At 66.1% G+C, this 56,513-nt stretch carries 56 protein-coding genes (1 of these 56 running past the window's edge); 40 read left to right on the top strand and 16 right to left on the bottom strand.

Annotated elements, in window-relative coordinates:
- From K9U15_RS13080 to gluQRS, 16 genes are all read left to right on the top strand, one after another.
- On the top strand, nt 1-580 hold the 3' portion of the coding sequence (locus K9U15_RS13080; RefSeq protein ID WP_096228520.1) for an NADH-quinone oxidoreductase subunit H. Its footprint begins 290 nt before the window's first position; 580 of the gene's 870 nt are visible here — the last part of the coding sequence; its start codon lies beyond the left edge, outside the window; the stop codon is at nt 578-580.
- 15 nt (nt 581-595) lie between these two features.
- Nucleotides 596-1,039, top strand: a complete 444-nt coding sequence (locus K9U15_RS13075) for an NADH-quinone oxidoreductase subunit B family protein (RefSeq protein WP_087189811.1) — start codon at nt 596-598, stop codon at nt 1,037-1,039.
- A gap of 1 nt (nt 1,040) precedes the next feature.
- Nucleotides 1,041-1,670: an NADH-quinone oxidoreductase subunit C gene (locus tag K9U15_RS13070; RefSeq protein ID WP_087189810.1), complete on the top strand. Its 630-nt coding sequence runs from the start codon at nt 1,041-1,043 to the stop codon at nt 1,668-1,670.
- A gap of 1 nt (nt 1,671) precedes the next feature.
- On the top strand, nt 1,672-2,760 hold the full coding sequence (locus tag K9U15_RS13065) for a nickel-dependent hydrogenase large subunit (protein ID WP_087189809.1): 1,089 nt from the start codon (nt 1,672-1,674) through the stop codon (nt 2,758-2,760).
- 6 nt (nt 2,761-2,766) lie between these two features.
- Nucleotides 2,767-3,135: a 4Fe-4S binding protein gene (locus K9U15_RS13060; protein ID WP_087189808.1), complete on the top strand. Its 369-nt coding sequence runs from the start codon at nt 2,767-2,769 to the stop codon at nt 3,133-3,135.
- Between the two features lie 181 nt (nt 3,136-3,316).
- The gene (locus K9U15_RS13055) at nt 3,317-3,994 is read left to right on the top strand and encodes a CDP-alcohol phosphatidyltransferase family protein (protein ID WP_087189807.1); all 678 of its coding nucleotides are present in this window, start codon (nt 3,317-3,319) and stop codon (nt 3,992-3,994) included.
- Between the two features lie 258 nt (nt 3,995-4,252).
- Complete coding sequence (locus K9U15_RS13050; protein ID WP_301156319.1) at nt 4,253-6,349, top strand: VanW family protein; 2,097 nt, start codon at nt 4,253-4,255, stop codon at nt 6,347-6,349.
- A gap of 7 nt (nt 6,350-6,356) precedes the next feature.
- Nucleotides 6,357-7,661 (top strand): phenylacetate--CoA ligase family protein, encoded by a 1,305-nt coding sequence (locus K9U15_RS13045; protein ID WP_096228522.1) that lies wholly within the window; start codon nt 6,357-6,359, stop codon nt 7,659-7,661.
- A gap of 3 nt (nt 7,662-7,664) precedes the next feature.
- Nucleotides 7,665-8,093, top strand: a complete 429-nt coding sequence (locus K9U15_RS13040; RefSeq protein ID WP_096228523.1) for an amino acid-binding protein — start codon at nt 7,665-7,667, stop codon at nt 8,091-8,093.
- Nucleotides 8,080-9,474: a D-alanyl-D-alanine carboxypeptidase family protein gene (locus K9U15_RS13035; RefSeq protein WP_096228524.1), complete on the top strand. Its 1,395-nt coding sequence runs from the start codon at nt 8,080-8,082 to the stop codon at nt 9,472-9,474. The genes K9U15_RS13040 and K9U15_RS13035 overlap by 14 nt, the downstream gene beginning before the upstream one ends.
- A 28-nt stretch (nt 9,475-9,502) precedes the next feature.
- Nucleotides 9,503-9,946 (top strand): FHA domain-containing protein, encoded by a 444-nt coding sequence (locus K9U15_RS13030; RefSeq protein ID WP_096228525.1) that lies wholly within the window; start codon nt 9,503-9,505, stop codon nt 9,944-9,946.
- A gap of 821 nt (nt 9,947-10,767) precedes the next feature.
- Nucleotides 10,768-12,513 carry a thiamine pyrophosphate-dependent enzyme gene (locus K9U15_RS13025; RefSeq protein WP_096228526.1) on the top strand — a complete coding sequence of 582 codons (1,746 nt, stop codon included), beginning with the start codon at nt 10,768-10,770 and terminating at the stop codon, nt 12,511-12,513.
- Nucleotides 12,506-13,120, top strand: coding sequence for an indolepyruvate oxidoreductase subunit beta (locus tag K9U15_RS13020; RefSeq protein WP_301156316.1), 615 nt, complete (start codon nt 12,506-12,508; stop codon nt 13,118-13,120). The genes K9U15_RS13025 and K9U15_RS13020 overlap by 8 nt, the downstream gene beginning before the upstream one ends.
- On the top strand, nt 13,117-13,578 hold the full coding sequence (locus K9U15_RS13015) for an amino acid-binding protein (protein WP_096228528.1): 462 nt from the start codon (nt 13,117-13,119) through the stop codon (nt 13,576-13,578). The genes K9U15_RS13020 and K9U15_RS13015 overlap by 4 nt, the downstream gene beginning before the upstream one ends.
- Before the next feature lie 5 nt (nt 13,579-13,583).
- Nucleotides 13,584-14,948 (top strand): phenylacetate--CoA ligase family protein, encoded by a 1,365-nt coding sequence (locus K9U15_RS13010; protein ID WP_227115562.1) that lies wholly within the window; start codon nt 13,584-13,586, stop codon nt 14,946-14,948.
- Nucleotides 14,949-14,958: 10 nt separating this feature from the next.
- Entirely contained in the window at nt 14,959-15,900 is a 942-nt protein-coding gene (gluQRS, locus tag K9U15_RS13005; RefSeq protein ID WP_096226493.1) for a tRNA glutamyl-Q(34) synthetase GluQRS, read from the top strand.
- Nucleotides 15,901-15,909: 9 nt separating this feature from the next.
- Here gluQRS and K9U15_RS13000 read toward each other — a convergent pair whose 3' ends face one another.
- Entirely contained in the window at nt 15,910-16,437 is a 528-nt protein-coding gene (locus K9U15_RS13000) for a hypothetical protein (protein WP_301156314.1), read from the bottom strand.
- Between the two features lie 211 nt (nt 16,438-16,648).
- Between K9U15_RS13000 and K9U15_RS12995 the strand changes: the two genes are divergently transcribed.
- Nucleotides 16,649-17,077 carry a universal stress protein gene (locus K9U15_RS12995; RefSeq protein WP_161959726.1) on the top strand — a complete coding sequence of 143 codons (429 nt, stop codon included), beginning with the start codon at nt 16,649-16,651 and terminating at the stop codon, nt 17,075-17,077.
- Nucleotides 17,078-17,119: 42 nt separating this feature from the next.
- On the opposite strand, the gene K9U15_RS12990 is transcribed toward K9U15_RS12995, so the two are convergent.
- The 3 genes from K9U15_RS12990 to K9U15_RS12980 all read right to left on the bottom strand — a co-directional run bounded on the left by K9U15_RS12990 (nt 17,120) and on the right by K9U15_RS12980 (nt 19,814).
- Nucleotides 17,120-17,554: a lipocalin gene (locus tag K9U15_RS12990; protein WP_123673505.1), complete on the bottom strand. Its 435-nt coding sequence runs from the start codon at nt 17,552-17,554 to the stop codon at nt 17,120-17,122.
- A 62-nt stretch (nt 17,555-17,616) separates the two neighbouring features.
- On the bottom strand, nt 17,617-18,588 hold the full coding sequence (locus K9U15_RS12985; protein ID WP_123673503.1) for a UbiA family prenyltransferase: 972 nt from the start codon (nt 18,586-18,588) through the stop codon (nt 17,617-17,619).
- On the bottom strand, nt 18,585-19,814 hold the full coding sequence (locus K9U15_RS12980; protein ID WP_123673502.1) for an Mbeg1-like protein: 1,230 nt from the start codon (nt 19,812-19,814) through the stop codon (nt 18,585-18,587). Before K9U15_RS12980 ends, K9U15_RS12985 begins: the two co-directional genes overlap by 4 nt.
- A gap of 28 nt (nt 19,815-19,842) precedes the next feature.
- On the opposite strand from K9U15_RS12980, the gene K9U15_RS12975 reads away from it, so the two are divergent.
- The 4 genes from K9U15_RS12975 to K9U15_RS12960 all read left to right on the top strand — a co-directional run bounded on the left by K9U15_RS12975 (nt 19,843) and on the right by K9U15_RS12960 (nt 22,952).
- Complete coding sequence (locus tag K9U15_RS12975; protein ID WP_227154034.1) at nt 19,843-20,304, top strand: thioesterase family protein; 462 nt, start codon at nt 19,843-19,845, stop codon at nt 20,302-20,304.
- Nucleotides 20,301-20,804 (top strand): low molecular weight protein-tyrosine-phosphatase, encoded by a 504-nt coding sequence (locus tag K9U15_RS12970; RefSeq protein WP_096226497.1) that lies wholly within the window; start codon nt 20,301-20,303, stop codon nt 20,802-20,804. Before K9U15_RS12975 ends, K9U15_RS12970 begins: the two co-directional genes overlap by 4 nt.
- 8 nt (nt 20,805-20,812) lie before the next feature.
- Nucleotides 20,813-21,355 carry a phosphatase PAP2 family protein gene (locus K9U15_RS12965; protein ID WP_096226498.1) on the top strand — a complete coding sequence of 181 codons (543 nt, stop codon included), beginning with the start codon at nt 20,813-20,815 and terminating at the stop codon, nt 21,353-21,355.
- A 331-nt stretch (nt 21,356-21,686) separates the two neighbouring features.
- Complete coding sequence (locus tag K9U15_RS12960; RefSeq protein ID WP_096226499.1) at nt 21,687-22,952, top strand: RidA family protein; 1,266 nt, start codon at nt 21,687-21,689, stop codon at nt 22,950-22,952.
- Between the two features lie 137 nt (nt 22,953-23,089).
- On the opposite strand, the gene K9U15_RS12955 is transcribed toward K9U15_RS12960, so the two are convergent.
- The gene (locus tag K9U15_RS12955) at nt 23,090-23,941 is read right to left on the bottom strand and encodes a Ku protein (RefSeq protein WP_096226500.1); all 852 of its coding nucleotides are present in this window, start codon (nt 23,939-23,941) and stop codon (nt 23,090-23,092) included.
- A gap of 227 nt (nt 23,942-24,168) precedes the next feature.
- Between K9U15_RS12955 and K9U15_RS12950 the strand changes: the two genes are divergently transcribed.
- Complete coding sequence (locus K9U15_RS12950; protein ID WP_227115564.1) at nt 24,169-25,233, top strand: glycosyltransferase; 1,065 nt, start codon at nt 24,169-24,171, stop codon at nt 25,231-25,233.
- A gap of 39 nt (nt 25,234-25,272) precedes the next feature.
- Nucleotides 25,273-26,400 (top strand): diguanylate cyclase, encoded by a 1,128-nt coding sequence (locus tag K9U15_RS14565; protein WP_367316892.1) that lies wholly within the window; start codon nt 25,273-25,275, stop codon nt 26,398-26,400.
- A gap of 19 nt (nt 26,401-26,419) precedes the next feature.
- Here K9U15_RS14565 and wecB read toward each other — a convergent pair whose 3' ends face one another.
- From wecB to K9U15_RS12920, 4 genes are all read right to left on the bottom strand, one after another.
- Nucleotides 26,420-27,547 (bottom strand): non-hydrolyzing UDP-N-acetylglucosamine 2-epimerase, encoded by a 1,128-nt coding sequence (gene wecB / locus K9U15_RS12935; protein ID WP_123673500.1) that lies wholly within the window; start codon nt 27,545-27,547, stop codon nt 26,420-26,422.
- Nucleotides 27,548-27,853: 306 nt separating this feature from the next.
- A complete protein-coding gene (locus tag K9U15_RS12930; RefSeq protein WP_161959472.1) occupies nt 27,854-28,849 on the bottom strand; it encodes a LysR family transcriptional regulator in 996 nt (331 codons plus the stop codon).
- Between the two features lie 131 nt (nt 28,850-28,980).
- Nucleotides 28,981-29,304: an oxidoreductase gene (locus K9U15_RS12925; RefSeq protein ID WP_096228530.1), complete on the bottom strand. Its 324-nt coding sequence runs from the start codon at nt 29,302-29,304 to the stop codon at nt 28,981-28,983.
- Nucleotides 29,305-29,309: 5 nt separating this feature from the next.
- Nucleotides 29,310-31,622, bottom strand: coding sequence for a molybdopterin-dependent oxidoreductase (locus K9U15_RS12920; protein ID WP_301156309.1), 2,313 nt, complete (start codon nt 31,620-31,622; stop codon nt 29,310-29,312).
- Nucleotides 31,623-31,948: 326 nt separating this feature from the next.
- Here K9U15_RS12920 and K9U15_RS12915 point away from each other — a divergent pair, with 326 nt between their 5' ends.
- From K9U15_RS12915 to K9U15_RS12895, 5 genes are all read left to right on the top strand, one after another.
- Nucleotides 31,949-32,173 carry a zinc-ribbon domain-containing protein gene (locus K9U15_RS12915; RefSeq protein WP_123674607.1) on the top strand — a complete coding sequence of 75 codons (225 nt, stop codon included), beginning with the start codon at nt 31,949-31,951 and terminating at the stop codon, nt 32,171-32,173.
- Nucleotides 32,174-32,246: 73 nt separating this feature from the next.
- The gene (locus tag K9U15_RS12910) at nt 32,247-34,871 is read left to right on the top strand and encodes a molybdopterin-dependent oxidoreductase (RefSeq protein ID WP_123674608.1); all 2,625 of its coding nucleotides are present in this window, start codon (nt 32,247-32,249) and stop codon (nt 34,869-34,871) included.
- Between the two features lie 2 nt (nt 34,872-34,873).
- Nucleotides 34,874-35,695 (top strand): 4Fe-4S dicluster domain-containing protein, encoded by an 822-nt coding sequence (locus K9U15_RS12905; RefSeq protein WP_123674609.1) that lies wholly within the window; start codon nt 34,874-34,876, stop codon nt 35,693-35,695.
- A 218-nt stretch (nt 35,696-35,913) separates the two neighbouring features.
- A complete protein-coding gene (locus K9U15_RS12900; protein WP_096226507.1) occupies nt 35,914-37,347 on the top strand; it encodes an SLC13 family permease in 1,434 nt (477 codons plus the stop codon).
- A gap of 127 nt (nt 37,348-37,474) precedes the next feature.
- Entirely contained in the window at nt 37,475-38,734 is a 1,260-nt protein-coding gene (locus tag K9U15_RS12895; RefSeq protein ID WP_301156306.1) for a CynX/NimT family MFS transporter, read from the top strand.
- A gap of 77 nt (nt 38,735-38,811) precedes the next feature.
- On the opposite strand, the gene uvsE is transcribed toward K9U15_RS12895, so the two are convergent.
- The 5 genes from uvsE to K9U15_RS12870 form a co-directional block, all read right to left on the bottom strand.
- Nucleotides 38,812-40,113, bottom strand: a complete 1,302-nt coding sequence (gene uvsE, locus K9U15_RS12890; protein WP_301156305.1) for a UV DNA damage repair endonuclease UvsE — start codon at nt 40,111-40,113, stop codon at nt 38,812-38,814.
- Nucleotides 40,114-40,574: 461 nt separating this feature from the next.
- The gene (locus tag K9U15_RS12885; protein WP_123674612.1) at nt 40,575-41,759 is read right to left on the bottom strand and encodes a CynX/NimT family MFS transporter; all 1,185 of its coding nucleotides are present in this window, start codon (nt 41,757-41,759) and stop codon (nt 40,575-40,577) included.
- 139 nt (nt 41,760-41,898) lie between these two features.
- On the bottom strand, nt 41,899-42,360 hold the full coding sequence (locus tag K9U15_RS12880) for a VOC family protein (protein ID WP_301156304.1): 462 nt from the start codon (nt 42,358-42,360) through the stop codon (nt 41,899-41,901).
- A 93-nt stretch (nt 42,361-42,453) separates the two neighbouring features.
- A complete protein-coding gene (locus tag K9U15_RS12875; RefSeq protein WP_123674614.1) occupies nt 42,454-43,200 on the bottom strand; it encodes a 4Fe-4S dicluster domain-containing protein in 747 nt (248 codons plus the stop codon).
- Between the two features lies 1 nt (nt 43,201).
- A complete protein-coding gene (locus K9U15_RS12870) occupies nt 43,202-45,700 on the bottom strand; it encodes a molybdopterin-dependent oxidoreductase (RefSeq protein ID WP_096226513.1) in 2,499 nt (832 codons plus the stop codon).
- A 336-nt stretch (nt 45,701-46,036) separates the two neighbouring features.
- Here K9U15_RS12870 and K9U15_RS12865 point away from each other — a divergent pair, with 336 nt between their 5' ends.
- On the top strand, nt 46,037-47,209 hold the full coding sequence (locus tag K9U15_RS12865; protein WP_123674615.1) for a winged helix-turn-helix transcriptional regulator: 1,173 nt from the start codon (nt 46,037-46,039) through the stop codon (nt 47,207-47,209).
- 117 nt (nt 47,210-47,326) lie between these two features.
- Here the strand turns inward: K9U15_RS12865 and K9U15_RS12860 are convergent, their stop codons facing one another.
- A complete protein-coding gene (locus K9U15_RS12860) occupies nt 47,327-47,560 on the bottom strand; it encodes a hypothetical protein (protein ID WP_096226515.1) in 234 nt (77 codons plus the stop codon).
- A gap of 216 nt (nt 47,561-47,776) precedes the next feature.
- Nucleotides 47,777-48,259 carry a hypothetical protein gene (locus K9U15_RS12855; RefSeq protein WP_123674616.1) on the bottom strand — a complete coding sequence of 161 codons (483 nt, stop codon included), beginning with the start codon at nt 48,257-48,259 and terminating at the stop codon, nt 47,777-47,779.
- 54 nt (nt 48,260-48,313) lie between these two features.
- Between K9U15_RS12855 and K9U15_RS12850 the strand changes: the two genes are divergently transcribed.
- From K9U15_RS12850 to K9U15_RS12800, 11 genes are all read left to right on the top strand, one after another.
- Nucleotides 48,314-48,505, top strand: coding sequence for a hypothetical protein (locus K9U15_RS12850; protein ID WP_123674617.1), 192 nt, complete (start codon nt 48,314-48,316; stop codon nt 48,503-48,505).
- Nucleotides 48,506-48,722: 217 nt separating this feature from the next.
- Nucleotides 48,723-50,066: an IS30 family transposase gene (locus K9U15_RS12845; protein ID WP_301156303.1), complete on the top strand. Its 1,344-nt coding sequence runs from the start codon at nt 48,723-48,725 to the stop codon at nt 50,064-50,066.
- Nucleotides 50,067-50,432: 366 nt separating this feature from the next.
- Entirely contained in the window at nt 50,433-50,681 is a 249-nt protein-coding gene (locus tag K9U15_RS12840; RefSeq protein ID WP_227154019.1) for a hypothetical protein, read from the top strand.
- 10 nt (nt 50,682-50,691) lie between these two features.
- Nucleotides 50,692-51,051 (top strand): hypothetical protein, encoded by a 360-nt coding sequence (locus K9U15_RS12835; protein WP_301156302.1) that lies wholly within the window; start codon nt 50,692-50,694, stop codon nt 51,049-51,051.
- A complete protein-coding gene (locus K9U15_RS12830) occupies nt 51,044-51,427 on the top strand; it encodes a hypothetical protein (protein ID WP_227154017.1) in 384 nt (127 codons plus the stop codon). Before K9U15_RS12835 ends, K9U15_RS12830 begins: the two co-directional genes overlap by 8 nt.
- Nucleotides 51,428-51,438: 11 nt before the next feature.
- A complete protein-coding gene (locus tag K9U15_RS12825) occupies nt 51,439-51,636 on the top strand; it encodes a hypothetical protein (RefSeq protein ID WP_227115592.1) in 198 nt (65 codons plus the stop codon).
- A 164-nt stretch (nt 51,637-51,800) separates the two neighbouring features.
- A complete protein-coding gene (locus K9U15_RS12820; protein ID WP_227115591.1) occupies nt 51,801-51,959 on the top strand; it encodes a hypothetical protein in 159 nt (52 codons plus the stop codon).
- 145 nt (nt 51,960-52,104) lie between these two features.
- On the top strand, nt 52,105-53,658 hold the full coding sequence (locus K9U15_RS12815; RefSeq protein ID WP_227154016.1) for a hypothetical protein: 1,554 nt from the start codon (nt 52,105-52,107) through the stop codon (nt 53,656-53,658).
- Nucleotides 53,659-53,663: 5 nt separating this feature from the next.
- A complete protein-coding gene (locus tag K9U15_RS12810; RefSeq protein ID WP_227115589.1) occupies nt 53,664-53,921 on the top strand; it encodes a hypothetical protein in 258 nt (85 codons plus the stop codon).
- Nucleotides 53,914-54,717, top strand: coding sequence for a zonular occludens toxin domain-containing protein (locus K9U15_RS12805; RefSeq protein ID WP_227115588.1), 804 nt, complete (start codon nt 53,914-53,916; stop codon nt 54,715-54,717). Before K9U15_RS12810 ends, K9U15_RS12805 begins: the two co-directional genes overlap by 8 nt.
- Nucleotides 54,718-55,479: 762 nt before the next feature.
- A complete protein-coding gene (locus K9U15_RS12800; protein ID WP_227154015.1) occupies nt 55,480-56,328 on the top strand; it encodes a hypothetical protein in 849 nt (282 codons plus the stop codon).
- Nucleotides 56,329-56,513 lie beyond the last annotated feature (185 nt).

The following is a 56,513-nucleotide window of genomic DNA, read 5'->3' as shown; positions in this document are numbered from 1 at the left end:
GCTCGCGGGCCTGTTCTTCATCATCGCCGCGTACTCCACGCGCAGCCCCTACGCGGAGCTCGGCGCGAACCGCGAGACGCTGCAGGTCATGTCCTACGAACCCATGGTGCTGTTCATGGCCGTGGCGTTCTACATGGCTGCCGGCACGTTCGACTCGGCGGGCGTCTTCGCCCTCGACGCGCCCGTGGTCACGAGCATCTGGCTCGTGTTCCTGGGCCTGCTGTTCGTGCTCACCATCAAGCTGCGCAAGTCGCCGTTCGACCTTTCGTACTCCCACCACGCCCACCAGGAGCTCGTCAAGGGCATCACCACCGAGATGAGCGGCAAGACGCTCGCGAAGGTGGAGATCATGCACTGGTGCGAGAACGTGCTGTTCCTGGGTTGGGTCGGCCTGTTCTTCGTGTGGGGCAACCCGCTCTCCATCGTGCTGGCCATCGCCGTGGTCGTGCTCGTGTACTTCCTGGAGATCTGGATCGACAACAACTTCGCCCGCGTGAAATGGCAGGCCATGCTCTCGTCGGCCTGGGCCGTGGCGTTCGTGGCGGGCTTCGTCAACATCGCCGTCCTGGCGTACCTGTAAGGAGGCGCGGAACCAATGACGTTCGCAACGAAATCACCGTGGGTCATCCACTACGACGGCTCGAGCTGCAACGGCTGCGACATCGAGGTGCTGGCGGCGCTGTGCCCCGGCTACGACGTGGAGCGCTTCGGCATCATCAACACGGGCAATCCCAAGCACGCCGACATCTTCCTGGTCACCGGCAGCGTGAACGAGCGCAACATCAAGGTGGTGCAGGAGATCTACAACCAGATGGTCGAGCCCAAGGTCGTCATCGCGTGCGGCATCTGCGCGTGCTCGGCCGGCATCTTCCACGACTGCTACAACGTGATAGGCGGCGTGGACCAGGCCATACCCGTTGACGTGTACGCGCCCGGCTGCGCCGTGCGCCCCGAGGCCATCATCGACGCGGTCGTGCAGGGCCTTGGCATACTGGAAGAGAAATCGAAGGCCCTGCAGGCTCAGAAGAAGGGAGCGTGACATGGCGCTTGAGACGACGTTCGTCCCGCTGACCGTCGAGGAGCTGCCGGCGCTGGCGGCCGCCAAGAAGGACGGCGGCTGGCGGTTCGTGCAGCTGCTCGCCGTGAACACCGAGGACGGCATCGACCTGGTCTACTCGTTCATGAAGGACAACCTGCTGGAGAACCACGAGATCAAGGGCGTCCAGAAGGGCACGACGGTGCCCAGCATCACCGACCGGTTCCTCGAGGCGTTCGTGTTCGAGAACGAGACGCACGACCTGTTCGGCGTGGACGTGCAGGGCATCGCCATCGACTTCGGCGGCAACTTCTACGCGCTGGCGCAGAAAGAGCCCATGACCATCATATCGCCGGAGCAGAAGGCCGCGCGCGAGAAGGCCAAGAAGGTGGCCGCCGCCAAGGCTGCGAAGGAGAAGGCCGCCAAGGCGGCCGCGGCGAACGCCGCCTACGTGGAGACGCACCCCGACGCCGCCCCCGCCCCCGGCGAGCGCGGCTACATCGCGCCGCCCGAGGACGACGATCTGGAGACGAAGCTGGCCGGCATGGACCCCGAGAAGGTCGCCCGCGTGCGCGCGGCCATCGCCGCGAAGGCCAAGAAGGCGGCCGCCGAGGCCGGGAAGGAAGGTGAGTAGCATGGGGAAGGCGACCGTCATCCCGTTCGGCCCGCAGCACCCGGTGCTGCCCGAGCCCCTGCACCTCGACCTGGTGGTGGAGGACGAGACCGTCATCGAGGCCGTGCCGCAGATCGGCTTCATCCACCGCGGGCTCGAGAAGCTCGTCGAGACGCGCGACTACAACCAGTTCATCTACGTGGCCGAGCGCATCTGCGGCATCTGCGCCTTCGGCCACTCCATGGGCTACGCCGAGACGGTGGAGAAGCTCATGGGCGTGGAGATCCCCGAGCGCGCCGAGTACCTGCGCGTCATCTGGCACGAGCTGTCCCGTGTCCACTCCCACGTGCTGTGGATGGGCCTGGCCGCCGACGCGTTCGGCTACGAGAGCCTGTTCATGCACTGCTGGCGCCTGCGCGAGCGGGTGCTCGACATCTTCGAGAAGACCACCGGCGGGCGCGTCATCTTCTCGGTGGTGAAGGTGGGCGGCGTCGTGCGCGACATCGACGAGGGCATGCTCGCCGAGATGAAGCGCGTGCTGGACGGCATAAAGGACGACTACCGCCAGCTGTGCAACGCGTTCCTCAAGGACACCTCGGTCAAGAACCGCACCGTGGGCATCGGCTACATCAGCCCGGAAGACGCGTTCTCCCTGAGCATGGTGGGCCCCTTCGCCCGCGCGTCCAACGTGAACAACGACGTGCGCTGCCTGGGCAACGGCGGCTACGGCAAGCTCGCCGACTTCCAGCCCGTGCTCGACACCCAGGGCGACTGCTACGCCCGCGTGAAGGTGCGCGCGCTGGAGGTGCTGCAGTCCATCGACATCATCGAGGAGATGATCGCGAAGATCCCCGCCGGCGACATCGCGGTGGACGTGAAGGGCTCGCCCGCGCCGGGGGCCGAGGCGGCCAACCTGGTGGAGCAGCCGCGCGGCGAGTGCTACTACTACGCGCGCGGCAACGGGTCGAAGTACCTGGAGCGCATGCGCATGCGCACGCCCACGTCGCAGAACCTGGCCGGCATGGCCACGGCGCTGGCCGGATGCGACCTGGCCGACGTCAACATGATCGTGCTGACCATCGACCCCTGCATCAGCTGCACGGAAAGGTAGGCGGGAATGGGATCGTTCAAACTGGGAAAGATGACGCTGAAGTCGCTGTTCGGCAAGCCGGAGACCATCCAGTACCCTGCCGAGCAGAAGACGCCTCCGCCGGGCCTCAAGGGCCACGTGACCAACAACGTGGACGCGTGCATCCTGTGCGGCATCTGCATGAAGCGCTGCCCCTGCGACGCCATCACGGTGGACAAGCCGGCCCGCACGTGGTCCATCAACCGCTTCCGCTGCGTGCAGTGCGGCACGTGCGTGCGCGAGTGCCCGAAGCAGTGCCTGGCCATGGAGCCCACCTACACGCCTCCCGCCACCGAGAAGCGCTCCGACGTGTTCGAGGTGCCCGAGCACGCGAAGGCGGCTGCGGGGCAGTCTTAAAAAACTGCGAAGGATGCGTGGGCGCGCCGGCGGGCGCGTGCAAAACTGCTAGAATAAACGCCGATAGGCAAGGGACCGGGCTTCGAGCCCGGTCTTTGCGTGGGGAGGCTGCTGCGACCTCTTGGCCGGCGGCACCGCGCAGGGCGGACGGCCCATTGGCAGGCGGCGGGAGAAGAGGACGATGGCAGGCAAAGAAGCGCGTGAGACCGGAGGTCGGAAGGGCAGGGAAGAGGCGAGCGACCGCATCTTCACCGTGCCGAACATAATATCGCTCATCCGGCTGTGCCTCGTGCCCATATTCCTCGTGCTGCTGTTCAACGGCTACGACCTTATGGCCACGTTCCTGTTCGCGCTGGCCGCGGGCACGGATTGGGTCGACGGGCAGATCGCCCGGCGCACGCACGCCGTGTCGAGGCTCGGGCAGCTTCTGGACCCGGCCGTCGACCGCATCCTCATGATAGCGGGCGTGGCCGGCCTGTTCCTGGTGGGACGGCTGCCGTTGTGGATCATCCTCGTGGTGCTGATACGCGACCTGGCCCTGCTCGTGGGCGGCGCGGTGCTGCTCAAGCGCTACCGCGTTCGCGTGGCGGTGGTCTACGCGGGCAAGGTGGCCACCACGCTCCTGTTCGTGGGCTTCGCCGGCCTGCTGCTGAACTGGCCGCTGCTAAACGGCCTCGGCGTGGTGGACGCCGCCTGGCTGCCGGGCCTCGCGGCGGGCCCGTACTCGTGGGGCATCTGGTTCGTGTACGCGGGGCTCGTGCTCGCGCTCCTCACCACGGTCTACTACGCCCTTTCCGCGCTCGCGAAGGTGCGCGCCGCCAAGCGCGAAGCCGCATCCGCCCAGCCGGAGCGACGGTAGCCGATGGCGGGAAGGACGCCGGGCACGGGCGGCGCGCCGAGGCGCCAGCGCACGGATCCGCAGCCGGCCTCGCGGCAGGGCCCTTTGCGTCCCGCGTCCCGCGCCGCAAAGGGCCCTGCCGCCGGAGCCGGGCGCGCTTCTTCGCCCGCATCGCCCAAGGCGGGAAGGCCCTCTGCCCGCGCATCCCATGCCGCGGCGACCCGCAAGGGCGGCGCATCCCCTGCGCGCGGGCAGGCTTCCCCCTCTTACAACGCCCCCTTGCTCTGGACGAAGGGCGCCCCGGGCAAGCCGCCTGCAGGAGGCCCCGTCCGCCGCGCGCTCGGATTCACGGGGCGGGCGCTGTTGTCCGTGCTCGCGCTCGCCGGGCGCGGGGCAAGCTGGGCCGCGCGCTCCCTCGGCTCGCTGGTGCGTCGCAGCCGCGTGGCGCTGGCCGTGACGGTGCTGGCAGCGGCGCTCGTGGCAGGCGGCGCGGTTGACTTTGGGCTGAACTGGGGAAAGGCCTACGCCGGCGTGAGCATCGGGGAGGTGGACGTGTCCGGCAAGGATGCCGAGGAGATGCGCGCGCTGGTGGAGCAGGCCTACGCCGCGCGCCTCGCGGCGGGCTCCGCCACCGTCTTCGCGAGCGACGACGCCGCAGCGCGGGTCGCCGACGCGGCGGCCCAGGCCGAGGACGAGGCCCTGGCCGAACAGCGCTCCGTGGAGGAGGCGCGGGCGGCCAAGCAGCTGTGGACGGCCGACGCAACCGCGCTCGGAGCCGTGCTGCCCGCCGAGCAGCTGGTGGAGGAGGCGCTCGCGGTGGGGCGCGAGGAGGGCGGGCTGGGCGCGCGCCTCGCGGCGCTCTTCGGCGGATGGACCGTCGAGGTGCGGGCCGACTACGATGCGGGCGCGCTGGAGGAGCTGGCCGCCGACATAGACGCGACCATCGGCAGCCCGCGCGTGGACTTCGGTTTGGCCGTGGACGCGGGGCAGGCGCGCGTCACGGAGGGGCACGACGGCTCCATGGTCGACCGCGCGGCGTTCGCCCGCGAGCTCGACCGGGCCTACCTTACGAGCCCGGACGGCAGGGGCTCCTTCGTGGCGCGCGCGGAATACGCGCCCCTGCGCATCGACCGCAACGAGGCCCAGGCGGCCTGCGATGCCGTTAACGCCGCCATCGCCGACGGCGCGCGCTTCACCTGGGCGGGCACCTCTTGGGAGGCGACTGCTGCCGACCTGGGAGAATGGGTGGTCGCCACGCCTGTTGAGCACGACGGCGGCTGGGTTCTCGCACCGTCGCTGGACGAGGCGAAGGCGAAGCCCGCCATCCTCGCCCACGTGCAGCAGACGCGCACGGGCGACCCCGTGCACGTGACGTTCGAGCGCGCAGACGACGAGGTGCGCGTGCGCACGGACGGCGCGGGCGAGGTGCCGCTCGCGGCCGAGACGGCGCGGGCGCTCGACGCGGCGCTGTTCGGGGCCGGCGACGGCGCGGGGGGCGACGGCGGCTCCGCGAGCGCGCACCGGCCCGGCCCCGGGCAGCCCGTCGAGGTGGCGGTGGGCAGCGGCACCGCCCCCGAGACGTCCACGTTCGACGAGGCCGTCTCGCTCGGGCTCGTGGCCGAGATATCCTCGTACACGACCGAGTTCACGAGCGGCGCGGGCACCGAGAACCGCAACCACAACATCCGCCTCGTATCCGACCTGCTGAACAACTCCGTGGCCCCGGCAGGCGGCACCTGGTCGTTCAACGGCACGTCGGGCGAGTGCAACGCCGAGCGCGGCTTCCTGGGCGCAGGCGCCATCATCGACGGGGAGTACGACGACGCCGTGGGCGGCGGCATCTGCCAGGTGGCCACCACCGTGTTCAACGCGGTGTACGACGCCGGCTACCCCGTTCCCACGCGCCACAACCACTCGCTCTACATCGCCAGCTACCCCGCCGGCCGCGACGCGGCGGTCAGCTGGGACGAGCTCGACCTCGTGTGGAAGAACGACGGCGCTTCCGATGTTTTGATGCGCACCAGCTACACCGACACGTCCGTAACCGTTACACTGTACGGAGTCGATCCGGGCTACCACGTGAGCACCGACGTGGGGGAGTGGACCGAGGGGGAGAAGCACAAGACCAAGACCAAGCGCGACGACTCCATGGCGCCGGGCACGAGCTACGTCAAGACCGCGGGCACCGATGGCAGGAAGATCACGGTGATCCGCACGGTGACTTCCTCCGACGGAAGCATCCTGCACGAGGACCCGTTCTACTCGACGTACGATCCCATCACCGAGGTCGTGGTCGCGGGCCCCGAGACCCAGGAGAAGACGGACGGCGCGGCCGCCGGGGACGACGCCGCGAAGAAGCAGAACGAGGAAAGGTGACCGACCCGTGTACTACCAGCCAGACATCGAAACCATGCCGCGCGAGCAGCTGCGCGAGCTCCAGCTCGAGCGCATGAAGCAAAGCGTCCGCCACGCCTACGACAACGTGGCGTTCTACCAGCAGTCCTTCAATGAGGCGGGCGTCGTCCCCGACGACCTCCAGACCCTCGAGGACTTGGAGCGCCTCCCGTTCGTCGTGAAGCAGGACATGCGCGACGCCTACCCGTTCGGGCTGTTCGCCGTGCCGCAGAAGGACGTGGCGCGCATCCACGCCTCCTCCGGCACGACGGGCCAGGCCACGGTGGTGGGCCACACGGCGTCGGACCTCAAGAACTGGGGCGACTGCTTCGCCCGCGGCATCGCCATGGTGGGCGGCGACGAGAACTCCACCATCCAGGTATCCTACGGCTACGGCCTGTTCACGGGCGGTCTGGGCGCGCACGCCGGCGGCGAGGCCATGGGCTGCTCGGTCATCCCCACGTCGTCGGGCAACACGCGCCGGCAGGTGCAGATGATGAAGGACTGCGGCACGGACATCCTGGCCTGCACGCCCTCGTACGCGCTCCTCATCGCGGACACCGCCATCGAGATGGGCTACGACCCGGCCACCGAGTTCAAGATCTCGGGCGGCATCTTCGGCGCCGAGCCGGCGTCGGACAACATGCGCGAGGAGATAGCCTCCAAGCTGGGCATCCAGTACTGCGACGTGTACGGCTTGTCCGAGATCATGGGCCCGGGCGTGGCCATGGAGTGCGCGGAACGCGCCGGCCTGCACGTGGCCGAGGACCACTTCTACTGCGAGATCCTGAACCCCGAGACGCTCAAGCCCGTGCCCGACGGCGAGTGGGGCGAGCTCGTCATCACCACGCTCACCCGCGAGTGCTGCCCGCTCGTGCGCTACCGCACGCGCGACGTCACGCGCATCATCTCCGAGCCGTGCGCATGCGGGCGCACGCACCGCAAGATCGACCAGCTGCGCGGCCGCACCGACGACATGCTCATCATCCGCGGCGTGAACGTGTTCCCCTCGCAGATCGAGCAGGTCATCACCGGCTTCCCGGAGATCGCCACGCACTATCAGATCATCCTCACCACGCGCGGCCCGCTCGATCACGTGGAGCTGCAGGTGGAGACGGTGCCCGACTTCCCGATCGACGAGGTGCGCAAGATCGAGGACCTGAAGCGTCGCCTGGGCGCGGAGCTGAAGAGCAACCTGCAGGTGTCGGTGGAGGTCAAGATCGTCGAGCCGAAGACCATTGCCCGCAGCGAGGGCAAAGCGAAGCGCGTCATCGACCAGAGGGAAGGGAAGTAAGCCATGATCGACCAGCTGACCGTGTTCCTGGAGAACGAGAAGGGGCGCCTGGCCGCCGCCTGCCAGACCCTCGCCGACGCGGGCATCAACCTGCATGCGCTGAACCTGGCCGACACGGCCGACTTCGGCGTCGTGCGCCTGCTGTGCGACACGCCCGAGGCGGCGTCCGGCGCGCTCAAGGCCGCCGGCTACCGTGCGGCCGTGACCCCCGTGCTGGGCGTGCGCGTGCCCAACGTGCCGGGCGGCCTGGCCAAGCTGCTTTCCTTCATGGACGAGCAGGAAGCCAACATAGAGTACGGCTATTGTTTTTCCGTGAACGAGAACGTTGCCATTGACGTGCTCAAGGTGGACGGCGATAGTGGGATCGAGGAGAAGCTGAAAGCTGCCGGTTTCGAGCCGGTACGACCCGAAGACATCTATGACCTGGACTAACACGATAAAGCAGACCGTGAAGGCACGGCGCGCGGGCCTGGTGGCTTGCGCGCTCGCCTTCACGCTTGCCTGGGGCGTTGCCGCGCCCGCACCGGCGCTCGCCGATGTGCGCAAGGCCGACGTCGTCTACGGCCAGACGGTGGAGGCGCGCGACCTGTCGGTGGCGCAGTGCCCGAACATCGACGCGGAGTACGCGCTGGTCATGGACGCGGACGGCACCGTCTACTTCGAGCGCAACGCCACCAGCCCCACGCAGATCGCCTCCATCACGAAGGTCATGACGGCCATCGTGGCGCTGGATGCCGTGGCTTCCGGCGCCGTGTCGCTCGATTCGACCGTTACCGTCTCGGCGGCCGCCGCGGCGGTGGGCGAATCGTCGGCAGGGTTGCAGGAGGGCGACGCCATGCCGCTCGAGGTGGCGCTCAAGGCGCTGCTCGTGCCGTCGGGCAACGACGCCGCCGTGGCCATCGCCGAGACGATCGGCGGCAGCGAGGACGCGTTCGTGGCCTCCATGAACGCGAAGGCGGCGGAACTCGGCTGCACCGACACCGTGTTCGAGAACCCGCACGGCTTGGACGACGGCGAGTTCGCCGGCGACCAGCACAGCTGCGCCGCCGACGTGGCGAAGATGGCCCGGTACGCCATGAGGAACGAGACGTTCCGCACCATCGTCGGCGGCGGCGACACGGGCATCGTGGTGGATCGCGCGGACGGCACGAGGGCCACCATCGAGCTGGAGTCCACCGACGAGCTCATGGACTACTACGACAAGGCCATCGGCATCAAGACCGGCTTCACGGCGCTCGCAGGCCCCTCGTTCGCCGGCGCGGCGAGCAACGGCGAGCTGGAGCTCTACGCCATCGTCATCCACTCGACGTCCGAGGCGCAGCGCTTCAACGACGCCGAGACGCTGTTCGAGTGGGTCTACGGGCACGAGATGGACTATCCGCTGGCCAACAGCGCCCAGACGACCTCCATGACGGCGGGTGGCCAGACGTCCGAAGTGCCCGTGGTGGCCGAGGTGCCGCACACGGAATGGATCGACAAGACCGTGAAGGCCACGCTCTCCGACCCCGAGGCGTCGGTGCGCATATTCGACCTGAACGGCAACGTGAGCCAGTCGCTCGAGTTCGACGAGGTCAAGGGCGACGTGAAGGCCGGCGACAAGGTGGGTACGATCACGTTCAAGCAGCGCAACGCCACCATCGCCACGCTCGACCTCGTGGCCTGCGAGGACGTGGCGGCGCCCGACGTGTTCCAGGGCATCGGCATCTGGTGGGACCGCCTGTTCAGGGGCCTGTCCGGCCAGCCCCAGGCCGCCTCGGCCGTCACGCTGAACGAGACGCCGCTCGTCGTAGACAAGACCGCCGTCGCCGGCTAGGCGGCGCGCCCGATAGAAGGAGCCGCACATGACCGAGAGATGCCCCGTATGCAACAACGAGCTGGCGCCTGACGACGCGGCGTGCCCGCACTGCGGCTTCAAGCTGCTCGGCTCCACGCAGCGCTTCGCCCCCGTGGCGCTGCCCGACGAGTCGTTCTCGCCCGAGGCCAAGCCCGCCGCAGCAGCAGCCCTGCGCGTCGTGCGCGGCCCGCAGACCGGCGTGGTCATCCAGCTGGGCGACGCGCCGCAGACCATCGGCCGCAGTCCCCAGCGCGACGTGTTCCTGAACGACATGACCGTGTCGCGCGAGCACGCGCTCATCGAGCCGTGCGAGGGCGGCTACGCCATCCATGACACGAATTCCTTCAACGGCGTGTGGGTGAACAACGACAGCGTGGACGCCCCGCGCAAGCTGTGCAATGGCGACGTGATCCAGATAGGCGCGTTCTGCCTGCTGTACCAGGAGGAATAGGGGAGCGACGCCCGGTAGCGTGAGGCCGCCACCGGGCGTCGCCAAGCCCATGCGCGCGCCGGCGGGCGAAGCGGTCGTCGTGATCTTCGTCCGCCAGCCGGTTGCTCCTGCACCCGCCAGCCGGTTGCTCCCTCATCATCGCCGAGCGTTTCCTTCGCCAACCCCCTGCGCCCTCATCCGTCTGCCGTACCCTCGTTGGCGACCAGCCATCGGCCGCGCTATCAGCCGCATGCCCTCCACCTATTAGCCGATTGCCCTCGGTATCAACCGGCGAGGCCCTTTTTTTCACCAGCCGGCCGGGGCCGTGCGGACAAGGGCGGCCGCCCCGGCGCATGCGGTGGACCTCCGGGACGTTCCGGTGCGCCGGGGGCGGCTCTCATCGCCCGCACGGCCCCGACCGGCTGATAAAAAGAGAGCCACTTCCTCCTTCCTTCTCCGCAAAGCCCCGCGCTTCCCCATGTGCTCGTATACATGACCAAAAGACTAATGGACGAGATCGGAGGCTGTGGCATGATCTCCGCGCATCGTGCGCTGCCGTGACTTCCGCGACCTGGTGCTTTCCCGATGTTGTCCGTGCGGAGGCGTGGGAAACGTGCCATAGGCTCCGATCTCGTCCCGGAGGTAGCGTTTCCTCGAAGCGGACGAGTCGAGGGGCCCTCGCCGCTGTTCCCGGAAGCTCCTGCGGACGTGCCACCCTCGTGCGGCGCCCGCCGATGCGCCCCCTTCCGCGGATTTCCTCCGCCTACGACGGTTGAGCGGGCCGCTCGGCATTCGTTGCCGTATAATTCGCCATGGTAATCTCAAGCGGGGGAAGGTCGCTTATGGAATTGATGTCAGGAAACGAAGCCATCGCCCAGGGGGCATGGGAGGCCGGCGCGCACATCGGCGTCGCCTATCCCGGCACGCCCTCAACCGAGACGCTCGAGGCGTTCGCCAAGAAGGACGGCGTGTACGCCGAGTGGTGCGTGAACGAGAAGGTGGCCGTCGAGGTGGGGGTGGGAGCCTCCGCCGCGGGCGCGCGCGTGCTGTCCACCATGAAGCACGTGGGCGTGAACGTGGCGGCCGACCCGCTGTTCACCGCCGCCTACACGGGCGTGGGGGGCGGCCTGGTGGTGCTGGCCGCCGACGACCCCGGCATGTACTCGTCGCAGAACGAGCAGGACTCGCACCACTACGCCCGCGCGGCGCACATCCCCATGCTCGATCCCGCCGACTCCGCCGAGGCGCTGCGCTTCACGCGAGAGGCCTACGAGCTGTCCGAGCGCTTCGACGTGCCGGTGTTCATCCGCTCCACGGTGCGCGTGTCGCACACGAAGACGCCGGTGGAGCCCGGCCCGCGCGCCCAGGCAGCGCTCAAGCCCTACGAGAAGGACGCGGCGAAGTGGGTCATGATGCCCGCCTTCGCCAAACCGCGCCGCCGCGACCAGCTGGCGCGCGTCGAGGCGCTGCGCGCGTGGGCCGAGACGTGCCCCTACAACGAGGTCGTGCGCCGCGGCGACGCCGTGGGCGTCGTGTGCGCGGGCGCCGTGTACCAGCATGTGGTCGAGGCGCTGCCGGACGCGTCGGTTTTCAAGCTGGGCTGCACCTGGCCGCTGCCCGCCGAGGCGCTGCGCGCCTTCGCCGCGAGCGTTGAGGCGCTCTACGTGGTGGAGGAGGCGTCCGAGTACCTGACCGAAAGCGTGCGCGCGCTGGGTATCGAGGCAGCCCCGTTCGCGCATCCGCTGCCGGCCGACGGCGAGCTCACGCCCGGGCTCGTCCGCGCCGCCTTCGGGCTCGCGGAGCCCCCGCACGCCCCGACGCCCGAGGGCCTTCCCGGCCGCCCGCCGGCGCTCTGCCCCGGCTGCCCGCACCGCCTGGTGTTCAAGGAGCTCACGCGCCTCAAGGCCATCGTCACCGGCGACATCGGCTGCTACACGCTGGGCGCGCTGCCGCCGCTGTCCGCCATGGACACGTGCGTGGACATGGGCGCGTCGGTGTCGATGGCGCACGGCTTCGAGCTGGCGCTGGCGGGGACGGAGCATCGCCCGGTGGTGGCCGTCATCGGGGACTCCACGTTCGCGCATTCGGGCCTGTCGTCGCTCATCTCCACCGTGTACAACCGCGGCGGGGGCACGGTGTGCGTGCTCGACAACCGCACGACGGCCATGACGGGCCGCCAAGGCAACCCCTTCAACGGCGAGACGCTGCAGAAGCGCCCGAGCCGCGAGCTGGACCTGGAGGGCGTCGTGCGCGCGCTGGGCGTGGAGGACGTGCGCACCGTCGACCCGCACGATGCGCGTGCCGTGCGCGCAGCGCTCAAGGACGCCACGGGCACCGACGAGCTGTCCGTGCTCGTGTTCCGCGCGCCCTGCGTGCTGCTCGACCGCACGCGCAAGCCGGCCTTCCTGGTCACGGGGGCCTGCACGGCGTGCGGCGTGTGCCCGACGCTCGGCTGCCCGGCCATCGCCAAGGACGCCGGAACGGGCTGCGCCAGCATCGATCCGGGCCTGTGCATCGGGTGCGGCCAGTGCGCCCAGTACTGCGCCTTCAACGCTATCGAGCAGCCGGAAGGGGGCTCCCATGAGTAACGAGAACGCGACCACCGTGCTGCTCTGCGGCGTGGGCGGCCAGGGCACCATCCTGGCAGCCGACCTTCTGGCCCATGCGGCACTCGAGGCCGGCACCTCGGTGAAGGTGTCGGAGATCCACGGCATGGCCCAGCGCGGCGGCGCCGTGACCACCGTGGTGCGCTTCGGCGACGAGGTGTCCTCCATGGTGTGCGACCCCGGAACGGCCGACTGCGTCGTGTCGTTCGAGACGACCGAGGCGCTGCGCAACCTGTCGTTTTTGGCCGAGGACGGCTACCTGCTGGTGGCCGACGAGGCCATAAAGCCGCTGCCCGTTGCCACGGGGCGCGCCTCCATGCCCGCCCGGGCCCGCGAGACGCTCGCCGACAGGGGAGCCACGCTCATCCCGGCAGGGGAGCTGGCCCGCGAGGCGGGCAGCGCCAAGTCGGTGAACGTCGTGCTGCTGGGCGCGCTGTCCACGCGGCTGCCGTTTGCCGTCGGGGCATGGGAGCGCGTCTTGGCCGACCGCGTGCCGACCAAGACCGTGGAGGCGAACCTGGCGGCATTCCGCGCCGGTCGCGCGTTCGCCCTGCCAGCCGACGGCGCGGAGGGGGTGCGGGAAGCATGAGCGTTCAGCAGATCAGCGTGTTCCTGGAAAGCCAGCCGGGGCATCTGCGCCGTGTGCTCGACGCGTTCGAGGACGCGCACGTGAGCGTGCGCGGCTACAGCGCCTCCGACACGGGAGACTACGGCATCGTGCGTTTCATCGTGGACGACCCCCTGCGCGCGCTGGACGTGCTCGTGGACATGGGTGCCGCCGCCACGACGACCGATGTGCTGTGCGCGCGCCTGAACGACGAGCCGGGCGAGCTCGCACGGGTCATGGGCGTCATGGCCGACTGCGGCATCAACGTCACGTACAGCTACTCGCTCATATCCACCTATATCGCGCTGTCCGTGAAGGACCTTGCGCGCGCGGAGCAGCTGCTGGCGGGCGAGCCGGTGGAGCTCATCGGTCAGGACGACCTGGCGCGGGCGCTCGGCTCCGACGGCCCCAGCGCCACGGCGTGCACCGAGGGGCGGTGAGCGCCGTGGCAGACCTGACCGCGAAGGGAGCCGCCCTTGCGGCGGCCCGCGCCGGCGACTTCGCCGGCCTGCCCGTCTACGACCGCGCCAGGGAGTGCGCACCGCGCGAGGAGGTGCGCGCGCTCCAGCTGGAGAAGCTGAAGGCCCAGGTGGCTTGGACCTACGATCGCGTGGCGTGGTACCGCGAGCGCATGGACGCCCTCGGCGTGGCGCCGGGAGACATCCGCTCGCTCGACGACGTGCGCAAGCTGCCGTTCACGGACAAGTCCGTGCTGCGCGACACGTTTCCCTACGGTCTGTTCGCTGTGCCGCTCGACGAGGTAGTGGAGCTGCACGCCTCTTCCGGCACGACCGGCAAGCCCATCGTCGTGGGCTACAACGCGCACGACATGGACGTGTGGAGCGACTGCATCGCACGCCTGGCGCAGATGGCGGGCGTCGTGCCCGGCGACCGCGTGCAGATGGCGTTCGGCTACGGCATGTTCACCGGAGGTTTCGGCCTGCACTACGGCTGCCAGAAGCTCGGCTGCATGATGATCCCCGCCGGCTCGGGCAACACCGAGCGGCACATCGCCATGATAGGGGACTACGGCACCACGGTGCTCATTGCCACGCCCTCCTACGCCCTGCATATGTGCGAGGTGGGGGAGCGGCTGGGATTCGACTGGGAGGCGTCCACGCTGCGCGTGGGCCTGTTCGGGGGCGAGCCGTGCCCGCCGGGCCTCAAGGCCGAGATCGAGGAGCGCATGCACATCGTATGTACCGACAACTACGGCCTGACCGAGGTCATGGGCCCGGGCGTGTCGGGCGAGTGCCTGGCGGCACGCGACATGCAGCATATCGCCGAGGACCATTTCCTGTGGGAGGTCGTGGATCCCGAGACCGGCGAGCCGGTGGGCGAGGGCGAGATGGGCGAGCTCGTGCTCACGCCGCTCGACAAGCAGGCCATCCCCGTGCTGCGCTACCGCACGCACGACCTGACGCGCGTGGTATGCGAGCCTTGCGCCTGCGGCCGCACGAGCGCGCGCATGCAGAAGGTGCGCGCCCGCTGCGACGATATGCTCATCATCCGCGGCACGAACGTGTTCCCGAGCCAGGTGGAGGACGTGCTCTCCGGCATCCGGGGCGTCACGCCGCACTACCGCATCGTCGTGGAGACGGCGAACGGCCTCGACAGGATGACGGTGCACGTGGAGCTGAAGCCCGAGGCGTTCTCGGACTCGTTCGAGGAGATGGAGGGCCTGCGGCGCGCCATAGAGGAGAAGCTCAAGGGCGTGCTCCTGGTGGGCGTGCGCGTGAAGCTGGTGGAGCCGGGCGGCATCGAGCGCACCACCGGCAAGGCCAAGCACGTGGAAGACCTGAGGAAGTAGGGGGCACCGCATGGCCGCCGCCTCGCCAACCGTCCCCGTCGTCGGGCGTTTCGCGCCGTCCCCGACCGGGAGGATGCATGCGGGCAACGTGTTCGCGGCGCTCGTCGCCTGGCTCGTGGCGAAGTCGCAGGGCGGGCGGATGGTGCTGCGCATCGAGGACCTCGACGCCGAGCGCTCCAAGCCGGCCTATATCGACGCGGTGCAGCGCGATTTCGAGGCGCTCGGCCTCACCTGGGACGAGGGGCCGTACTTCCAGCACGACCGCACGGAGGCCTATCGCGCCGCCTTCGACGGGCTGGCCGCGCGCGGGCTCGTGTACCCCTGCTTCTGCACGCGCGCCGACCTGCACGCCGCCTCCGCGCCGCATCGGGGCGAGAAGCCGGTGTACCCGGGCACGTGCCGGGAGCTTTCCGCCGCAGAGCGCGCCTCACGTGCGCTGGAGCGCACGCCCGCCCAGCGCCTGCGGGTGCCCCATGAGGAGGTGGCGTTCACCGACCAGGTGCAGGGCCCCTATGCGCAGAACCTCGCGCAGGACTGCGGCGACTTCCTCGTTCGCCGCTCGGACGGGGCGTACGCCTACCAGCTGGCCGTGGTGGTGGACGATGCCGAGCAGGGCGTGAGCTCGGTGGTGCGCGGCGTGGACCTCTTGTGCTCGACGCCGCAGCAGATCTACCTGCAGAGCTTGCTGGGGCTGCCGCATCCGGACTACGCGCACGTCCCGCTGCTCGTCGCCGAGCGCGACCGGCGCCTCTCGAAGCGGGACCGCGACGCCGCCCTCGATGCGCTGCTCGCGCGCTTCAAGACGCCCGCGGCCGTCGTCGGACACATCGCCGGCCTCACCGGCCTCGCGCCCACCTGCGACCCCGCCACCCCCGAGGAGCTGCTCGCGACGTTCGACCTCGCCGCCCTGCCGACAGCCTTCCCCGACCTCGTGCAGGTGCGCTGGGAGTAGGTACTCGACCTACAGCCCGGCGAACAGGATGCCCACGAGGGCGACGACGGCTATGATGGCCAGGGTGAACAGGATGGTGGCGAGGGGCAGGTGGTCGAGGCGCGCGGCGTGCGCACGGGAGGCCATGCGGGGATCTTGCGAGGAGGCGCTCTCCTTGGGACGGTCGGGCCGCTGCACGATGAAGAACCACACCATGGCGACAAGCAAAGCCACGAACGCCACGTCGTTGACCAGGGTGGCCGCAGAGGCGAGCAGGGCGTTGCCGGCCAGCTTCGCCCCTTCGAACGCGAGCAGCGTGGCCACGAGCACGCAGGCTGCGAGCAGCACCACGGCCATGCGCCGCCCCATCTTGCGGACGCCGCCCGCACCGGAGAGCCCGGCCGCGGACCCGTCGGCGCTCTCGGCCTCCTCGACGGCTGCGGCGCCTCCCGCCACGAGGAACAGCCACTTCCCCTTCCAGAACATGAACGCTGCCAGCGCGAACGCGACGAGTGCCGCCGTGGCCGCCGCAAAGGCGGCGATAGTGGTGCCATCCATCCGAAACCTCGCAGTCTTGTATCGTATCCTTGGTTGCCTTCGGCTTGATTATAGCGCTCCTGCCGATGGGGAGGGGTCGGCTGCCGATGGGTTCTCTGGAGATTGCGGGCATGGTAGAATGAGGGAATCGAGCAAGGTGCCTGATGGGCTGCCGGTTCGCGCAGCCTTGGACACGGGAGAAAGCGGGTCTGCTATGGGTTATGGAGCGATCTTGGTCGCATACGATGGTTCGGCACCCTCGAACCGTGCACTGGCGGACGCCCTCGAGCTCGTTGAATGCGGGCTGGGCTCGCGGGTGGTGGTGCTGAGCGTCAGCGATCCTCTGAAGATGGAGGATCCCGCATTCGTAGCCGCGGCGCGCGCTGCAGGCGTGCTGCTGTCGCTCGGCGGCGACGAGAAGGCGAGCCTCGAAGCCCTCGAGGAGCAGGTTGCCGACCGCATCGCGGGCCACGGAGGCGCGGTCGACCTGCGCGTGGCGTTCGGGAAGCCCCAGGAGGCCATCGTCCGCGAGGCGGCTCAGGAGCCCTGCGGCCTCATCGTCATGGGCAGCCGCGGTCTGGGCGCCATCAAGGGCATGCTTGGCAGCGTGAGCTCGGCCGTGCTCCACGCCTCGCCCGTGCCGGTGCTCATCACGAAGTAATCGTGCAGGCAGCCGGCGCCTGCACATTTTGCCCGCATGCCGTCAGGCGAACAGCAGCGACAGGGCCGTGAGCACGATGCAGGTGGCTGCGAGGGTGACGGCCAGGCGCGAAGAGCCGCCGGCGAAGTAGGGGCGGCCGTGCACCTTGCAGTGGCAGGCCACGGTCCACACGATGCAGCCACCGTATGCCAGGAGCGCCACGCCGCTCACCACGAAGCCGGCCTGCACGAACAGGGCGCTGCCCGCCAACCGCCCCATCTCGGACGCCATGAGCGTGGCGACCACCGCGAAGCAGGCGACCATGACCCAGGAGAGGCGTCGGCCCGTCTCGCGGGTGCCGGCGGGGAAGAACGTGCCCTTCCTCGTGTGCTCGGGCCGGGCCACGAGGAACTGCCAGCGACCGTTCCATAATTGGACGGCCAGCAGGGCCGACGCGACGAGCAGCGCGATCCCCACCGCGAAACGGACGATCTCCATAGCGCATCCTCCTTGCTCTGTCGCGCCTGCCCGACGGCCGAGCGCCGGGCAGGCTGCGATCCCTATACGGCGAGAACGACGCCGCTCGCGAAGATGGCGGCGGCGTAGAACGCCCCGAGCGCCACGTTCACGCTGCACACCTGCGCCATGGCCCCCACGCGGGCGGGCGGCGCCAGGGGGTTCTTCAGCAGCGCGCCCACGAGCGGCCAGGCGGCCAGCAGCATGAACGGCACCACCACGAGCCCGCCCGTGAAGAACACGGCCACGAGCGCCACGATGGCGGCGATCCACGCGAGGAGCACGGCATGGTAGAGCCGCCGCGCCCGCTCGCGGCCGAGCAGCACGGAAAGCGTGCGGCGCCCGGCCTGGACGTCCTTCTCCACGTCGCAGGTGTTGTTCGTGAACATGATGAGGCTCACGCCCAGCACGGTGGGCACGGCCCACAGAAGCGCCCGCAGGTCGAACGAGCCCGTGAGCGCCTGGTAGCAGGCGAGCGGGATGAGGCCTCCCATGACGAGCCCGCTCACCAGCTCGCCGATGGGCAGGTAGGAGATGGGTGTCCTGCCCGCCGAGTACAGCACGACCACCACGGCGCCCACGGCGCCGATGGCGAGGGGTATCCACCCCGCAGCCCAGATGACGTAGGCGCCGAGCAGGAACGCCGCCGCGAGGAAGCCCACGGCCAGCGCGAGCGCCGCGCGCGGGTCCACGTTGTTGTACACCAGCACGGCATCGGTCGGGTCCACGTTGTCGTCCGCGGAGTCCGCGCCCTTCACGTAATCGTAGTAGTCGTTGAACGTGTTCACGGCGGACTGCATGAGCACGCAGATGGCCAGCAGCGTGAACGCCATCGTCACCGACAGGCCCCCCCTCGTCGCAGCAGCGGCGGCGACGGCGACGAGCGCCGGCAGGATGGCCGCCGGCCACGTGTGAGGCGCGGCCAGCTGCAACGCCATGCGCGCGGAAAGCCGGCCGTAGGGCGCCCGCCGCCCCGCGTCTTCCTCGATGCCGCCTGCTGCCGATACCTCGCTCATTGCCTTCGTCCTTTCCGGTCGTACGCCTCGCGCCGCCGTGCCAGCCAGGTGGACGGGGAGGGCTTGAAGCGTCTGACGGTCTCGTCTTTCAGGATGCCGCCCAAGCTGCCGAGCGTCTTCCAGATGAAGCTCTTCGTCTCGGCGTCCAGCTTCGTGCCCGAGCCCAGCAGCCGCCGCGTGTTCGCGAAAAGGCCCTCCTGGAACTCGGCCCACGTGCTGGCCTCCGTGGAGGCGAACAGCTCGTAGATGGTGTCGATGAAGCGCTCGCGCTCGGCCGGCGTCTTGCCGCGCAGCCACGCGTCCAGCGCCTCGTCGAAGAACACGGCCGCGCGGTTGAGCGCATCCTGGTACACGAAGTCGTCGCCGTCCACCTGCCAGGAGAAAGGCTCGTGCTGGAACACCGACAGCGCAGAGGACTGCACCACGCGGTAGTCGGGCCGCCGCTCCAAGATCATGCCGAACGCGGAGGACTCGGGCACCGTCTTGTGCAGCAGCGCCGCGAAGCGCCCGTCGTGGATGCGGGGCGACGGATCGTCCAGGAACGAGGGCCCGTCGTGGTTGTAGACGCCCGCGAGCCGCGCGTAGGCGCCCCCGTCGACCACGAGCGCCGCGAACTCGGCAAGGTTGCCGCCCTTGGAGTGGCCGCAGGCCACAAGCGGCCCTTCCACGGCCGACGCCACGCCCGAGAGATAGGCGGCCGCCGCGCGCTGGGAGGGGATAACCTCCTTGAAGCAGAGGTTGAAGTCCTCCTTCCAGCCCGCGAAGCTGCCGTCGGTCCCGCGGAACGCCAGGCAGGCGAACTCGCCTCGCCCGGCGCGCGCCCCGCAGGCTCGCCCCTCGTAGAGCGCGCCCTCCGCCTCGGCGGCGACGCGGCCGGGGACGACGAACGTCGTTGCCGAGAACTGCTTCTCCACGGCATCCGAGCGCTCGTTGGCGTAGAAGGCCAGCTTGACATCGCGGAAGCGCCGGCTGGCCATGAGGACGCGCAGGAACGCGCGCGTGTCCTTCGCGTCCTCCAGCCAGCTCGCGCACGTGAGCGCGCGCCAGTCGGCGAGCGCCACCACGTCGTGCAGGAGCACGCGCTCGGGCGACGAGGGGTCCACGAGCCCGCACGCCTCGTAGTTGAAGTAGCAGAGCGTGGAGAACACGAGGCTGTCGACGGGGTTGAACGGTGATTCCGCGAACGTTCGCTGGTTTTCCTGGATATACGATACGATATTGCCCATAGGACCATGGTACCAAAACGGAAGGGACGTGAGAGCGGCCATGCGGGTTTGCACGCCAATAACCATACGCTACGGCGAGACGGACATGATGGGCGTCGTCTACCACGCCAACTACCTGCTGTACTTCGAGGACGCGCGCACGGCGTTCCTCGAGGCGCTGGGCTACCCCTACGCGCGCATCGAGGAGGCGGGGCTCATGTCGCCGGTGACGCACATGGAATGCGACTACCGCGAGCCGCTGCGCTACGGGGAGGGGGCGGTCGTGCGCACGCGCGTCGTGCTGTCGCGCCCGACGAAGACCGTGTACGCCTACGAGGTGTTCAAGGAAGGGCAGGACATGGACGCCGACAAGCCGTGCTGCACGGGCCGCAGCACGCACTGCCTGGTCGATGCCGCCACGTTCAAGCCCGTCAGCCTCAAGCGCCGCGTGCCCGAGCTGTACGAGCGCTACGCGGAGGCGCTCGAGCCGGACGAGGAGGAGGGCCGATGACCGCGCCTTTCCGCATCCTGTTCGTCTGCCACGGCAACATCTGCCGCTCCCCGATGGCCGAGTTCGTCATGAAGGACCTCGTTGAGCGGCGCGGCCTGGACGGGTGCTTCTCCATCGCCTCGGCCGCCACGCACGACGACGAGATCGGGAGCCCCGTGCATCCCGGCACGCGCGGCGTGCTGGAGGCGCAGGGCATCGACTGCTCGGGCAAGACCGCCCGCCGCCTGGGCCGCGCCGATGCCGACAAGTGGGACCTGTTCGTGGGCATGGACGAGGCGAACATGCGCGACCTGCGCCTCCAGCTGGGGCGGGGGGCCGAGGGACGCTGCCGCAAGCTGTTGGAGTTCGCCGGCTCCGACCGCGACGTGGCGGACCCGTGGTACACGGGCGATTTCGACGTCACCTACGACGACGTGCTCGCCGGGTGCACCGGGCTCCTATCCCTCCTCGTCGGCGATGACGCCGAGGGCCGGTGCCCCGGCGGTGCGCGGTTAGGGTAGCGCAGCGCATGGACATCGCCGTCCTCGACTTCATCCAGGCGCACCTGCGCTCGCCGCTCATGGACGCGCTCATGCTCGCGGCCACGCACCTGGGCGACCTTGCGCTCGTGTGGCTTGTCGCGGGCGCCGTGCTGGCGGCCCAGCCGCGGCACCGCCGCTACGGCGTGGCCGTGGTGCTTGCCGTGGCCGCCACGGCGGCGCTCGGCATGCTGGTGCTGAAACCGCTGTTCGGGCGGGTGAGGCCGTTCGAGGCCTACGGCTTCATGGGCCTGCTCGTCCCGCCGCCTGCCGGCGACTCGTTCCCCTCGAACCACTCGATGGTGTCGTTCGCGGCGGCCGCCGCGCTCTGCTGCGTGCCCGGCAGGGGGCGCCTGTCCGTGGCGCTCAAGGTGGCCGGCGTGGCGCTGGCGTGCCTCATCGCCTTCTCGCGCCTGTACCTGTACGTGCACTACCCGAGCGACATCCTCGTGGGCGCCGTGGTCGGCGTGGCCGTGGGCGTGCTGTCGGTCAGGCTCGTGCTGCGGCTCTGGCCCGAGAAGACGCCGTCCTGATCCCGTTCGGACCCCGCGCCGCCACCGTGCGCAAGGCCAATCGGTGAGCGGTAGATACCGTAATCCTGCATGAAACGGGGACCGCGCCCCCGGATTTCCGCATAGGCTCTGCAAGGCCTTCCAGAATTTGCGGTAAACGGTCGGTCAACACCTTTTCCGCTGGTCAGTAAATCGCCTGAAAAGTATTTTGTGCAGATGCACAAAACGATATAATGCAGCCCTCCCGCAAAGCGGGGGGCCTTGCAGGGCCGCATCCCCAAGGGAAGCGCGGAGCCGCACGGGCCGAACGAACGCAATCGTCAAGCGAGCACTCGAGAAAGCAGGTACCCCAATGAGCGGTGACAATGTAGTCCTGGCACGGAACGTGGAGGGCGCGCCCGTAAGCCCCCTGCACGCGCAAACCGCGGCATTCTCCCATTACAACAACCTGTCGGCCCAGCTGCCCCTCGACCCGGAGACCGGCGAGCTGGTCGAAGGCGGCGCCCTGGAGCAGGCCGCCCAGTGCTTCGAGAACCTCGAGGCCGTGGCGGAGGGTATCGGCCACACGCTGGGCGACGTGGCGCGCCTCACCGTGTTCGTGCGCGACATCCGCGACCTGGACGCCGTGGACGAGGCGTTCCGGGCCTACTTCCCGACCTACGTGCCCGCCCGCACGAACCTTGCCGTGGCGGCGCTGCCCCTGGATGCGCTCGTGCAGGTGGAGGCGCTCCTCACCAACGGCGAGGGCACCATCCCCGACGCGCCCCAGGCCGGCGACCTCGTGAAGTACGTGAACAACACGCACAACGCGCCCTACGACGCCCTGTCCTCGCAGACCGTGGCCTTCTCGCACTACAACAACATCTCCGCCCAGCTGCCCCTCGACCCCGCGTCGAACCAGATCGTGGTCGGCGGCGTCGCGGAGCAGGCCGCCCAGTGCCTCAAGAACATCAAGGCCGTCCTCACGAGCGTCGACGTGCCCTTCGACGACATCGTCAAGATCACCGTCTTCCTGAAGGACCTGGCCGACATCGACGCCGTCGACGAGGTGTACACGCGCTTCTTCCCGGATTCGGGCATCGCGCGCGCCGTGGGCTACCTGCCTGCCCGCACGGTCGTCGAGGTCGCCGACCTGCCGCTGCACGCGCTCGTGCAGATCGAGGCCGTCGTGTCGCACGGCGACGGCACGCCCCCGCAGGAGGTCGAGGCCCGTCACGGCCTGATCATCGAGGCGAACAACACCGACGCCGCCCCCGTGAGCGCGCTCTCCACGCAGTCCGTGGCCTTCTCGCACTACAACAACATCTCCGCCCAGCTGGGCGTCGACGCCGCGACGGGCGAGCTCGTCGCCGGCGGCGTGGCCGAGCAGGCCGAGCAGGCGTGCAAGAACATCCAGGCCATCATCGAGAACGTCGAGCACACGATGGCCGACGCCGTGAAGGTGAACGTGTACCTGCGCGACCTCGCGGACCTCGCCGCGGTCGAGGACGTGTGCGCCCGCTGCTTCCCCGGCACCCCCGCGTTCCGCGCCGTGGGCACCTCCGCCCTTCCGATGGACGCGCTCGTCATGATCGACGCCATCTTCGGCAACGCCGAGGGCACCCCGCCCGTGGCGTAAGCGCGAACCCCCTTTCGCCCCCTCTCTCTCCTCGGAAAGCCCCCGGATGCAGCAGCAGCCGGGGGCTTCTCTTCCGCTGGGGCCGGATGCATCGGGCGACCTTGCCCGCGCTTCCCCGGCCGTGCGGCAGACGGCGGTCAGCCGGCGCGCTTCGCGGGGGGCTTGCGCTTCGGCTTGGGAGCCTTCCCGCCTTCGGTGCTGCTGCTCGCCTTCGCTTCTCCGGCATCCTCGCCGGTGCGGGCCTTCAGGCTGGCAGCGAGGGCGTCCATGAGGTTGATGACGTTCGCGGGCTGGGAGGCGGGCTTCTCGGGGGTCACCTGCTTGCCGGCTATCTTGTCCTGGATGAGGCCCATGAGCTTCTCTTGGTAGGCGTTCTTGAAGCGGGCGGGGTCGAAGGGCTCGGCCATGCTCTCCACCAGGCGCTTCGCCATGTCCAGCTCCGCCTCGCCCACGGCGGGGCGCTCGGCCGGCTTCGGGAGGTCGCGCACCTCGCTCTGGTAGTGCAGCGTCATCATGACCAGGTCGTCGCCGTAGGGGATGAGCGCCAGCGGCGTCTCGGAGTTGCCCAGCACCGTGGTGCCGATGGCAGCCTTGCCCTCCTCGACCATGGCCAGGCGCAGGAGCTCGAGCGGCTTCTCGCCGCCGGGCTGGGCCATCACCTGGTAGGGCTTCTCGAAGTAGACGGGCGGCACCTCCTGCAGGTCCACGAACTGCACGATCTTCATGGCGCGGTCGGCGTCGGTCTTGATGGCGTCCAGCTCCTCGTCGCTCACCACCACGTACTTGCCCTTCTCGTACTGGTAGCCGCGCACGATGTCCTCCGGGCCCAGCTCCCGGTTGCAGTCGGGGCATGTCTTCACGTAGCGCACGCGCTGCATGCTCTCCTTCGCCAGCTGGTTGAAGCGCACGGCGTCGTCCTGGGTGGCGGGGTAGAGCTCCACCGGTATGTAGACGAGGCCGAAGGCGATCGCGCCTTTTCTTCCTGCCATGGAGCCTCCTGTCGGTCGGGAACCGGCCGGATCGCGGCCGGGCCTGCATCGTAGCGCAGCGCGGCCCAGCCCGTGGCTTTTCCGGCCTTGCCGAGGGCGACCTGCTGCTGAAGCGGCGATGGCGCGTTGACGGATCGGTTGCGGTTGCCGACGGCCGCGCGGGCTGCGTTATGCTGGAGGCTCCGCACCGGCGCGGACGCGCCGGAACACGAGGAAGGAGCCGGGCAATGCCCGCAGACGTCGTCTATTGGATAGGCTTTGCCGTGGCGCTCGCGTTCATCGTGTTCGGCGCCGACGACCTGCTATGGGACGTGTTCGCCCTGTTCCGCCGCGTGGGCCGCAAGAAGGTTCCGCTTGCGCGCATCAACGAGAAGCCGCCCAAGATGCTGGCCGTGGTCATAGCCGCCTGGCACGAGGACGCCGTGATCGGCGAGGTGATAGACAACCTGGTGGCCTCGGCGCAGTACCCGCGCGATCTCTACCGCGTGTTCCTGGGCGTGTACCCCAACGACGGTGCCACCCTGGCCGTGGCCCGCGCGCTGGAGGCGCGCCATGGGGGCACCGTCGCGGTGGCGGTGAACAGCCGGCCCGGCCCCACGTCGAAGGCTGACAACATCAACCACACGTTAAGCCTCATTCGGGGGTACGAGCGCGACCACGACGTGCGCTTCGCCAGCGTGACCATCCACGACGCCGAGGACGTGGTGCATCCCAACGAGTTCAAGATGACCAGCTATCTCATCGACGACTACGACGCGCTGCAGTTCCCCGTGTTCCCGCTCATCCGCATGCCCCGGCTGCGCCTGTTCCTCAAGACGCTCACGACGTCCACCTACGCCGACGAGTTCGCCGAGCACCACTTCCGCACCATGGTCATGCGCGACGAGCTGGGCTTCGTGCCGTCGGCCGGCACCGGCTTCGCCGTGGGGCGGCGCGTGCTGGACGCGTTCGGCGAGGGGGAGCTGCTGCCCGAGGACAGCCTGACCGAGGACTACCGGCTGTCGCTCACGCTGCGCATGCGGGGCTTCCGCGTGCACTACGTGCTGGAGCGGGTGCCGCGCGTCGACGCGCAGGGAAGGGCGGTATGGGACTACATCGCCACGCGCTCGCTGTTCCCCTCCGCGTTCCGGGCGGCCGTGCGCCAGAAGGCGCGCTGGGTGTACGGCATCACCATGCAGAGCGCGAGCCTGGGCGACGTGTTCGGCAAAAGCGCGCTCACGTTCGCCGAGCGCACGTTCCTGTACAAGGACCTCAAGGCGAAGTTCGCGAACTTCGTGCTGCTTCCCGGCTAGGCCTTCACGCCGCCTTACCTGAGCTACGCGAACGACTACGTGCTCTCGACCATCGCGCAGCTGCAGCCCGACGGCGAGACGGTCGTGGCGAACGACCTGAAGATGGGCGACATCCAGAAGGCGGCCGCCGCCCCCGAGCGCTTCGAAGGCGGGCAGGTCATGATCTTCGACGAGGAGGGCACCGTCATAGGCAGCACCGACTCCTCCTACCTGGGCGGCAACCTGGCCGCCTCCGCCGACGAGGCCGAGGCGGCGGCCCGCGAGGCCCGCGAGGCGGCGCAGGGCGCGTTCGCGTCTGACGAGGAGCGCGCCAAGGCCGCGGGCAAGGCCGACGCGGCCGAGGCGTTCGCGGCGTTCCGGCGCGGTTTCGACGGCGGCCTCGCCGCACTCCGGGACCAGCCCGGATCGGCGCAGGCGGTGGAGCTGGACGGAGGAAGCTGGTACGCGTCCCTGCGGCAGGAGGAGGGCTACGGCTTCCTCGTCATGGCGCCGGCGCTCTCGGCCTGGGCCGCCACGGCCACCACGTGGCTCGTGCCGCTGCTGCTGGTGGAGCTGCTGCTGGTGTACGTGCTCATGCAGGCGTCCCGCTGGATGAAGAACCGCGAGCTCAAGGCCGCCTACGTGGAGCTCGGCCAGATGCAGCGCCGCCTGGAGATAGCGCTTACCGCGGCGCAGAAGGACGCCGCGATCGACGACCTCACCGGCATGATGAACGTGCGCTCGTTCCGGAAGGCCGTCACGTCGCTGCTCGGCGAGATGGGGGAGGGCGACCGCGGCATCTTCATCATGCTGGACGGCGACCGCTTCAAGGCCGTGAACGACACGTACGGCCACGACGCGGGCGACGAGGCCATCAAGCTGTCGGCGCAGATGATCGTGGGCCGCATCAGGACCGTCGACCTCGCGTCGCGGCTCCATGGCGACGAGTTCGCCATCTTCCTGTCGGGCACCGACGACTACGAGGTGGCGCAGCGTCTGGTAAGGGACATCAACGACACCATCGCCCGAGAGGCCGAGCGGCGCGGCGTGCCGTCCATCAGCCTGTCTGCCGGCGCCGTGGCCGCCGCGCGCGGCGACGGCTACCTCGACCTGTCGAAGAAGGCGGACGCCGCCCTCTACCGCGCCAAGGAGGGGCACTCCGGAGGCTTTGCCCGCGCCGACGCGTAGGCGCGGGCGGGACGGGGCGTCAGGCCCGGCCGAACGTTTCGCGCAGGGCTGCGCGTATGCGCTCGGCGGCATGCCCGTCGCCGTAAGGGTCGGGTGCAGCCGCCATGCGCGCGTAGAGCGCGGCGTCGTCCAGCAGCGCGCCCAGCGAGCGGCGCACGCCCTCGTAGGTCGTGCCCGCGAGCAGGGCGCAGCCGGCCTCCACGGCCTCGGGGCGCTCGGTCACGTCGCGCAGCACGATCACCGGCACGTCCAGGGCCGGCGCCTCCTCCTGCACGCCGCCCGAGTCCGTGAGCATGAGGCTGCACCGCGCCATGAGGTTCGAGAAGTCGCCGTAGTCGAGCGGTTCCACCAGATGAACGCGGGGCGCCCCGCCCAGCTCGCGCTCTGCGACCTCGCGCACGGCCGGGTTGCGGTGCACCGGGAACACCACCTCCACGTCGTCGCGCGCGGCCGCCTCGTCGCGCACGGCCGCGAGCATGCGCGCGAGGGGCGCCCCCAGGTTCTCGCGCCGATGGCAGGTGAGCCCGATGACGCGCCTGCCCGCGAAGTCGACCCGCCCCAGCTCCGGCGCGTGGAAGCGGTAGGCCGGGCCCACCACGGACAGCAGCGCGTCGATGACCGTGTTCCCCGTGACCCATACGTCGCGCGCCTCGGCGCCCTCGGCGACGAGGTTGGCGCGGTTGCGCTCGGTGGGGGCGTAGTGCCAGGTGGCGATCGTCGAGACGAGGCGACGGTTCATCTCCTCGGGGAAGGGCTCCCAGCGGCGGTGCGAGCGCAGCCCTGCCTCCACGTGGCCGACGGGAACCTGGGCGTAGAAGGCGGCCAGCGCCACGGCGAACGTCGTGGTGGTGTCGCCGTGCACGAGCACGACGTCGGGCGGCGCGCCGCCCAGCACGTCCGCGGCGCCCTCCAGTATGCGGGCCGTGAGCCCCGGCAGCGCCTGGCGCTCGCGCATGGCGTCCAGGTCGTAGTCCACGCGCAGGCCGAACAGGCGCGTCACCTGGTCGAGCATCTCGCGGTGCTGCGCGGTCGACAGCACGCGGACGTCGAACGCGGGGTCGGCGCCGAGGGCGCGCACGACCGGTGCCATCTTCACGGCCTCGGGCCGCGTGCCGAACGCGACCAGGGCCCGAACGGGCTCCTCCATGCCTGCCGTCCTTCCGTTCCGGGGGATCGCCCGAGCTCCCCGCGCCGCCCGGAGGCCGTCGGGAAAAAGAAGGGGCCGGCCCTTGCGGACCGGCCCCGTTCGTGCGCTGTGCGTTATGCAAGGCGCCGTATGAACGAGATGCAGAACGCGGCGCCTGCGAAGCACAGCAAGGAGATCGAGTATCCCATTGGTTCCTCCTTGCATCCAGAACCCTCCTTGTCAGGTTCTGCTAGCCGAACTATAGCACGCACGCGGGAGTCCCGTTAAGCCTGCGATGCCCGCCGTAACCGTCCGGTTTTCAATCCGTTACGGACGGGCGTGCCCGCCGGGAGGCTGAGCCCGGGAAGGAGAGGACGGGAACTGCAGCGAAGGAAGCGCGTCGGGACCGCTGCGCGCAAGGAATTCCTCCTTGCCGAAACCCTCGCACGCCTCTTCCAGGAAGTCGATGAACGACGTGATGGCGCCGGTTTCCTTCGACCTCTTCCACACGGCCCCCGCGCAGATCTCCATGTTCTCGTCTGCAAGCGGCACGAACTCCACGTTGCCGTTTCCGAACACGCGCAGGTGGTCGAGGGCTATGGCCACGACGCCGGCCGTCACGAGCGTGGCCATCATGGCGCCCACGTCCTCGAACCCGGCCGGACGCACCTCGGCGCCGGCGTTGCGCAGCTTCACGTGCATCTGCTCGAGCATGCTCTTGGAGCGGTTGAAATGCGGCACGACCACCCGCTCGCCGCGCAGGTCGGCGATGCATACCGACGCGCGCTTGGCAAGGCGGTGCCCCACGGGCACCGCCAGCATGTAGCGGTCCTCGTACAGGCGCCGATAGCAGAACTTCGCGCCCTGTATGCCGTCCTGGTAGATGGCGAGCCCCACGTCGATCTCGTTCTCGTTGAGCGCCTTCTGTATGTTGGCCAGCTCCATAGTGCGGAAATGGAAGTCGACGTCGGGGTGCTCTTTGCGGTAGCCGCGGCACACGAGCGGCAGGAACGAGCCGAACGAGCCTTCCAGGAAGCCGATGCGAATGACCGACGACACGCCGTCGGCGTACTGCGAAAGGTGCTCGAGCGCGCGCTCGTAGTCCTCGACGATGCGCTGGGCGTCCTTCTGGAACAGCCGGCCCGCCTCGGTGAGGCGCACCGAGTGGCGGTCGCGCACGAACAGGAGCGCGCCCAGCTCCTTCTCAAGGCTCGATATGTGCCCGGAGAGCACCGACTGCGAGATGAAGAAGCTCTTCGCCGTCTCGGTGAAGTTCAGGTTGGATGTGAGCAGCAGGAACTCGTAGAGCGTCTCAATGCGCAAGGCAAACCCCCCCTTTGTCTACCCCGTCATTGTAGCGTATCAGACGATGGCGGGCGACACGCGCCTGCGGCGGCGCGAGGGCGGCGCGCAAGGCGCGCTGCGCCAACCGCGCCGCCCTCGCGGGACGCCTCCTAGGTGAACAGCGCCACCTTGCGCTTGTCCACCTTTGCGCCCAGCTCCTCGAGCGTGCCGTAGTGCAGGCAGCCCGCCTGGCAGTGCTGCACGCAGCTCGGCGCCTTGCCGGCCGCCTGGCGACGCGCGCAGCGGTCGCAGCGGTCGGTGGGCACGGGCACGAACTCGTACTGCCAGCGGCGCTCGTCCAGCTGGTCGGGGCCGATCTGGGTCAGCCTGATGCCGAACCGGTCGGGCGCCAGCCCGTGCTCCTGCTGGCAGGCTATCTCGCAGGTGTGGCATCCCGTGCAGAACTCGTAATCGACGGCCAGGTACTTGCGCATGGTCATCACTCCTCGATCTTATCGATGCGGCACAGCTGCGACTTGTACGACGCGCCGAGCCCCGACTTGCCCGGCCGCATGGGCACGAGCTGGTTGATGTTGCTCTCGAGCGTGCCGAACAGCGTGCCGTCCTCGGGCCCGCGCTCGGGGAACCACCAGCCGTGGTCGGCCGATACCGTGTCCTTGCGGATGCGCACGGTGGTATGGGCGCGCAGGCGGGCGGAGCCCAGGTTGTTCGAGATGGTGCACCAGTCGCCGTCGGCGATGCCGTAGGCGGCCGCCGTCTCGGGGTGCACGAGGAACTCGGGCTCGGGGTGCAGGCGCCGCATGGACGGGCTCTGGCGGTGCTCCGAGTGGAAGAAGCCCCACTTGCGCGCGCCGGTGGTCAGCACGAGCGGGTACTTCTCGGCCAGCTCGGGCGCCGACACCGGGCTCTCGGGCGGCTCCTCGTACGTGGCGAACGGCGAGAAGCCGAAGTAGGCCATCTCGGCGCAGTAGAAGTTGTAGCGCCCGGTGGACGTGGCGAAGCCCACCGTGCCGTCGCGGCGCAGCAGCCCCTTCTCGTGCTTCTTGTACTCGAACTCGGGGTAGGCCCACGCACGCTCCTTGAGCGAGTCGTAGGTGAACCCGGTGCTGCGCAGCAGGTAGTCGTAGAAGTCCTGCTCGGAATCCCACGGCCGATGGTCGCGCCCGGCGAAGCGGTCGCCCAGCTCGTAGATGATGCGCTGGTCGGACTTGCACTCGCCCAAGGGCTCCACCGCCTGCGCGATGGCGCCGAGCGCGTAGGGCTGGTGCCCGGTGATGCCGATGCGCTCCGCGAAGCACGCGGCGGGCAGCAGCACGTCGGCGCAGGCGAGCGCCGTGGGCGTGAGGAACAGGTCCACCACCACGTTGAACTCCATCTTCTGCAGCGCGGGCAGGATGCGCTGGGGCTGGGCGCCCATGCAGGCGATGGCGTTGTTCTGCATCATGAACATGGCCTTGATGGGGTAGGGCTCGCCCGTCTCCATGGCCTCGAGCAGGGCGTCGGGGCTGATGCCGTTCATGGCCTCGAGGGCCTTGTAGCCGCCGTGGTTCTTGCGCTCGGGGTGCGGGATGGGCTCCGAGCACTCGTCCCACACCGAGCCGCGCGGCGACCAGGTGACCGACATGCCGAAGGCGGGGTCGGCCGCGAGCATGCCGCCCGGGTTCTCGAAGTTGCCGGTGAGCGCCATGAGGTCGAAGCACGCCATGCCGGTGATGAAGCCCTCGGAGGTGTGGTCCATGGCCACGCCCCACTGCAAACAGCACGACTTCGCGCGGCCGATCTTGCGGGCCGCCTCCACGATGAGGTCCTCGGGCACGCCGCAGGTCTCGGCGGCGAAGCTCACGGGATACTGGCTCACGTGCTCGGCGAACTCGTCGAAGCCGTAGCACCAACAGGACACGAACTCATGGTCGTAGAGATCGTCCTTGATTATCTGATCGCAGAGCGCGAGCGCCAGCGCCGCGTCGGTGCCGGGGCGCAGCTGGAACCACACGTCGGCCTTGCCCGCGAGCCAGGTGAGCGTGGGATCCATGACGATGAGCTTGCTGCCGCGCTTCATGCTCTCCACCACCCAGTGCCCCAGCGTGCCGTCGGAGTTGGCCACCACCGGGTTGTTGCCCCATACGAGGATGTACTCCGGCGCCTCCCAGCGCGGGTCGTCGTAGCGGTCGGGGAAGAACTGCGAGTAGTCGCACACGAACAGCCCGCCGCTCTTGAGCGCGGTGGAGAAGATGCGCGGGCCGTAGCAGGCGATGCCCGACAGGAAGCCGGTGCCGTAGTTGGGCGTGCCCAGGTACTGGGCCATGAGCGGGCCGTAGCCGTTGATGTCGCGTCCCGTGCCCTGCGTGACCCAGATGGCCTCGTTGCCGTACTTGTCGATGACGGCCTTCATCTCGCGCTCGATGATATCGTAGGCCTCGTCCCACGTGATGCGCGTAAACGCGTTCTTGCCGCGGTCCTCCTTCGCGCGCTTCAGGGGGTACTTCAGGCGGTCCTCATGGTAGAGCATCTCCTTGAACGCCAGGCACCTCGGGCACAGGCGCCCCTGGTTGTAGGGGTTCTCCGGGTCGCCCTCTATCTTCTCCAGCACGCCGTCCCTCACGTACATGAGCACGCCGCAGTTGTCGTGGCAGCCCGGCCCCGTGCGCGCGTTCGTGCGCAGCACCGTGCAGCCGTCCTCCTCCCATTGGCAGACGCGGCCGGTCGGATCGTCCTGCGTTCGTGCCACCGGCACGTCCCCCTCGGGTGCCGCGGCGCCTTGCGGGCCCTGCTTCTCAAGCTTCTCGGACATGGCTCCTCCTCGTCATGCGGATGTTCGCCGATGCCCCGATTATAGGAGCGGGAAGGCACATGCGGGAGCCGCGTTTTCCCGATAGCCTATCGGGAAATCCGATCACCCTGATGGCAGGCCGCGTGATCGGTTTTCCCGATGACCCATCGGGAAAACCGCACAAGGGCCCCGCAGGGGCGCTCCTATAATCGGGGGCATCGAAGACGAACCGCACCGGACAGGTGCTGCTCCCATAACGATTTTCCGCAGGCATTCCCCGCGTGCACTACCGCGGCTTCGGCCCCCGAAGGCCGCGTGACCATGGAAGTTGAGAGAGGAGTTCCGTCATGTGCTTCAGACCACCCACCGTCGACAACGGACCCGTGAAGTGCCCCAAGTGCGGCGCCGAGGTCGACCCGAAGGCCGACGCCTGCCCGAGCTGCGGCGCCAAGGCCACGCCGATGCCCGGGATCCCCACGCCTCCGGGCGCGCCCACCCCGCCGCCGGTCCCCGGCGTGCCCGGCGCGCCGAAGGTGCCGAGCGTGCCCAAGCCGCCCGCACCGACCGCGTAGAACCGCCGGCGCCTGCCCTCCCCCGAGGAGGGAAGCACCGGCGCCGGACATCCAGACCAGGAGAGGAGAGAGCATGGGGAACAACGTGTTGGGCACGCCCATCGTGAAGGGCCTGGGCTTCAACAGCTTCGGCATCGGCACGAACGCGTGCTCGGTCGACATCGACGAGGAGAACGACAAGATACTGCGCATCCGCCCGCTGCGCTTCGACGAGCACTACACGCCCGAGGACCTGAACGCCTGGAAGCTCGAGGCCCGCGGAAAGACCTTCGAGCCGGGCTTCAAGACGCTCATCTCGCCGCTGTCGCTGTGCTACAAGAAGCGCGTGTACTCGAAGAACCGCATCCCCTACCCGATGAAGCGCGTGGACTGGGACCCGGAGGGCGAGCGCAACCCGCAGAACCGCGGCACGAGCGGCTACGTGCGCATCAGCTGGGACGAGGCGTGCGCGCTCATCGCCAGCGAGATCAAGCGCGTGCACGAGGCCTACGGGCCCGCGTCGATCCTCTGCGAGCTCGACGGCCACGGCGAGACGAAGTTCGTCCACGCGCCGCACGGCTGCCAGAGCCGCATGTTCGACCTCATAGGCTCCTACACGCTGCAAACCCGCCAGCCTGACAGCTGGGAGGGCTGGTACTGGGGCGCGAAGCACATGTGGGGCATGGACCCCTTGGGGCAGAACTCGCAGATGAACAACGTTATCCGCGACGTGGCGCAAAACGGCGACGCGGTGCTCTTCTGGGGCTGCGACGTGGAGACCACGCCGCTCGGCTGGGGCGGCTACCTGGCCAGCCGCCTGTGCTACTGGTTCACCGAGCTCGGCATCAAGCAGATCCACATCTCGCCCGACGTGAACTACACCAACGCCGTGCACGCCGACAAGTGGATACCGGTCAAGCCCAACACCGACGCGGCCCTGCAGCTGGCCATCGCCTACACGTGGATCAAGGAGGGCACCTACGACCAGGCCTACCTCGACACGCACGCCGTGGGCTTCGAGAACTTCAAGTACTACGTCATGGGCGGCGAGGACGGCGTGCCGAAGACGCCGAAGTGGGCCGAGGCCATCTGCGGCGTGCCCAGCTACACCATCAAGGCGTTCGCACGCTATTGGGCCAAGCACGCGGTTTCCATCGCGCACTGCAACGGCGGCTCCTACATCCGCTCCTGCTACGCGCACGAGCCGGCGCGCCTCGAGGTGGCGCTCTTGGGCATGCAGGGCCTGGGCAAGCCGGGCGCCAACCAGTTCAAGTTCATCGAGTGGACGCTCTACGGCATGGACACCGTGACGCCCTTGCCGCCGTCGGTCGAGATCCCCGACTGCAGCCCGGCCTACCGCGGCTGGTACCGCAGCTTCCCCAAGAGCTTCATCCCCAAGACCATGATCCCCGAGGCCATCATGAACCCGCCCGTCTCCTGGTACGGCCACATCGGCGCCGGGTTCCCGCGCGAGGACCAGTTCGACGGTCCCTACACGTTCCCGCTCGAAGGCAACGAGCGCCTGCACATGATCTGGTCGGACACGCCATGCTGGGAGACGTGCTGGAACGGCGGCAACGAGATGCAGGAGGCCCTGCGCCACCCCTCAATCGAGTTCATCGTCGTGCAGCACCCCTGGATGGAGAACGACTGCTTCTTCGCCGACGTCATCCTGCCCACGAACACGAAGTTCGAGACGGAGGACATCGGCACGGACTCCGACAACGGCCAGTGGAACCTCGTGTACTACGAGCGCCAGGCCATCAAGCCGCGCCTGGAATCCAAGTCCGACATGGAGGCCGTGGGGGAGGTGGCCCGCGCGCTGGAGAAGTTCGGCGGCATCTACGAGAACCTCTACGAGCGCTACATGGGCGGCAAGACCTGCGAGGAGTACATCCAGGCCGGCTTCGAGAACACGGGCGCGGCCAAGAAGATGGACTTCGAGGAGTTCAAGGAGAAGCAGTACTACCCGTTCCCCACGCGCGAGGGGTGGGAGGAGATGCCGGCCGGCCTCATCCAGTTCTACGAGGATCCGGAGGGGCACCCGCTCCAGACGCCTTCCGGCAAGCTGGAATACTACTCCACGACGCTCGCCAGCCAGTTCCCCGACGATAAGGAGCGCGGGCCCATCCCGCACTGGGTCGACGAGGGCGCGGGGCACCAGGAGCGGCAGTACCTGGAGCGCGGGCGGAAGTACCCCTTCCTGCTGGTGTCGAACCACCCGCGGTGGCGCGTGCACGCGAACCTCGACGACGTCACCTGGTTCCGCGAGATGGAGGAGACGTGCAAGGTGACGGGCCCCGACGGCTACAAGTACGAGCCGGTGTGGGTGCATCCGAGCGACGCGGGCCTGCTGGGCCTGGAGACGGGCGACATCGTGAAGCTGTACAACGAGCGCGGCGCGGTGCTGGGCGGCGTGCGCGTGACCGAGCGCATCATGCCGAGCGTGGTGTACCAGGATCACGGCAGCCGCGTGGACTCGGTGGTGCTCGGCCGCGGCGGTTTGGACCGCGGCGGCGCGAACAACCTCATCGCGCCCTACGCCACCACCTCGACGCACGCGTTCGGCGAGGTGACGAGCGGTTTCCTGGTGAACATCGAGAAGGTCGACGTGCTCGCGCTGGCCGCGCAGTACCCGGAGGCGTTCGGGCGCGACTACGATCCCGACTGCGGGCTGGTGGCCACGGCGCGCGTCGTCGACGAAGGGGAAGGGGAGTAGTCATGGGCAAGGTGTTCGTGTTCGACGTCGCCAAGTGCAACGGGTGCCGCAACTGCCAGATAGCCTGCAAGGACGAGCACGTGGACAACGACTGGTCGCCCATCGCGAGGCCGCAGCCCGACACGGGCCACTTCTGGTGCCGCATAGAGGAGCGCGTGCGCGGCCAGGTGCCGAAGGTGAGGGTGTCCTACGTCGGGCGCCGCTGCCAGCACTGCGCCGACGCGCCCTGCATGGCCGCGGCGCCCGAGGCGGTCTACCGCCGCGAGGACGGCCTGGTCATCGTGGACCCGGAGAAGGCGGCCGGGAGGCGCGACCTCGTGGAGGCGTGCCCCTACGGCGCGATCTTCTGGAACGGGGAGCTGGGCATCCCGCAGAAGTGCACCGGCTGCGCCCACCTCGTGGACGCCGGCGAGGTCCCGCACTGCGTGGACGTGTGCCCGCACGGCGCCCTGCGCTTCGGCGACGAGGAGGACCTCGCCGAGGAGATCGCGGCGGCGGAGGCCCTCGTGCCCGAGCGCGCCGCCGCCGACAAGCCGCGCGTATTCTACCTGAACCTGCCGAGGCGCTTCCTGGCCGGCGTCGTTGTGGACCCGGAGGCCGACGAGGTGGTGGCCGGCGCGAGGGTCACGGCCGAGAACCTGGCCACGGGCGAGGTGCTGGCGGCCGAGGCCGACGAGTTCGGCGACTTCTGGTTCCACCAGGTGGGCGCCGCCGAGTGGCGCGTGTACGCGGAGGCCGAGGGCTACCTCACCCGCGTGCTGGAGGCCTCGACCGTGGACGAGGACCGCAACATGGGCCCGGTCGAGCTGTACCGGGCAGAGTAGCCGACGAACCAGGGGCCGACTGTGGCCGGCCCCTGGAAGAAGAGCCTGGGAACGGCGGCCCGCCCTTGGCGGGGCCGCCGTCGAAGGGGGCTCGCATGCGCGACGTTGGCGGATGCGAGCCCGATATAACACGACGCGGCCGCGCTCGGGGGAAGGAGGCGGGAGGCGCGGCTTCTACAGGGGATCTGCCACGTTCTTTCTTTAAGGAGGAGAGACAAATGGCACAAGAAGCGTTAACGAAGTTCTTCAGCAAAGAGGGGTTCCTGAACAAGAGGGGATTGGGCATCGTCATAGCCGTGGCCATCCTCGTGGTAGCATCGTTCGTGCCCGAGTCGCCCGACCTGTCCCACCAGGGCATCATGGCCATCGCATCGCTCTTGTTCGCCGTGTCGCTGTGGGTATGCGGCTCGTTCTCCGTGGGCGTGACGGGCATTCTGGCCCTCGTCATAGCCGTGGTCATGGGCGCGACCGACTACAAGGCCGTGTTCAGCGGGTTCGGCGTGTCGGTGGTGTTCTACGTCATCGCCATCTTCGCGCTGCCGGCGCTGCTGCTCAAGACGCAGTGGGGCGTGCGCCTCGTGGCCAAGCTGTTCAAGCTGACGGGGGAGAGCTCCGAGAAGCTCATCCTCGCGTTCATGATCGGCACGTGCCTCATCTCCACCATCATGTCCGACGTGCCTGCCGCGGTGCTGTTCATGGGTATTTCCTACGTCGTGCTCAAGGCGGCCGGCGCCCAGCCCGGCAAGTCGCGGCTCGGCAAGTGCATGATGATCGCCATCCCCATCGCTGCCGTCATCGGCGGCGTGGTCACACCGGCCGGCAGCTCGTTCAACATGGTGGCCATGGGCGTGCTCACCGGCGCCACCGGCCAGACTATCAGCTTCCTGAACTGGATCATCGTGGGCCTGCCCATCGCCATCCTGTGCATCCCGCTGTGTTGGTTCTCCATCGTGAAGATCCTCAAGCCAGAGCAGCTCGACTCGAGCGCCTACGACAGCCTGCGCCAGGCGGCCGAGGACGCCGGCAAGCCCACGGGCTTCGAGGTGCGCGCGCTCGTCATGATCCTCGCGCTGCCCGTGCTATGGATCCTCGGCACGTGGATTCCGCTGCTGAACGTCACGACCGTGGCCATCATCGGCCTGGCCATCATGATGTTCCCCGGCCTGAACCTGCTCACGTGGGACGAGTTCAGCAAGCAGGTGCCCTGGACCATCATCCTCATGATGGGCTCGGTGCTGTCGCTCGGCAACATCTTCAGCGCCTCGGGCGCCGACAAGTTCGTCACGAACCTGTTCATGAGCAGCGGCGTGGCCGACCTGAACTTCACGGTGTTCCTGTTGATCACCGTTGCGTTCATCTACCTGCTGCACACCATCGCCCCGGTGGGCGCGGCCATCATCAGCCTGTTTTTGCCCATCCTCATCGGCATCTGCACGACGCTCGGCGTCTCCCCGGCCATCCCCACGATGCTGCTCGCCTTCATCGTGGCCGGCAACTTCCTCTTGCCGGTGAACCCGACGCTCATCGTCACGTACGGCGAGGGGTACTACACGTTCGGCGACATGTTCAAGGCCGGCGTGATCCCCGCCATCATCTTCTGCGTGTGCATGGTGCTCTGGGTGCCGTTCATCTGCGGCGTGCTGGGACTGTAGGACTTCCCACCGCGTTTGGCGCCAGCCACCTCGGCGCCGCACTATGGGCTCCCCGGCGAGATCCGGGGAGCCTTTTTCAACTACGACGATCCGCGGGGCGCATCCCCTGCGGCGAAGGGAGTATTTCGTGGATACCAGCGCTCGTCCCCGCTCCACGTACCAGAACCACGTGCTCGTGTCGGTGCTGCTCGTGCTGGCAGGCATCGCCGTGGCGCTCGGGCAGTTCAAGGTGCCCTCCATCATGCCGGCCATCATGGAGCAGTTCGATATGGACGTGGGCTCCGCTTCCATGCTCATGTCGGTGTTCACGCTGGCGGGCATCTTCCTGTCTCTTCCCACGGGCTTCTTGGCGCGGCGCTTCGGCGCCAAGAACATGATGGTGGCCGCCGTCGTCGTCATGGTGGTCGGCACGGCTGTGGGGACGCTGGCTACCTCGGCCGCCATCCTCGTGCTGTCGCGGGCCGTCGAAGGCGTGGCGCTCGTGTTCTGCGGCGTGAGCGCACCGCTTGCCATCAGGGCCTACGTTGCACCCGAAAAGGTGGGCTTCGCGAGCGGCATCTGGGCGCTGTGGTTCTCGCTCGGGTCGTTCGTCGGCGGGGTGCTCACGCCGACCGTGTTCGGGGCGATCGGTTTCCAGGGAACATGGTGCGTCATGGCAGGCATCGCGCTCGTGGCGGGCGGGCTCATGCTGCTGTTCGTGCGACCGGTTGGCGGAGGGCGCTTCCTCGAGAGCGTCCTGCGGCCGCAAGATGGCGCGCCTCGCGAGAAGATGAGCATGAAAGGCCTGTTCAGCCGCAACGTGTTGCTGGTACTCGGCGGGTTCCTCATGTTCAACATGGTGCTCATCTCGTTCCTGTCGTTCAGCCCGACGTTTTTGCAGGGCGAGGGCATGGACGCGACGCTCGCCGGGTTCGCCAGCACGCTGCCCATGCTCGTCGCGGTGGCCAGCTCGCCGCTGTTCGGCGTGCTGGCCGACAAGACCGGCCGGCTCAAGGCGCTTATGGTGGCATCCATGCTGGTCATGGGTCCCTGCGCGTTCGCGCTGCTCACCACGGCCGGCCCCGCCCTCTGGGCGGCCGCGCTCGTCATGGGCATGGTGGGGCTCGGCGCCCCCACGATGTTCCTGATCGTGTACCCGTCGGTGGTGGAGAACAAGGATGCCATGCCTATCGCCATGGGATTCCTCGTGCTCACTCAGAGCCTGGGCCAGTTCCTCGGCTCTTCACTCGTACCCGCGGTGCTCGGCGCCGGGGGATGGGCCGCCGCCGGCGCCTTCGCGCTCGTGCTGGGCCTCGTGGGCACGGGGCTGCTCGCGCTCGTGCGGCTAGAGGCGCCTGCGAAGGATGCCGTCGCCCACAGCGAGGACGCTGCGAACACGGCCGTCTAGGAACAGGCGAGAAGGTCTGCCGGATAGCCCGTATCAGAGTTGCTCTAACACGGGCTATCGCCTTCTGCAGACGCCGCTCAGAGATCGAAATAATACGAATGCAGCAGGTACCCCTGCCCGTAGCGGGCAGCCAGCTTCTCCAGCCGCCGTTTCACCGCGCCGAGGCCTGCCTGCCCGAGCTCGTAGCGTTCCATGAGCCGCGCGAACGACGCGCGCTCGCGGGCGGTGGCGAGCCCCGACACGTAGCCCCACACGTGCTGCGCCGCGTTGCGTCCGCCGCCCCGTGTGGGCGGGAGGGCGAGGGCGCCGTCGACCAGGCGGTAGAACTCCTGCACCGGATAGGCATCCTTGTCCTTCAGCAGGTTCCTCACCTGCTGGTACGCCGCCTGGTCGCGCTCGAGCACGCTGTACTTGCACGTCGCCCACGCCCGTTCGAGCGCTGCCGCCGTGCCGTGCTCGTCGAGGACGTTCAGGCACTTCAACGCCGACGCGTTCTTGTCCTTCACCTCCAGCATCACGTCGGGGGCCCGCCCTTCGAGCGACGCGGCGAAAGCAAGGAACCCGTCAAGGCCTATCGTGTCGGTGTGGCTGCCGTGCCTCCTGCCCGGCGCCTGCTGCGCGTAGTGCACCTTCTGCGGTCCGTCCTGCGGCCCCCAGGTACGCGCCGCCGCATCGAGGAGCTCGAGCTCTCCCCGGCCGCCAGGGTCGTGGTTCAGCCGATGGTGGAGCACGTCGAACACCATCGGGATGCCGCAGGCCGCGCTCGCCGCCAGCGCGTCCTCGGCCGTGAACAGGCGGTCGTCGTTCTCGACGACCAGCCGTCGGCGCACGCCCGCATCCAGTTCGCGGCAGCGTGCGACGAAGCGCCTCAAGGCGGTTTTCTTGTCGCCGTAGGCGCCGCCCACGTGCAGGACGACCTTGGCCTCGGCGCCGGTGCCCAGCGCGTCGAGGAAGGCCGCGTGGTAGGCCAGGTCCGCCACGGCGCGGCGCACGACATCGTCGTCGGGGGAGTTCAGCACCGTGTACTGCCCCGGGTGCATGCTGAGGCGCACCCGGTTCTCGGCGGCCAGCTCCCCGATGGCCGCGAGCCGCTCCCCGAACGCATGCGCCCAGTCCAGGCGGTTCGCCGGACTCGACCCGAACGGGATGACGTCCGAGCCTATGCGGAAGAGCCGGATGCCGTTGGCTCCGCAGTAGCGGACGACCGCCTCCAGCGCCGACAGGTTGGCGCCGATGGCCTCCGCCAGCCGCTCGTCGCTCGCGTTCCTCATGACCAGGGAGCGCATGCGCCCCTCGGGAAGCCCGAGCGTCTTCGATGCGTACCCGATGTTCATGGCATCGCCTGCCTTTCCGCACCTCGCCGTCCATGCGGCCAGCATAGGCGCTCGCGGCAGGGACCCGCCGTTTCCGTTGCAGAACCGACATGCACCGCCTTCCCACTACGTTAGAGTAACTCTAAGTCGCGTTGCTGGCGGCCCGGGGGCAAGAGGGAAAGGGGCGGTTCCGGAGCGATTGCGCCGCTTAGGCCTTCGGGACGTTGGGGGCCTTCGGGGCCGAGGGGGAGGCAAGCGGCTTCGGGGCAGCCGGGGATGCGGGAACCGGCTTCTCTCCCTTCAAATAGGGGACGAGATCGCATCGGCAGTGCGGGCACCTCTTCAAGGCGATGCCGCTTAGCACCTGGATATCCTGGCCGCACTCGGGGCATTTGCTCGAGCTAGCGTCTGCCGACGCATCGGCTGGTCTGAAGCACATGGCTACCACTCCTTTTCGAGCCTACCCGGGCACCGCCGCGCTTTGCGGACGGCGCCCGGCCTTGAACGTTGACTTTCCGTTGCCGTCCCTACCTGAACTTGCACAGGGCAAGCGCTGCGGTGCCGGCGAAGCCGATCACGCACATCACGATGCCGGTGAGCATCCACGAGGATACGTCGGGCCCGAGCAGCAGGGGGACCAGCCAGGTGCCCAGGAACTGGCCGAGGCTCTGCACCAGCATGAGCACGCCCATGCCGATGGACATGAGCTCCGGGCGGCCCAGGACGTTGATGTACGACGTCAGGCACATGACCGGTCCGCCCAAGCCCACGAGGCCCATGACGATGGCGCCGACCCACATCAAAGGGCCGGTCTGGGTGAGCAGGAGCAGCGTGCAGGGTCCCATGACGAGCATTGCGGCCAGGTACAGCGGCTTGCAGCGGCCCAGCTTGTCGGACAAGGCGCCGAACAGCGGGGACGATATGACGGCGAGCAGCATGGGAAGCGTGCTGATGAAGCCGGACAGCGTCGGGTCGACGCCCTGCTGCTGCATGAAGGTGGGGCCGAAGCTCAGCACGGCCATCAGCGTCATGTTGAAGACGAGGAAGGCGGCAAAGAACAGCAGGATGTTCGGCTTCACGAGCTCGCCGTAACCCACCTTCCCCTCCGTGGGAGCGTCCGCGGCCCCCTCGAGCGCCTCGCTGGGGTTCTTGACGATCACGGCGACCACGATGGCGAACACCACGGCCGCGGCGGCATAGATCACCCACACGCCCACGAAACCGGTCGAAGCGTACAGCGTGGGGGTCAGCACGCCGCCGACCACCGAGCCGAGGCAGACCCAGAGCGCCCAGATGCCCGTCGCGGAGCCGATCTTGTCGGGGGCGACGTACTTCTGCACGGCCAAGGGGCCGCAGATGGTCACGAAGATGAACGCCACGCCCTCGATGGCGCGGGAGACGATGAGAACCATGCCGTTGCCCGCGAAGGCGCCCAGCAACGAACCGACTGCGATGATCGCGGCAGCGGCGAGCAGCATGGTCTTCGGGCCGAACCTCTTCGCGAGCGCGCCCGTGGGAAGCGCCAGGATAATGCCCACGAACGTGAATATGGACATGAGCCACGAAGCGGAGCTCGCATCCATGCCCATATTCGCCATGATGTCGCCCATGACGACGGGAACCTTGAACTGGATCGTGGCGATAGCCGTTCCGAACAGGAGCATGACGACGGCGATCAGCGCCCAGTTCCCGTATTTCTTACTGGTGCTCATAAGGCACCTCCTCCTTTGGTGTTTCGCATGCACGAACCAGGCCCTTCGCTAAAAAGGCGATACCTTCGGCATTTTTTCGCCTCCTCGTTGCGAAAAGCCTGGAAGCGAGAGCGGGTTGGACCTTTGCTGCCCTTTCGGCCTACAGCGCCCTTAGGTTGTCCTGCACGGCTTCGAAACGCTCCCCTCCGGGGCCGCGGAAGAACATGATCTTAAGCTGCGCACCCCCTTCGCCGCAGACGGCGAAGACGTCGGCGTCGTCGCCCGCCAGGGGACGGTCGAACTCCAAGAGCGGGTCGAACGGGCCCGCCTCGACGGCGACGCCCTTCTCGCCCAGATGCGCGACGAAGCCGTCCATGTCGTCCACGCGCAGCGCCACGTGGTTAAGGCAGTTCGCGGCGGCCTCGCACGTGCGCTTGTCCTCGCATTCCAGCAGCTCGAAGACAAGATCCCCCCTCATGGCCCATGCCATCTTGAGCGGCTTGTCGCCCTCCAAGGCGTCCGACCTGAACAGCAGCCTGCAGCCGAGCACGTCCTCATAGAACGTTATGGACTCCTCGATATCGCGGCAGTAGATCCCTGCATGATGAAAGACCGATTCCATGGGTTCCCCCTATCGCATGCATTCGGCTAGAGGCGGGATGCGCGGCGCATGAGTTCCGGTCGCCGTGCATCCCGCGATGATGGCTCGCTGACGCTATCCTTGGTCGCTCGACGTGGCGGCCATGACCTCGGCCACGGTGGCGTTCTTCATGCGCAGCTCGCGGATGCACATGACGTCGGCGCCGAACTCCGTGACGCTGTCGCAGTCGCCCGCGTACACGTCGTCGGTGGCGGTGCGGCGCTTGGTGAGCTGGACGGCCTTTTCCGCATCGTAGGGAACGAGCTGCTCCTTGGGCGGGTTCGCCTTGGCGACCCAGTTGGGCATGGTCAGCTCGGGGTCGGGCATGGTCTCTATCTGGCGCACGTCGCCGTACTTCTCCACCAGCTCGTCGATGGGGCCGAAGTCCAGGGCGCGCATCGGGCAGGAGGCCACGCACAGGGGCAGCTGGCCCTTCTCCAAGCGGTCGATGCACAGGGTGCATTTGCTCATCTTGGTGCCGGGCTCGTCGCTCGCGAACTTCGGGGCACCGTAGGGGCAGGCCTGGAAGCAGTTGCGGTCGCCCTGGCACTTGTCCTGGTCAACCAGCACGGCCCCGTACTTTTCCTCCTTGAAGATCGCATCATGCTCGCAGGCGCCAACGCACACGGGGTTGTCGCAATGCCCGCAGCTGAAGGCCAGGATGCCGATGGACGTGAGCGGGAACGCGTTTTTCTCCCACATGTAGACGCTCATCCACTTCTCGGGGCCGGGGGCGATGTCGTACCAGTCCTTGCAGGCCACCGAGCAGGCCTTGCAGCCGTAGCAGCGTCCCTGGTCGAAGAAGAATCCGTACTGGGCCATGTTATTCTCCCACCTTCCTGATCTCCACGAGGCCGGCCGTCAGCAGCGCGCCCACCACATGCGGCAGGTGCGTGTCGCCTATGAGGAGGTTGCAGTTGCCGGCTTCGTCGATGCCGTAGGGCATGAGCTTGGACTTCCTGACGTTGTCGAACTTGGACCATTCGCCATGCCCGATGGACACGGTGCCGGGCAGCAGCTTCGACGAGACGTACGCGGTGATCTCCACTTCGCCGAACTGGTTGTACACCAGCACGCGGTCGCCCGTCTTGATGCCACGGTCCGCGGCGTCGGCGGGGGACATGCGCACCATATGCTCGTAGCAGTCGCCCTTGAGCCAGGGATTCTGGTCGTTGGACGAGTGCTGGCGGTACGTGGACACCGGCGTGACCATGGACAGCGGGAAGTTCTTCGTCCACGGGTGGTAGTAGCTGTCGTTCGCGGGCAGGTCCTGGTAGGTGGGCTGCCAGCGCGGGTAGGCGTCCATCTGCCCGCCGTAGCGGGTCTTCGTCAGGTCGTTGCCCTTCACGAAGGAGCTCTCGAACTCTATCTTGCCGGACGGCGTCTTGAAGGGGGAGCGGCCCCATTCGACCGTGTTCTTGAAGGGGTAGAACCACTCGCCGGGCTCGCCGGGAACGCGGACGATGGGCAGCTTCTGGAACTCCTCCCACGAGGGCGGCTCAACCTCGTAGTAGCCCAGAAGGCCGTTCTCGTCCTCGGCCCACTTCTCGTAGGCCGGCTTGTAGATGCGCTCGATGACCTGCTCGTCCCAGTCGCGCCAGTCGGTCACGTCGAGCATCTTCGGGCAGTACTTGTCGGCGAAGCCGAGGCGGCGGGCCAGCTCCATCCAGACCCAGTCCTTCGAACGGACCTCGCCCGGGGGGTTCACGCCCTTGCCGGCGAACAGGAAGTAGTTCATCATGCCGGACGGCGAGTTCCAGAAGCGGTTGATGCCGAAGAAGTGCATGTCCGTGGACTCGAACTGGATGACGGGGGAGGGCAGCACGATGTCGAGGAACTCGATGGAGGGCTGGTCGTGGAAGTACTGCCAACCCCAGGAGAACTCCATGTCCGCGAAGCCCTGCATGCGCTTGGACACATGATGCTGGTTGTTGATGTAGTTGTTCGGGATGATAGCCATCTTCAGGTTCGGCAGCGGGCTGTCGGCCGGGCAGCCGATGCGGCGGCGGAACTCGTCCTCGGTGATCTCGCCGGCAGCGTAGAGCTTCTGGCAGTGCATGACCTCGGTCACCTTGTTGTTGTTATTGGTGATGGGGTTCACCACGTCGCCCTTGATCTGGCCGGTGTCGGGCACGGGCGCGAAAAGGCGGGGCTGGGTCACCAGGTTGGCACCGCCGCCCTCGCAGCCGCCGGGAATGGACAGGTTGCCGGTCATGGCCTGCAGGAGCATGGCCACGGCGGCGGCGTAGTCGCCCAGGTTGCGCTTGGACACGCCGTACATCTGCTGCAGGTGGACGGGCTTCATGGACGCGTAGTAGCGGGCGAAGGCCCCGATGGTCTCGGCCGGGATGCCCGTGATCGGCTCGGCCCATTCAGGAGTGTGAGCAACGCCGTCCACCTCGCCGACGACGTACTTGCGCCACTCCTCGAAGCCATCGGGCTCCACCCACTGCGCCACGTACTCGTGGTCGTAGAGGTCCTCGGTGTAGAGCACGTAGGCCACCGCCAGGCCGAACGCCGTGTCGGTTCCGGGACGGATGGGTATCCACTGGGCGCCCAGGGCCTCGGCGCTCACGTTGTACACCGGGTCGATCAGGATGAACTTGCAGCCGCGCTCCTGGGCTAGCTTCATGTAGTAGGGCACGTGGCCGAACCAGGACACCATGGGATCGAAGCCCCACAGCACCACGAGCTTGGAGTTCAGCAGGTCGGGGGCCTCGAAGCCGGGAAATGCGTCGGACGTTCCCTTGATGAGGCAGTCGGTGAGGCGCACGCCCAGGTGGAAGTCCTCGGCGGCGGCGCTGCCGGAGGTCGAGTGGTCGCCCCAGCCGGTGATGGTGCCCGGCATGTAGGAGGCGAACGGGAAGTCGGAGCTCTCGAACGCCACGTAGTAGCAGTAGTACAGCCAGGGATGGTCGGGGTTCTCCTCGGCCATCTGCTTCATCTTGCCCGCGATGGTGTCGAGCGCCTCGTCCCAGGAGATGCGCTCGAAACGACCCTTGCCGGAGCCTTTCCCGCCCACGCGCTTCATGGGGTACAGCAGGCGGTTCTCCGAGTAGAGCTCCTGGCGCCACGCATGGCCCATGGGGCAGGCGCGCGCCTGGAGCATGCCGGTCTGGACGGCGTTCTCGTCATCGTCCTCGCGGGCGACGCCCGGGTTCACCGAGTCGTCGGGCTCGATGGCGATGATTTTGTCATCCTTAACGCTGCACTTGATCAGGCAGGTGGCGTCCCAACAGCCGTTGTTGTGGCAGGTGGTGTAGAAGTAATCGACCCCCTCGTGACGCTCGCCTAGTTTCTCGACTACCGATTCCCTTGACATCGTGCCCCCTTTCGCATTGCTGCTCGCTCGAAAGAACGCGCTCGCGCCCGTTGGCGCAACCCGCTTGCCTCTAGGCTAGTGAGCGCGGGAGGGGGTTCGCAAGGTAGTTTCTGCTTTTAGAATATCCGGGAGTATCGCATGGCCCGAATTTTGCGGATTCCCGCCATTGCGAAGGATGGAGCGTCCCTGAATGGCCAGGTGCTAAAATGAACGGAGAATTCTCGGAATACGGCGCGCCGGTCGGAAAGGTCGGAGGACGCGAAAGCCGTTCGCCAGCGCGGGGGCGAGAACGGGTGATTTCCGGCCGGGAGCTTTCAGGGGAAGGACAGGGGTGAGATGGGGTACTCCGGCTACTCTTATTCGGCCTTGACTCAGGCAGAGTTCTACAAGGCGGAGGCCGAGCTGATACGGTTCGGCGAACGGCTCGCGCATAGCCCCAGCGCGAAGTACCTGCAGGACACGCTGCTGGCCATCGATGCCATCTTCGCCATCCGCATGTCGCATGATATGACGCTTCCGGCCGTTCCCCTGATCACCGCGTTCGATCTGTCGAACTGGAAGTACCGTGGCGATGCCGAGCAGGGCATACGCACGCAGAGGCCGGAGTTTCGGTTCCCCGACAACTGCCTGAACGCCGCCCTGCAGGCTATTCACTATATGCAGGCCATAGAGTGGGCTTCTGCTGTGAGCAGACAGGATGCCGTTATCACCATGGAAACCGTTCTGCACCTTCACGAGATCCTCTTGAGCGGGAAGACGGGCGACAACCGCTACCATGGTTTCAGGAGCAACTTCCTGCCGCACAAGAAAGGATCCGACCCCACCGCCATCCCTTTGGAGGTCAGCGACCTCTGCGCTTTCGCGAGCAGCGAGGCGTACTCGCCGCTCGGGCAAGCGTCCATCATCCACTGGGCTTTCGAGAGGATCGTTCCGTTCGACACGATGATCGACCGGACGGGGCTGATCCTGGCCTTCATGCCCATGTTCAGACGCGGCCTTTTCGCAAGCGGCTACATGGCGCCCATATGCTGGGGCGCCTCCATCGGGAGGGAATACCGTCGGAAGCTGAAGGACTCCTCCCGCGTCGACCGCTCGCCGGGAAGGGGGGAGGACCTAAGGGAGCACTGGGCGGTCTACAATGCCCAGAACACGTACCTGTCGGTGGTCGTGGCGGACTCGTTCTTGGCCGAAGCGGAGAAGCTGAGCGCGAAGTGGAGGTCGCAGAACCTGCGCATACCGGCCCATTCGGCACTGGACAAGCTGTTGGACCTGCTTTTGGGAAACCCCGGGCTCTCCACCATACGCGCCGCCGAGCTGATCGGGAAGAGCTACGGCGCCACCAACGAGGCCATCAGGCAGCTGGCTCGGGCGGGGATCGTCCGGGAAGTGGCGGTCGACGGCAGGGAGCGCATCTTCGTGTGCGGGCAGTCTGCCGCCATGATCACGGATTTCGTGGAAAGCCTGGTCAAGAAGGGCGACGAGGCGGAATCGAGCGGGGTGCGCTGCTAGGCATGCGGCTTTGCACACGCATTGCCGCCGAGCTGGGCTGGGGCGGCATGTCTTGCCGCACGCAGGATAGTCGCGATGCTGCGGCTCTCCTGCGTGCCTTCTTTCTATGACTGAGGCCTACTTCGCGGCTTCCGCGGTGGTGTCGCTGTGGAAGTTGGAGAAGCCGCCGACGGCGTTTGCCACGAACCTGCCCTCGCCCTTGGAGAAGAACACCTGCGCCGCCACGAGGTCCTTCAGACTGACCCCGATCTGCGCCATGGCCTCCTTCTGGCTCATCCCCGCCTCGATGAAGACGTTGAGTTCCTCCGCCTTCTTCGGTGATTCCAGAGCCATGAACTCCTCGCGATTCATAAGGTACCTCCCCGAAAGATCGTCGCCTGCCACCCTGTAGGCCCATTATAGGAAGGGGAGGGGCGTTCCCTAAGAACGTTTCCGTTCAGCGCGTTGGCAGAAACGTTTGCTCGTTGGAACCTGACGGCGAATACACACGGCGCTTATATGAGCAAAGCGGCTCCTACGCGCACTGAACAAGGACCAAACTTTCCAGAATCATGCCTTAGAGTAACTTTAAGGCATGTTTCTGGAACCAGTATGCACAGCTTCAGCCACGCAATGGGAGCGCTTTTCATTCTGCGGCTTGCATCCTCGCTCGATCAAAATCATAAATCCAATATCCCTTGAGAACAACTCGACGCTTTCGACGGGCATTTCATTTTTCTGGTCCGCCAAATCCCACAAGGGGCCAGCTAGAGACATGAGGACGATCATCGCGAACCCGACTATTGCGAAAAGAGTCGTTGCGAAGCTCATGCTGGAGGAGTCTCCAGACGAATCTGCAAGCCTCACCAAGAAAGATACAAATACTCCCACTACCAGCGCTGCATACGCGCGATCGGTGAACGTCTTGCGCGCCTCGCGCCGGACCGACAGGAACCGCTGGGCTTCTTCTCGCATGAAATCGAGGGCGTCGGGAGTCAGACCGGTTTGGGCAACAAACTTTCGCCTTATACGCTCAACCTGCTTGAATACACACCCGAGGTCGCCCAACACGCTTTTGCGCTTGAACTTGTTGAGCAATATCGAATAGAAAAAGGAGAAACAAGCGTGAATGCCAAGATGGCAATTTGGACGGTAACGGCAAAATCGCTCGGCAGCAGCGTTGAAGCAACAAAGCCAAGCAGGCACAGAATCAGCACTGCCAGGAAAGTCTTCGCAAAAAACGGGGCATTGGTTGCAAAGCGCCGCCAGATCGATCCCCGCTCATCCTTTTCGATGTTCTGCCATATTTTAAAATAATAGCCGAGCATAACAATTCCGCACCCCGATCCTTATCAACCACCGACCGACCACCGACCAACCGACCAACCGACCAACGTAAATTGAATTCTCGTAGGTAAAAACTTCACCTCCAATCTTGCATAAATCATGTAAATGCGGATTCCTAACCGTGGCCATGGCCGTTTGTGCTTTTCCTTCTTCCCGTAGGCGAAGGACCGACAGGAAGGAGGCCCTCATGGGGGATTCCAAGGGCGGTAGGTGCCCGCTCACCTACGACGACAGGCTCGCGATAGAGCGTGGCCTGAACAGAGGGGACAGGATAGCGTGGATCGCGAGGACGATAGGCCGCGCGCCCAAGGTGGTCGCCGAGGAGGTAAAGCGCAACTGGACCGACGACCCCCAGGGGATGCTCGTGGTCCGAACCCGCAACATCTGCTCGAAGGCGGGGCTCTGCGAGGTGCGCGGGCTGTGCAAGGGCATGTGCAGGGCGCGCTGCAGCAGGTGCAAGGACTTCCTGTGCAACTCGCTCTGTCCCGATTTCGAGGCGAAGCCGTGCGAGAAGCTGGCAAGGAGCCCGTTCTGCTGCAACGCCTGCCCGAACAGGGTCGGCGGCGGGTGCCGTCATCCCTATAGGTACTACCAGGCAAAATGGGCCCAAGACGCAGCCGACGCCAGGCGCAGCGAGTCCAGGCAGGGGATAGACTGCGACCCCGAGGCGTTCGAGAGCGCGATAGCCCTGATATCGGACGGCCTTGCCAAGGGCCAGAGCCCGCAGCACATATTCGCCGCGAACCCCGGCGCCATACCGTTCGGCGTGCGCAGCCTCTACAACTACCTCGGCGGCGCCAAGGCGGGGGATCTGTCGAAGCTCGACCTGCCGAAGGCCGTACGCTACAAGCCCAGGTCGAAGTCGAAGTCCGCCAAATCCTCCAACATTCCGCGCGAGGTGCTCGAGGGGAGGCGGTGGACGGATTTCTGCGCCCTCGACCAGGCCGACCGCGACAACGCCGTCGAGATGGACACGGTGGTCGGGAGGCAGGGCAGGGACTCGCAGTGCATCTTGACGCTGTTCGTCAGGCGCATAGGGTTCCAGTTCTACATCCTCCTACCGGACAAGTCGGCGACCAGCGTGGTCGAGGCGCTCGACACCCTCCAGGAGCTCTGCGGGCCCCGGTTCTCCCAGGCCTTCGGCCTGATCCTCTGCGACCGCGGAAGCGAGTTCAGCGATGCGGAGCGCATCGAGCACGGCAGGAACGGCGTGAAGCGGCTGAGCCTCTTCTACTGCGATCCGCTCCAGAGCCAGCAAAAGGGACGTTGCGAGCGCTGCCACGAGGAGCTTAGGCGGATACTGCCGAAGGGAAAAACGAACTTCGACGCCTTGACCTGCCGCGACATGGCGGCGTGCATGAGCCACGTTAACAGCTACCTTCGCGGCAAGATGGACTGGATGGCGCCCGTCGAGATGGCGCGCCTCGTGCTTCCGCAAGGGCTCCTCGACGCGTACGGGGTCGAGGAGATAGAGCCGAAGGAGGTGAACCTCACACCGCACCTCGTGCCTCACGCGATAACCCTGATCTAGCTAGTCTGGGGCACCGCATCATATCGCCGATTTCTTTACCTGCAGTCTTTCAAAACCAGCGACGCGGGCCTGACCTGGTGCTGTCTCAAACGGTTGCCGTCTACACATAACGGACTGCGAAGGCGGTCGATTGAAAAAGTGCAGGTAATAGATGGAACGCCGCGACCTCGAAATTGAAAAGGTAGAAGTAAACAGCCCTCTGATCTGCATAAACGTTAACTTACGAGAATTCAATCAACGGACCAACCGACCAACAGGCTCTCCATCATTAACTTTACATAACATATGTTATCAATAATTCAGGTCATTTATCCTGATCAGCGTGAAGGGCTTACGAGTTAGCCCCGGTTGAAAGGATGGATGGAAATGAAAACTGTTGCAAACGCTCTCTTCGTCTCTGCCAAGCAGGAAGAATTTGAATCCAAGGGAAAGAACGTTGTTTTTCAGCGCGTGGTCTTGATGGCCGCCGATGACGATGACACCATTTCGCTCACGGCTCCCGCCGATGTGGATTTCTCCAAGTGCAAGAAGATGGAGCCTTATACCTTCGTCCTCAACGTCTACAAGGACTTCAGGGGCTACCTGAAGGCCAAGGTTGTCGGATTCCAGGCTTAGGCGGCGCACCATGGCCCCGAATAACCCCGACAAGTTCACACGGTGTTTCGCCGATTTCGTCAAGTACCTCAATGTCGTAGAACCTTACTATATGCAGTCCGGCGTTCTCGACGTCCGTATCGGCTTCTCGTCCGACGATTCCGGCCGGCTGAATTTCTGGGTGCAGCAGCGTGTTTGCATGCCCGATGGTCACGACGACCAGCGCTTCCAGCGCATCTTCGCCCGCATCGATAACCTGGTGCGCGATCTCAACCTCTGCCACTCCTACGTTGATTACAAAATCGAACATACGTTTGATTTGTTTGACCAGGAGGGCGAGCTGCGGTATGCAGTCGTGCGCATCGGCTCGGGATGTGGTTTCGATGATTGACAATCCCGAGTTGCAGGATCTCTACCGCACCGTGGCCGACGTGCTGGACGGCTACAACAGGACGCACGACGTACAGGTGGTCTACGTCGACTTCGAGGCGCGGGTTCCGGACTACAGCTACAGCGGCTCGGTCGTTTGCCGCGAGTACCCCGATTCGATCATCGACTACCACTATCGCGACCTGCGCGATGACGATTTCGATTGGTTCAAGCCCGAAGATTGGCCGAAGGTCTGCCTTGACCGCGAGGCCATAGCTGCTGCCAACCGCAAGGAGGCGCAGCGCGCCCACCGCGAGGGCCGCAAGCTGTCCGATATCTGGCATGTCAAGCATCGCAACAACGGGCCTATCTTCGACCCTTACGATCCGGTTTGGTAAAGGAGGCTGGTATGGATGGAGTTGACGGCGCTCTGCTTTCTGGGAGTGATCCTGTTGGCGGCTCTTATAGTCTGCTTGAGTCCGACGTACAGGCATTGATGCAGTTCCTTTGGGCGCTTGAGGTGACGGAGATACTTCAGCTTGTTCTGCTCGTGCTCATTGCGGGCCTGATCTTCGGCCTTATCCTCACCAAGCGCTGGCAGGTCTGACCATGGACGTGCTCACTCACTATCTCGATCAGGGCATGCTTGATTTCCTCGTGTCCCTGTTCGTGCTTTTCCCCGCTGGCGTCCTCCTTGCCGTATTGGCTTGGATGGTGTCGATCATAGTACATGCGGCTTTCCGCTGGATAAGAGGTTAGGAGGTGTAAATCATGGAGGCAGTCACTACTTCGCTCGTTACGGCCATCACCAGCTTCGCTGGCGATGCCATGGGTGCTATCGGCTCTATCGTGCCCGTCGCCCTCCCGATCATGGGCGCTATCGTGGTCGTGGGTATCGGCATCAAGGTTTTCCGCAAGTTCGCCAAGTAACTTGCATGTTCCGGCCGCAGGGGGGCGCATGCTCCCCTGCCTGTACCTTGGAGGTATCCTCATGTCGGTTCTTTCCATGGTGCTGCTGGCGTTTCTCGTTTTCATCTTTTTCTGCATCGGTTTTGTACGTTAGTAAGGGGCGGTTATGCGTGTCAAGATTGCCAAGTGCTTTGCCGCCGTTGCGTTGGCAGCGTCGATCTGCCTTGCGCCGTTTTCGCAGGCTGCTTATGCCTATATTCAGCTAGCGATACCAGCAGGTTACGCGCTCGCCACGGTTTGCGCTGTCCTCGGTTTGAGTGTTCCTTTGTTAACCGATGACGATGCATCCTCTTTTTGGGGTGACTTTGAGTTGTTTACTGGTGATTTGGATGCTATCGCGGCTGGTGTATCGTCTTTGCAGGATACCGCGATAGCGACTGGCAATTTGATTAATGCTACTAAGTCTGATGTTTCTCAACAGGAAATTGATGCTATTAAAGATATGTTTGAAATGGCAGGTCAAGCAGGCTCGATAGCTCTTGACAAGTTTTCTACAATGGCTTCTGATGGTGCTCTAGGCTTGATTCCGTTCCTTCTTTCTCTTTTTATTGCGGATCAAACTACTATCATGCCTGATAAATCTTTTGTAATAGGTGATGTTGTTTTTACTATGACTGATCAAATGCCCGTTACAGCTTATCCCGACTATAAACCTTTGGTATTTTTTACTTATGGAGGCTATCAATATGCGCTTGCTACGGGGTCTACTGGTAGTTTCGTTGACAGGTGGAATTTTGTAATCCAAGATGGCGGATTCGGCCTTGCAGTAGGTTATCTGTCGAATCAGATTGTTTATATTAATGATGGTCAGCAATGGAATTTGATTACCGGCATGTCTGGTTATAAATCGGATTTAGGCGGGTTGCGAACTTATCTCGGCATGTCTAACTCTGATCAATACTTTCCTGCTGTCTTGCCTTTGGAACTTATCTCAGGTTTGATATTCTACAGCGGTTACACCATTACGATAAACAATAGGATGACTGGCGAGTCTGCTGTTTACAATCCATCATCTGGGATTTGGTCAGATAGCGTCACTGACAATCCTGACGTTAATTTAGGTCATGATTATTGGGATGATGCCAAGGAAAATAAGGATATTCTTAATCCTGCTGCTGGTGCATCGATTATCGGCGCCGATGCGGTTATCGACGGCGACTATATAGCAAATCGAGGCAGTCTCGGGGTCATTACCGATTGGGCTGATATCAACAGTTGGGCCGATGCTCTGGCGCGTGCCCATGCGGGCGTTGCCGAGGGCGCTTTGGATGGCACTATCAGCGGTACCGCAACGGGTACGGCCGTCAACGTCGGCACGGGCGAGCTGGTGACGGATGCTGTGGGCGATTTGGTCAAGCCAAACGCCGGTACCTCCTTGTCACCCAGCAAGGATTTTGATTGGGGCAAGTTCCTCGACCCCTCCTTGTATCTCGTTTTCCCATTCTGCCTCCCGTGGGACTTGGTGGAGTTGGTCAAGACGCTTATCGCCGATCCGCAGGCCCCTGTCATTGACTGGCCCATGCCCACGTTGACCGGCCAGCAGAATCTGCACGTTGACCTGTCGCCATGGTCGCCGGTCGCCGCCGTGCTGCGCGCTGGTGAGTTGGTGGTGGCGGCAGTCGGTTTGATCTGGATAACCAAGACCATGATTCGCAATTAGGGGGCATGATGGATGATATCTTAGGCTGGCTCGGCCAGCAGCTTTACAATGCGCTATCGTTCGTCCATGACCTGCTGGATATCTGCCCGTTTCCGGATATCATTTCGAGCGTGGCCGGTACGGTATCGCAGGGCCTCGGTTGGCTCAACTGGTTCGTGCCCGTCGGCGGGCTGGTAGCTATGCTGCTCGTCTGGCTTGGTTGCTTCGCAGCCTATTATGCGGTGTCGATACTCCTTCGATGGATCAAGGCTATAGGTGATTGATGTGACCATCTACCTTTACAGTGGCACTCCCGGCTCCGGTAAGAGCCTTCACGCCGCTCGGGATATTCGCGACTATCTGCGTTGTAAGCGTCTCCCGGTCATCGGCAACTTCGCCATTAACCCTGATACCAAGGGCTATGACCGCTACACGTATCGGCCTAATGACGTTTTGACCCCGCAGTACCTTGTATGGTTCGCGCAGGAGTATTGGGCTGATCACAAGTTCGGCGAAGACCGTATATTGCTCGTGCTGGACGAGTGCCAACTTCTTTTCAACTCGCGCGACTGGGCTCAACAGGATCGCATGGCATGGCTTGAGTTTTTCAGCCAACATCGCAAGTACGGCTACAAAGTCCTGTTCATCGCCCAGTTCGACCGCATGATAGACCGCCAGATCAGGAGTCTGATAGAGTACGAGTATATCCATCGCAAGCTGGGCAATTTCGGCGCCAAGGGTAAGATCATGACCCTGCTCGCCCTCGGTGAGGTGTTCGTTTGCGTCAAGCGGTTCTATTCGCTCAATGAGCGCATAGGCGTGGAGATGTTCCGCGCGCGCAAGAGCGTGTACCGCTTGTATGACAGCTATGCGACCTTCGACCGGACGGGCGGCGGCGATGAGGGGGCGGGGCGCTCGGGGGACCCCGCCCCGATTGCCGACGCACGGCCGGACGGAGGTCGCGCAGGTGCCCATGCGCGCGATACCGGCCCGCCTGCCCTCGGCATCGCATCCGCCAAGGTCGGTTTGCGCCGTCTGGCGAGGTCTGTTACCGGTGGGGCTGGCGCTCACGTAAGATGATGTGGTAGCATGGCTTTAGGAGGCAGCCATGCGAAAAGACGTTTTCTTGCGTGCCGTAGTCGTGTTCTTCTGCGCCATCGTCGCCGTATACGGTTCTATCATCTTGCAGCAATGCTCTGCCGAGCATCCTATCGTATTTGACAAGTCAACGGGTAAAACTGTATCTGTGTGGTAGGTTATGGGGACTGTATGAGCGCTTTGCTGTTGTTGCTATCCGCTGGTTTCCTTGGTGGGTCTATCACCGCATCCATCCTCACTCGCAAGCATAAAAGGCAGCTTAAGCAGCAATCCGAATACTGGGAGGCATATTGGTATGACCATTTCGACCAGATACGCCAAACCGGCCTTACCCGCGAGCAAATGGAGCGGCTACACAGGTTGTATCAGCCTCCGAACGATATGTAAACTGGCAAACTCCCATGTCAACCGCCATAGCGGTTGGAAACGGCGCCTCTAAACCTATCAGTTAACTCAACGTCCCGACTAGGCGCGCCGGCGCGGTGCGCCGTGTAGTGCCGTGCCTGTCCGGCTGCGCCTCCCCCGTCATTGCTAAGTTTTTGACCTTATCTTGCAGCTTCTGATGGATCTTTATGCAGTTAAGGGCACGAGTACCAGTGATTTATGCATTTTCGACCCGCCTGCAGCACGGTTTTATGCAGTAGGTTGCCAGGGCGCGCCCTGGCTCGGGGGATGCTGCGGCCCCCATATCTCTTTAACTTGATTATACGTACACAATTCGCCAAACCTACGATAGGAGTACCTATGACCGAGTACGATTGCTTCGAGCACCAGGCGGCTTATATCAAGCTGGTTGATTGCCGCCATACCGCCCATGTCACCCTGTGCCAGCACATGCCGCCCACGGAGCCGCGCATAGATCGCATCAACGATGATTTCTACTACGTCCGCAGCACGTCCGAGATTCGGCCCTACCAGCATGGCGAGACGGGCACCAAGTCCGATCACATGCGCAGCATCAAGCGGGCTTTCAATTCGCTGAAAAAGCTGATCAACTGCAACTACGACACACCGGAGCACGTGCGGTTTATTACGTTGACCTATCGGGACAATATGCAGGACAACAGCCGCATAAGCAAGGATTGGAGGCGGTTTATCCGGCGCATGCAGGGAGCCTATGGGCCGTGCCGCTGGCTCTACGTCAAGGAGCAGCAGGGCCGGGGCGCGTGGCATCTGCACGCCCTGCTGTTTTACGATCGCCCCGCTCCGTATATGCCCAATAACGATCACGATCACCCCGTGCGCGACATGTGGGGCCATGGGTGGGTGACCATCGAGGCCGTGCGCAAGGATGCCAACAACCTTGGCAACTACCTGTGCGCCTACCTCACCGATGACAAGGACACGGGTATCAAGGGCGCCCGCCTGCTTAACTACGAGGCCGGGGTGCGCCTCTACAACTGCTCCCGCGATATCATCCGGCCCATCGAGCGCTCGATCAGCTTTGAGGATTATAAAAAACTCGCCGCCGATGACCATGTGCAAGAGCTGTCCAGCCGTGATAGTATAGTCCGGTTGCAAACCGGGCGTGACCTGCACGTCCGCTACAAGCTGTACCGTACCGACGCCCTGCATAATATGCAGGAAAGATGAAGATAATGTGCAAAACTACGTTTCATATGTTATCAATAATTCTGTTGTACCTATGGGGAAGTGCCGGGGTTAATTGACAGGGCAAAGTTTGAATGGTGTCAAGTTTCGGTGAAGTTGTTACTTCACTCTGGCAATCCCACGTGAGGGGATATTCGAGGTTGTTACTTTGCTCTGTCAAGCTGCGG

The organism is Gordonibacter sp. RACS_AR68, assembly GCF_030418485.1.
In the GTDB taxonomy this organism is placed as follows: Bacteria; Actinomycetota; Coriobacteriia; order Coriobacteriales; family Eggerthellaceae; genus Gordonibacter; species Gordonibacter urolithinfaciens.
Note: the sequence above shows the minus strand (reverse complement) of the source record. Positions and strands in the feature narration are given on the sequence as shown.

Bases quoted from the DNA above. Each gene is read 5' to 3' on its own strand.
- K9U15_RS12825 (WP_227115592.1), top strand. From the start codon at position 51,439: ATGGATGGAGTTGACGGCGCTCTGCTTTCTGGGAGTGATCCTGTTGGC.
- K9U15_RS12955 (WP_096226500.1), bottom strand. From the start codon at position 23,941: ATGGCAGGAAGAAAAGGCGCGATCGCCTTCGGCCTCGTCTACATACCG.
- K9U15_RS12840 (WP_227154019.1), top strand. From the start codon at position 50,433: ATGAAAACTGTTGCAAACGCTCTCTTCGTCTCTGCCAAGCAGGAAGAA.
- K9U15_RS12810 (WP_227115589.1), top strand. From the start codon at position 53,664: ATGATGGATGATATCTTAGGCTGGCTCGGCCAGCAGCTTTACAATGCG.
- K9U15_RS13015 (WP_096228528.1), top strand. From the start codon at position 13,117: ATGAGCGTTCAGCAGATCAGCGTGTTCCTGGAAAGCCAGCCGGGGCAT.
- K9U15_RS12875 (WP_123674614.1), bottom strand. From the start codon at position 43,200: ATGGCCCAGTACGGATTCTTCTTCGACCAGGGACGCTGCTACGGCTGC.
- K9U15_RS12925 (WP_096228530.1), bottom strand. From the start codon at position 29,304: ATGCGCAAGTACCTGGCCGTCGATTACGAGTTCTGCACGGGATGCCAC.
- K9U15_RS13030 (WP_096228525.1), top strand. From the start codon at position 9,503: ATGACCGAGAGATGCCCCGTATGCAACAACGAGCTGGCGCCTGACGAC.
- K9U15_RS13040 (WP_096228523.1), top strand. From the start codon at position 7,665: ATGATCGACCAGCTGACCGTGTTCCTGGAGAACGAGAAGGGGCGCCTG.
- K9U15_RS12905 (WP_123674609.1), top strand. From the start codon at position 34,874: ATGGGCAAGGTGTTCGTGTTCGACGTCGCCAAGTGCAACGGGTGCCGC.
- K9U15_RS12880 (WP_301156304.1), bottom strand. From the start codon at position 42,360: ATGGAATCGGTCTTTCATCATGCAGGGATCTACTGCCGCGATATCGAG.
- K9U15_RS13055 (WP_087189807.1), top strand. From the start codon at position 3,317: ATGGCAGGCAAAGAAGCGCGTGAGACCGGAGGTCGGAAGGGCAGGGAA.
- K9U15_RS12865 (WP_123674615.1), top strand. From the start codon at position 46,037: ATGGGGTACTCCGGCTACTCTTATTCGGCCTTGACTCAGGCAGAGTTC.
- K9U15_RS12835 (WP_301156302.1), top strand. From the start codon at position 50,692: ATGGCCCCGAATAACCCCGACAAGTTCACACGGTGTTTCGCCGATTTC.
- K9U15_RS12885 (WP_123674612.1), bottom strand. From the start codon at position 41,759: ATGAGCACCAGTAAGAAATACGGGAACTGGGCGCTGATCGCCGTCGTC.
- K9U15_RS12960 (WP_096226499.1), top strand. From the start codon at position 21,687: ATGAGCGGTGACAATGTAGTCCTGGCACGGAACGTGGAGGGCGCGCCC.
- K9U15_RS12920 (WP_301156309.1), bottom strand. From the start codon at position 31,622: ATGTCCGAGAAGCTTGAGAAGCAGGGCCCGCAAGGCGCCGCGGCACCC.
- K9U15_RS13035 (WP_096228524.1), top strand. From the start codon at position 8,080: ATGACCTGGACTAACACGATAAAGCAGACCGTGAAGGCACGGCGCGCG.
- K9U15_RS12870 (WP_096226513.1), bottom strand. From the start codon at position 45,700: ATGTCAAGGGAATCGGTAGTCGAGAAACTAGGCGAGCGTCACGAGGGG.
- K9U15_RS12915 (WP_123674607.1), top strand. From the start codon at position 31,949: ATGTGCTTCAGACCACCCACCGTCGACAACGGACCCGTGAAGTGCCCC.
- K9U15_RS12900 (WP_096226507.1), top strand. From the start codon at position 35,914: ATGGCACAAGAAGCGTTAACGAAGTTCTTCAGCAAAGAGGGGTTCCTG.
- K9U15_RS12815 (WP_227154016.1), top strand. From the start codon at position 52,105: ATGCGTGTCAAGATTGCCAAGTGCTTTGCCGCCGTTGCGTTGGCAGCG.
- K9U15_RS12860 (WP_096226515.1), bottom strand. From the start codon at position 47,560: ATGAATCGCGAGGAGTTCATGGCTCTGGAATCACCGAAGAAGGCGGAG.
- K9U15_RS13065 (WP_087189809.1), top strand. From the start codon at position 1,672: ATGGGGAAGGCGACCGTCATCCCGTTCGGCCCGCAGCACCCGGTGCTG.
- K9U15_RS13000 (WP_301156314.1), bottom strand. From the start codon at position 16,437: ATGGATGGCACCACTATCGCCGCCTTTGCGGCGGCCACGGCGGCACTC.
- K9U15_RS12990 (WP_123673505.1), bottom strand. From the start codon at position 17,554: ATGGAGATCGTCCGTTTCGCGGTGGGGATCGCGCTGCTCGTCGCGTCG.
- K9U15_RS13060 (WP_087189808.1), top strand. From the start codon at position 2,767: ATGGGATCGTTCAAACTGGGAAAGATGACGCTGAAGTCGCTGTTCGGC.
- K9U15_RS12985 (WP_123673503.1), bottom strand. From the start codon at position 18,588: ATGAGCGAGGTATCGGCAGCAGGCGGCATCGAGGAAGACGCGGGGCGG.
- K9U15_RS12980 (WP_123673502.1), bottom strand. From the start codon at position 19,814: ATGGGCAATATCGTATCGTATATCCAGGAAAACCAGCGAACGTTCGCG.
- gluQRS (WP_096226493.1), top strand. From the start codon at position 14,959: ATGGCCGCCGCCTCGCCAACCGTCCCCGTCGTCGGGCGTTTCGCGCCG.
- K9U15_RS12845 (WP_301156303.1), top strand. From the start codon at position 48,723: ATGGGGGATTCCAAGGGCGGTAGGTGCCCGCTCACCTACGACGACAGG.
- K9U15_RS12830 (WP_227154017.1), top strand. From the start codon at position 51,044: ATGATTGACAATCCCGAGTTGCAGGATCTCTACCGCACCGTGGCCGAC.
- K9U15_RS13020 (WP_301156316.1), top strand. From the start codon at position 12,506: ATGAGTAACGAGAACGCGACCACCGTGCTGCTCTGCGGCGTGGGCGGC.
- K9U15_RS13025 (WP_096228526.1), top strand. From the start codon at position 10,768: ATGGAATTGATGTCAGGAAACGAAGCCATCGCCCAGGGGGCATGGGAG.
- K9U15_RS12970 (WP_096226497.1), top strand. From the start codon at position 20,301: ATGACCGCGCCTTTCCGCATCCTGTTCGTCTGCCACGGCAACATCTGC.
- K9U15_RS12910 (WP_123674608.1), top strand. From the start codon at position 32,247: ATGGGGAACAACGTGTTGGGCACGCCCATCGTGAAGGGCCTGGGCTTC.
- K9U15_RS13070 (WP_087189810.1), top strand. From the start codon at position 1,041: ATGGCGCTTGAGACGACGTTCGTCCCGCTGACCGTCGAGGAGCTGCCG.
- K9U15_RS12950 (WP_227115564.1), top strand. From the start codon at position 24,169: ATGCCCGCAGACGTCGTCTATTGGATAGGCTTTGCCGTGGCGCTCGCG.
- K9U15_RS12820 (WP_227115591.1), top strand. From the start codon at position 51,801: ATGGAGGCAGTCACTACTTCGCTCGTTACGGCCATCACCAGCTTCGCT.
- K9U15_RS12800 (WP_227154015.1), top strand. From the start codon at position 55,480: ATGACCGAGTACGATTGCTTCGAGCACCAGGCGGCTTATATCAAGCTG.
- K9U15_RS13075 (WP_087189811.1), top strand. From the start codon at position 596: ATGACGTTCGCAACGAAATCACCGTGGGTCATCCACTACGACGGCTCG.
- K9U15_RS12965 (WP_096226498.1), top strand. From the start codon at position 20,813: ATGGACATCGCCGTCCTCGACTTCATCCAGGCGCACCTGCGCTCGCCG.
- wecB (WP_123673500.1), bottom strand. From the start codon at position 27,547: ATGGAGGAGCCCGTTCGGGCCCTGGTCGCGTTCGGCACGCGGCCCGAG.
- uvsE (WP_301156305.1), bottom strand. From the start codon at position 40,113: ATGCTGGCCGCATGGACGGCGAGGTGCGGAAAGGCAGGCGATGCCATG.